This is a genomic window from Mycobacterium sp. E796, assembly GCF_001672815.1.
Classification (GTDB): Bacteria; Actinomycetota; Actinomycetes; order Mycobacteriales; family Mycobacteriaceae; genus Mycobacterium.
The window spans coordinates 1-55,881 of the sequence record NZ_LZKK01000315.1 but is presented as its reverse complement, the minus strand read 5'-3'; the positions used below and the strand labels follow the sequence as shown (position 1 = coordinate 55,881).

Here is a 55,881-nt window from a genome sequence, read left to right as displayed (position 1 = left end):
TGCGGGGCGGAGGTGTTGATGCTCGAACCTCCCGGGGGCAGTCCGGTGCGCTCGCTTCGCGGTTGGCCCGCCTTCGGGCGCGGTAAACGCAGCCAAATCGTTGACCTCAAGTCCGGCTCCGGCGCGTCCCAACTGGACGAAGTGCTGCGCGACGCCGACGCCATGGTGACGACGTTCAGCGCATCCGCCCTCCTCGAACTTGGCATCGATTCGGTGGCCCTGTCGGCGCGTCATCCTCGGCTGGTGATCGCTCACATCACCGGATGGGGCCGTAGTGGGCCGTGGCGGGACTTGAAGGGTTACGAGGGGCTCGTGCTCGCCAAGGCCGGTCTGTTTCATGCCGTGCGCCGGATGGCGAATCCGCCACGGCCGTCGTATGTCTCCGTTCCCTATGCAAGCTTCGCCACGGGACACATTGCGGTGCAGGGAATCCTGGCCGCGTTGCATGAGCGCAACCGCAGTGGGTCCGGTCAGATCGTCGAGGCCGACCTTGTCCGTGGTGTGCATGCCATCGATGCGTGGAACTGGTTCGGCGAGATGGTCGGTATCCGGTGGCCCGAGGCCTACAACACCGTAGACGCCTGGACGGAGCAGGGTACCCCTCAGAGTCCGATGCTGTTGGCACTCTTGGCCGCTCCTACCAAGGATGGGCACTGGTTGCAGTTCGCACAGGTAAAACCGAATTTGTTCGCGGCGATGCTAACCGAGTTCGGGGTGATGGAACTTCTCGCCGATCCGAAGTGGAAAGGCTTTCCGACACTGGAAAGTCCGGAGCTGTACCGGGAGTTCTGGTCGATCCTGTTGGCGAAAGTCGGAGAGCGCACCCTGGCCGAATGGCAGCAGTGTTTCGACGACAACCCGGACCTGTGTGCCGAGTTGTTCCGGTCCGGGCCTGAGGTCTTCGGTCATCCTCAGCTGGTGTACGAGGGCCGGTCGACGCTCGTCGAGGATCCCGGGGTTGGGCTGGTCCGCCAGCCGAGCACCCTCGTTCACACCCAGAATGGCATGCTGCGCCGACCTTCTCCGGCGCCTCGACTCGGGAACGATGGAGGCATCTGGGCTGCCGATGAGTCCGTTGTCGAGGCCTCCGGTGACACACGTTCGGCGCCGCCGCTGACTGGAATCACCATCGTGGAGTTCGGCGAAATGTTCGCTGCTCCCTACGCCTCGAGCGTGCTCGCCGACCTCGGCGCACGCGTCATCAAGTTCGAGAACATCAACGGTGACGACATCCGGAACCTCCTGCCATTTCCGGAGGCGGCCGGCGCGAAGGTGATGCAGGGCAAGGAAAGTATCCAGGTCGATCTACACACCGAGGAGGGTCGGGCGGTGGCTCACCGGATCGTGGCGAGCGCCGACGTTGTGCTGCAGTCCATGCGGGCTGGTGCCGCCGACAAGCTGGGCATCGGTGTGAACACGCTGCATGCGATCAACCCCAACCTCATTTACGTGTCGGCGCCAGGCTACGGCGTCGAGGGACCCTTCGGTTCTCGTCCGGCCTATGCCCCGAGCATCTCTGCGGCCGGCGGGGTGGCGCTGACCAACACACCGGACGCCGCGTGCACGACCTCGAGTCTGGATGATGTCATGCACCACGTGCCGCGGGTTACGTGCGCGGGAACGTCACCGGAGTTGCAAAGCGATGGCGTGGCCGCCCTCGGCGTCGCTTCGGCGATCGTCACCGCCCTCGTCGGGCGCGACCGCGGCCGTCCGATCACCGATGTGCGCACCTCGATGCTCGCTACAGTGACGCATCTGCTCACCGACTGGGTCGTCGACTACACGGATGGTCCCGAGCCTTTAGCGCCCCGGCACGACGGCAGAGGACTCTCAGCGCTCTACCGGATCTACGACGCAAGCGAGGGACGCATTTTCCTGGCCGCGCCGCAGTCCAAGGAATGGCAACCCCTCGTGGTAGCGCTGCGGGGTTTCGGCGATCTCGGCGACCAACACCTGTCGACGCCGGCAGACCGGGCGGCTAATGATGACGAGCTCGCCCGACGTCTCGAGGCTGCATTCAGCAAGGAGTCGGCGGCGTTCTGGGAAAAACATCTCGGGGCGGCGGGCATCGGATGTGTGCAACTCTACGAGGGTGCCCCAGCACGGCTCATCCAGACGGATCCGCAGCTCGCGGCCGAATACACCGTTGCTGCTGTGAGTCCCATCTTCGATGAACACCTGCGGTTCTCGCCGCTGGTCGGGTTGAGTCGATCGGAGGTCAGGGCGCCCGGCGGATGCCTTGCCGGGCAGCACACTGCCGCCGTGCTGCGCGAGTTCGGATACGATGACGCGACAATCGCGAAATGGCAGGATGCCGGTGTAGTTCATTGTGGCTGACATTAAGACGCTCGATCGCTCATCAGAGCGGCAGCGCATCATCGATGCCGCCTACCGGTGTCTCGATCGCAACTCCGAGGAGTCGGCATCCATTACCGCGATACTCGAGGAAGCCGGGCTAGGGACGCGAGCCTTCTACCGGAACTTCAAAACCAAACACGATCTTCTATTAGAAATGTTCCGTAGGGATCGGGAAGCAGTGCAGGCGCAACTGCGCGAGGTCGTGGCGCGTGCCGAGACCCCAATCGAGGCCCTGCGGTCGTGGATGACGCACCTGTTCGAGCTTGTGTCGAATCCGCGCAAGCGCAAGAGGGTGGCCATCTTCTACTCGGAGGAGCTTCGGCGCACTCCTGGCTATAACCGCGAACTCGAAATCGTCATGGCGGCCGATCAGGCGTCAATCGCCGCGATTCTCCATCGAGGTAAAGCCGAGGGTATCTTCACCGTGTGCACTCCGGAGGTGGATGCTCGGTCGATACGGGCGGCTTTCGATGCCGCACTTCTCGACCGTTTTTATCAGAAGTCGACGGCAGATGCCGCCGACGAGGTCGAACATCTGCTGGGCTTCGTGCTGCGCGGTCTAGGCGCCGCTTAGCCTTTCAGTAAAGGAGCGAGCTTTGTGCAGATCGTCTGCACATGCCGGAGGGCCCACTCCTCGCGCATCCCGCCCAGCGACGCCCAGAAGAACACCGTCTCGGCGGGCGCGTCGCCAATCATCGCCCGGACCTTCGCCGCCATGGAATATGGTGTCTCACACCAGAAATAGTCGAGAACCCCCGCATCACGGCCGCGCAGCCGATCTGCATCGACCGGGCGAGGTCGTGGCCTCCCAGTGCCTTCCACCATGTGCTGACGATACGAATCAACCTGATAAGCAAGATGTTTGGATACCACGGGCCAGTCCGCCTCGGGATCGTCACTGACCCACCCCTGTACCGCGCCGGTCATCCTTGCGGCGCTTGGATTGTGCCCACCCGCGACTAATCCCGTCCGGTACGGCTCCCAGAGGCGGCCATCCGCGCACAGCAAGCGCTCACCAAGAAGTCCGGCCCGCCGCGCCCCCTGCGGTCCTTGATAACCCATCCAGATCGGTGGCCGGGACTGAACCGGCCCGGGCGTCACCCCACCGGGGCCCCACAGCCGTCGCACCTCGCGCGCGCAGGCATCGGTCTGCGCGTACCGGCGCTGCAGGCTCTTGCCGAACAGGGCGTACTCCGGTACCCGGTAGCCGGCACCCAGGCCCAGGTCGAGGCGCCCGTTCGAAATCAGATCGACCATCGCCGCTTGTTCAGCGATCTCGACAGGGTGGTGCAGTGGTGCGATCACGATCGCGGTGCCGACCCGGACCCGTTTGGTCCGCGCAGCCACCGCGGCCGCGAACGTCAGCGGCGCGGCGATGTAATCGTCGTCGAACAGGTGGTGCTCGGTGAGCCAGATTGAATGCGCGCCCAGGTGTTCGGCTTCCTCGCACAGCTCCAGTGCGAAAGCGTGCAGTCGCGCAGGATCCTGCCGCCACTGAAGTGGATTGCGGAGGTCGAAATATAGCCCGACGTTGACAGAGGTCGTTGACGACGGCATTTGTCCTCCGGACACTAGGATGCAAAATCATCTAACTATATTCCTCGAAGACACGTGCGACGCGGGGCCGCCGCGTCATGTGCTTCACTCATGGCGATGAAGTCGCGCGAACGCACGCCGCCATGGGCGGCTGGCGCCAAGACGGACCGGACTCGTGAGCAGATCCTCGAAGGGGCTCGCCTGACCTTCCAGGAACTCGGCTATTCGACCACGCGGGTCGAGCAGATCGCGAAGCGAGCAGGGGTTTCCCGTCCTACTTTCTACGTCTACTTCGCGACCAAGCAAGATGCGTTTCTGGCCGTCGCTGAGCGGTCCGTCCAGCAGCTGACCCGCATCCTTGAGGCGCTCGATGCGCTGCCGCAGCGGCCTGACGATAGTGACCTAGCCTCCTGGGTAGCGCAATTCTTCTCGTACTTTGACGATTTCGGCGCGTTCGCCACAGTATGGCGGCAGGCGGCATTTGCCGATCCAGGGTTGCAGAAATCCGGCTGGAAGGCGCAGCGGCGATGGGCGGCCCGTATCGGCCATAACATCGATCGCATCCGCGGAAGTTCGCTTGGCGACCCCGTCTCCCAGGGGCTGGCACTAGAAGCGATGCTCGAGTCGCTGTGGTTCTCCTCGACTGTGGATATGCCCGGAGGAAGGCGACATTCGCCGCACGCCACCGCAACCGCGATGGTCAGGGCGCTCATCACGAATACTTGACGCATCTGTCTAAGTATCGTAGTGTTCGATCATCTGGTCGGCTTGAGAGGTGGCTTGCTGTGCGTAAACCGATCACGGTGACCGACACCGAGTCAGAGGTGCGGATCCCGGCGTGGATGGCTCCGAGCGGTTGGTTCGTCGTCGGCTGGTCGCATGAGCTCACAACCGGTGATATCAAGCCGCTCAAGGTCTTTGGCCAGGAGCTCGTCCTCTACCGGTCGGTCGGCGGGCAGTTACGCTGCCTGGAGGCGACCTGCCAGCACCTCGGCGCGCATCTGGGTTATGGCGGCAGGGTGGTCGACGACTGCATCGTGTGCCCGTTCCACGGCTGGACTTGGGGGCCGGACGGGCAGAACGTGGCCGTGCCGGAAGGAAGGACGAGTAAACGACGTATCGAGCCGTGGCCCGTATGCGAGCGCAACGGCATCGTCTACCTGTGGCACGACGTGGCGGGTCAGCCGCCGGCGTGGGCGGTACCGGATCTGTTGGAAGATCTGCGCGATGAGTATCCGACGGGCGAGTTCTGGGACGTGGCGACCGCGGGCAGTGCCTTCGAGTACGGGGACCTGCCCATCGAACCACGGGTCGTCGCCGAGAACATCGTCGATCCCATCCATTTCCGCTACGTGCACCACACCCGCGACCTACCGACCCTGGTGGACTACGAAGTCACCGACGTCTTCTTCAAAACCAAGCTGCGCGTGCACTCTCGGGGTAAGCGCAAGGTCGACGGTCCTCGTCGGGAGGACACTGTGACGCTCAAACAGTGGGGCGTCGGGATGGCCTTCACACGGTTCTCCGGACGCGACAACACGCATTCGGTGATATCAGTTACGCCGGTGGATGCCCAGACCTCGACGCTGCGCCAGACACTTTTCGTCGAGAAGATCGATGGTGAAAGCGACGATGAACGCTCTGCCAGGATCAAGGCCATCGAGTCGGTGTTCCCCGAGGATCTCGCGATCTGGCAGCACCAGCGGTTCATCGAGCCGCCATCGCTGCAGACCCAGGAGGCCAAGCTGTTCCGCATGATGCGGAGATGGGCGCTGACCTTCCAGCCTAAAGCCGGCGAGTACGGCGGCCTCAGTCCCAGTCGCGCCGCCGACGCGGTTCTTTCGACCCACAAGGGTTAACGCCGCCGTTGCGCTGCGTCCACCGACGAAACCGCAGGGTCGTCGCGGATGCCCGGTCGGCCCGCATCAGGTGGTGCCACCTGGACTGTCCACTCGTGATGTCTCGGGATTTCATCGCCGAGTATGCGTGGGGCCAGTTTCGGAGTTCCTGGTCGGCAGGTGCGGAGCTGAGGGGATTCGGGTGAGGGCGAGGCACGATGGCGTCGCCTTCAGCCGCCAGTCGAGTCAGTTGCTCCTCGAGAATCGACTCGACAACCTCAGCCTTGGGCCAACCGCAGTACACCGCGAGTGCAAGATGAACTCGTCCGGCTCGTCGAGCGTGAACTGGCCTGTCTGAGGCGCCGCGTAAACCTGGTTCAACGAATCGTCACTCCTGCCTCGACTTTCAATTGGGTACCGGTGACGAAGCGGGCTTCGTCCGACAGCAGATACAGCACCGCATTACTGATGTCGACGGATTCGACCATGAAAACTGGCATCGCGTTCTGGAAGATCGGCGCCAGATCCTGACGCTTGTTGCCCAGCAGTTCCAGCAATTCCGGTGCATCGATGCCAGTGGGCACGCCGGTGGGGTGCACGGTGTTTACGCGAATCGAGTGATTGGCGAGCTCGTTTGCCAAGGCCATGCTCAAGCCGACAACGCCGTGCTTGCTCGCGGTGTAGGGGGTGTGCAGCGGAGTCCCTTTGATGCCCGCCGCTGAGCTGATGTTCACCAGGCTGCCCCCTCGTTCCAACAGGTGGGGGATCGCGGCCAGGCAGGTATTCCAGGTGCCAATCAGGTTGACGTCCAACACAACCCGCCAATCTTGGTCGGTCATCGTGTCCCAGGTTCCAATGGTCAGGACCCCGGCGTTGGCGACCGCTCCGTCGAGACCCCCGAGCTCTTCGGCGCCGGCGTTCACAACGTCCTGGATCAACTTGCGGTCTCGAACGTCGGCGTGAGCGGCATGCACCCGCCGTCCCAATGCCTCCACTTCCTTGACCGTGGTCGCCAGGTCTTCGGGCGAGCTCATCGCATAGTTGAGACTGTCGATCGGGGCGCAGATGTCGACGAGGATGAGGTCGGCCCCCTCCTCTCCCAATCGGACAGCGTGGCTACGTCCCATGCCGCGCCCGGCGCCGGTGACCAGGATGACTTTGCCGGTCATACGTCCCATCGAAATACCTTTCATCAGTAGTGGATTCGGGTTCGGTTCCGGGCCGAAGCGAATGAATCTCACCGCGAGGACTGCGCGGCCTTCGGTCAGGTCGTCGGCAGCGGCCCCGCCAGACCTCGTGGCGAGGTCCCATACAGCCAACTGAGCGCCTGGCCGATCTCCGAAAATTTCAGCGATGCACCGTCTTTGGCGTAATAGCGGCCCATGGACTCGGTGAACCCTTCGATACGACTGAGCTGATGGCCATTGACGCGCAGAATCTGGCCCGTCAGCCAACCGGACTCCGGCCCTTGCAGCCACGCCACCACCTCAGAACTGCGCGCCGGGTCAAGTGCCGGATCACTGGACTTTTCTCCGCCGAAGAAGTCCTCGCTGATCCGGGTAACTGCCAGGGGCGAGATCGCGTTGACTGCAACGCCGTAGCGGCGTGCCTCCATGGCCGTGACGACGGTGAGATTCGCGATAGCGGCCTTGGCGGCACCGTAGGCACTTTGTCCGACGTTGCCCCACAGGCCGGCGCCGGACACCGTGTTCACGATCCGGGCATCGATCTGGTTGCCGGCCTTGGACTGGGAACGCCAGTACTCGCACGCGTGTCTGGTAACGGCGAAAGTGCCTTTCAGATGCACCGCGATCACCGCGTCCCAGTCGTCCTCGGTCACGTTGACCACCATCGCGTCTCGCACAATGCCTGCGTTGTTCACCACGCCGGTCAGCGTGCCGAACGTGGAAACGGCCGCGGCGATCATGTCGGCGACGTCGCTCCACGAGGCGACCGACCCGGTGTGAGCGATCGCTTTGCCACCATTGGCCTCGATTTCGGCGACGACCTCGGCGGCCGGACCCGCGTCACCCGCGGAGCCGTCGCGGCTGACGCCCGGGTCGTTGACGACAACCGCGGCGCCATGCGCGGCCAGTGCTAGGCAGTGGCCGCGTCCGATGCCGCGTCCGCCACCGGTGACCAGGACGACGCGCCCCGATAGTGCTCCTTCAGTCATGGTTGCTCCCTTCATTCGCACAGTCCGCCGATGAGTCGCCTGCGCTGGTCCCAGTCGGCGCCGCGCAGGTCCGCGTGGCCTGATTCGGTGACGATGAGGTCAATGTCGTGCGCGGGTGTGGATGCCGGCCTGCTCAACCGCTCGACGAAGGGGGAGCGGCCGTTCACCGTGGAGGGGACCGCGATGATGGACAGGCCGCCCCGGCTCATGCTCGCCGCCGCGCAGTAGTCCGGATGTCCACCGATGCCGCCGACGATTTTCTCGCCGATTCCCTCGACATTGATCTGACCGAACGGATCGATTTCGAGCGCGGTGTTGACCGCGACCAATGGAATGCCTCGGGACAGCCGGGTGAGGTCGTGGGTGTAGTCGATGCCGTGCAGGATCGGCTTGCCGTCGGCCCAGTGGTAGAGCGCTTCGGTCCCGAACAGGTATGTGGCGCTGGGCATTGCGATGAGAAGTCCGCGCGAGTCGAGGTCCACGACGGCGTCGGTCAACAGGCCGGTGTCGATGTGGAGCGGCCGTTGCGTGCGGTTGAGCAGCGCGGTGCCCAGCTTGCCGGGGCCGTACTGCAACCGCGCGCCTTCGGGTACGAATCGCAGCACCGCGTCGGCCAGGGCTTCGTGAACCGCGTCGGGAACGACGCTGGGTATCTCGACGGGACCGTCTGAGGTATGGCCGATGAACTCAATCGCCTCGGTGGCCAGGGGCGGGCCGGCGTCGGCGAGCGGGGCGTTCGTGTCGGCGATTGCGAAAACGCCCGCACCGGCGTCGACGATCTCGCGTTGCCAAGACACCTCGGTGCCAAAATGAAAGCGGCCTGCCCGCTCCACCACGCGAGTGATGAGTATGTCGGGACGGAGCACACCTCTCACCAGCGAGGGGACCGAACTGAGCCGTGTCGGAACGAAACGTGCTGTCGGAGAGGCCAGTATGTTCCGCACGCCCCAGCCCGGCATGATCGCGACGACTTCGGCGAAGGCGTCGGACTCCAGCCCGTGCAGGGGCGAGGGCAACCAGCCGACGACAAGTCGAATCCCACCGATCTCGCGCGCCACCGCGCTGAGCGTGGCACACACCGATGCACCGTCGTCGGTATATCGCGGTGCGCCGACCCCGTCGCCGAGCGCCACGGTCATGCCCGGGCGCAGCTTGTCTCTCAGTGCGGCAGGGAATTCCGTCTGCAGTAAATCGGCGGTCACCGCGGCTCTTTTGGGAGACCCAGTATCCGCTCGCCGAGAATGTTGCGCTGGATTTCGCTGGTGCCGCCGAGGATCGTCTGCGCGCGTCCAACCAGCATGGCGCGGACCAACTCGGCTTCGTCCGAGTCGTCGCAGGGGTCCACGCAGACATCTGTGCCGAGCACTTCGGTGGCGAGGTCGCCCAGGTCGCGATCGGTCTCCGAGGTCATCAGTTTGAGAACCGAGAAGGCCGACGAGGACGTATCCCCTTCCGCGATCGCGCGCTCCCATGTGAACCGCAACAGCCACATTCGCGCCCACAGCTTCGTCATCGATTGGCCCAGCACGGGACTCAACCGATCGCGGTCACGGGCCGCCTGCAGCATTCGATCGAGCAGCTTGAACATTCCGACGGCGTTGGAACCCAGCGTCAGCCGCTCGCGGCCCAGCGTCAGCATGGCGATGGTCCAGCCTTGGCCCTTGTCGCCGATCAAGCAGTCATCGCTCAACTCGACATCGTCGAAGAAGACCTCGTTGAACTTGCTCTCGCCGTCCATCTGCCGAAGCGGCCGCACCGAGACGCCGGCAGCATCCATCGGAACGATGAACATGCTCAACCCGCGATGTGAATCCGGCCCAGTGCGGGCGAGCAGCAAACCGAACTGCGCCGAATTCGCGGCCGAACTCCAGACCTTCTGTCCATCTATGCGCCACCCCGACGCGGTCTTCTCCGCCTTGGTCCGGACGCCGGCCAGGTCGGACCCCGCACCCGGCTCGGAGAACAGCTGCGTCCAGACATGGTCTCCCAGTCGGATGGGCTCGAGGTAGCGTGAGCGCTGCTGCTCGGAACCGAACTTGATCAGGACCGGTCCGACCAGGTCGATGGCGGTGATCGCGAGCTGGCGGGGCACCCCGGCGCGAGCACACTCCTCGGCGAACAGCGCCTGATGGGCAACCGACGCGTCGGCACCGCCGAACTCGACTGGCCAATGCAGGCACACATAGCCGTGCTCGGCGAGGTACTTGTGCCACGTGCGGCCCGGCGCGATGTCCTCGGCGGTCGGCGTGGGGCCGTAGTTGCGAAGTCCCGGCGGTTTCGGCGCACCCTCCAAGAAAGAACGGAACTGCGATCGGAGCGCAGCGATGTCGCCCGTCGCGTCGCCAGCCGACGTCGAGGTGTGTGCCGTATTCGTCAAGGACCGATTCCATCGCGTTGAGGAGGATCATCCCCGGATGTGGCGGAGACTGAAACCAAATTCGTCAAACATTTAGTTATTTCGGAAGTGTAGCGGCAGGCTCGGCCCTTGGGCAAGGTGACTGCGCGGTACCGCTAGGAGGCCGGCGGGGGCGCGAAAAAGCGCAAACGAGCAGAGCTACCGCGATCGGCTAGCGCGACCGGGCCGGGCTTGCGGCGCGATCGCGCCCGGAAGGAACGCACGCAGCAAGCCCTCATCGCCGCCTACGTCGGGACTTCCCGGATCCTCGATGAGGCTGAACGCGATCCGAGCTACCCAGTGAGCCATTTGATGCGGCGAGACGTCGGTGCGCACTTCACCGGGTGTCGCCGTGGCGAAGCGAGCGGCTAGCCCTTCGACGATCTCGGTGCGCCACGCCTCCGACCGCTCTGCCGCGCGATGTGTACGGGCCAAATCATGGGGCGCTGTCATCGACAGCATGGTGGGGTTGCTGCGGGCGGCATGAAGCCCGGCCATCATGGCATTGATCAGTCGGTCGATGAACGGGCGATCTTCGGCGAAGTAGGGTTCGGCGGCCGCGACGACCGAGCCGGCCGCCCTGACGAAGCACGCCGCGAGGATGGCGTCCATGTTGGGAAAGTACGAATAGACGGTGGTGCGGTGGACGCCCGCCTTCGCGGCTACGTGTGTCACCTTGGTTCGACTTGGTCCGCGCTCAACGAAACACGCTTCGGCCGCTTCGATGAGCCGTTCTCGCGCATCGTCTTCCGTGAGCGGGAGGTCGGCGCCCCACGCCGGGGCGCGGTGCCTGTCCGTCCGCTTCGCCGCGTCGAGCGTGTTCATTTCGCCCCACCGCTTTCACCGTTGTGTTGACCGTAGGCTACATCACTCGCTAGTGTGCTGTGTGAACTACATAATCTAGAAAACTGTAGTTGCAGTCGGTATCGGACCGGCTATTCCGCCAAGCTGCGCGAATCGCGGCGGAGACCGACAGGACTCATCGAGGAGGACGCACTCGTGTCGACGCCAACAAAGACTTCGGTTGCCGAGAATTTCGACCACCACTCGCCGGAATTCCGGGAGTCGGCGCACGAAACGCTGGCCGCGATGCGATCGCGTTGCCCGGTGGCACATTCCGAGCAACATGGCGGGTTCTGGACGTTGCTCGACTACGAGTCAGTGTTCGAGGCCGCGCGCGACGATGATCTCTTCAATTCGTATCCGTCGGTGGGAGTGCCCGCGAGCGGTGCGCCGTTCCCCATCCTTCCGATCGAATCGGATCCGCCACTGACGCAAAAGCTCCGTCAGGTTACGGTCAAGGCATTCTCGCCGGGACAGGCCGAGGCGCTGCGGTCGCGCGCTCGCCGGATGGCCAGAGAGATGGTCAACGGGTTCATCGAGCGCGGACACTGCGACATCGTCGGCGAACTGACGACGCCTATGCCGGCCAAGCTGATTCTGCTCATGCTCGGCTTCGACGAATCAATGTATTTGCAATGGGTGCACTGGGTGCATTCGATGGTGCACGACCGCACGCACGACGAGGAGAAGGCCGGTGCTGCGGTCATGGAGATGTTCGGTGAGATCTACAAGAACATGACCGAGCGTCGGGAGAGCGGTGACATTGGCGACGACGTCTTTGGCCGCATTCTGGGCGGGCAGATCGATGGAGTCCCCATGGACGACACCCAGATCCTCATGTACACGGTGCTGATGATGCTGGGCGGCATGGACACCACCAGCGGGCTGACCGGCAACGTGCTGTTCGAACTGACCCAGCGCCCGGAACTGAGACAGCAGTTGATCGACGACCCGAATCGGATCAAGACGGCAACGGATGAGTTTCTGCGGCACTGCACACCGACCTTGGGATTGGCGCGCACCGTGTCGCGTGACGCGGAGTTCCACGGCAGCCGTCTGGAAGCGGGGGACCGGGCGATCCTGATGTGGGCGGCCGCCAACCGTGACCCAGCAGTGTTTGAAGACCCCGATACGATCCGCCTGGACCGCGAGAACAGCCAGAAGCACATGGCTTTCGGTGTCGGGATGCACCGCTGCCTCGGATCGCACCTGGCGCGTGTCATGTTCCAGGAAATGCTCGGCGAAGTCCTCGAGCGGCTCCCGGATTACCGCCTCGACGGGACACCCAAGCGTTTCGAAGACGCCGGTGAGGTCTGGGCCATGCGCGAACTGCCCATCGCCTTTACTCCCGGCCCACAGGTTGACCTCGGGGGCGAGCAGTGACCGTTCGCATCGAATTCGATGCCGCACATTGTGTCGGCCATGCGCTGTGCGCGGCCGCAGGACCAGACGTCTACCACCTCGACGACGCCGGCTACTGCATCCCGCCCGAACGGGAGGTGGGCCCCGAGTTCATCGACCAGGCCCGCCGAGGTGCCGACGCCTGCCCTGAACGAGCTATCACCATCGTCGAGCGTTCAGCCCCGGATTAACCGTGTGGGGGTGTACTCGAGGACTTCCTCGTAGTGTTGGTTGCGGACGCTTACGGTGCTTTCCACCATGCCGCGGTCGGGCTTTTTCGTCGCACGGGATTCGGTGATGGTGACTACAGCGTGCAGCGTGTCGCCGACGTAGACGGGCCGCCGCGCCGTCAAAGTCATCCCCAGGAAAGCGATCCCGGTTCCAGCGAATGCCAGGGTTTGTATCACCAGTCCCTCGGCGACGCTATAGGTCAGGGCAGCTGGCACCAGTCGACGGCCGTTGCTCTCGAGGACCTCTGACGCGTCCATGAAGAGTGGTTCAGTGAATCCCGCCCAGGTGACGAACTGGACGAAATCGGCTTCGGTGACCGTGCGGCTGCCGGTGCGGAAGGACAGGCCCACTGGAAGCTCATCCCAGGTGCGTCCACGGTGCAGGGGAGGTGCCTGCTCGGTCGTCGATGCGGGAACGGGATCGCTCATTGGTTTCTCCTCTCCTCATATGGTCGCGCGAACGGACGCGGTCCTACCTGTCCGCGGCAGCGCTGAGCTGACGGCCGATCACCAAACGCTGAATTTGGTTGGTGCCCTCGAAGATCTGCGTGATCTTCGCTTCGCGCATGTACCGCTCGACTCGGTAGTCACGGGTATAGCCGTAGCCGCCAAGCACTTGAACGGCATCGGTGGTCACCTTCATCGCGGCGTCAGTAGCCACCAGCTTGGCTACCGACGCACTTCGCGAATACGGCATGCGGGCGTCGCGTCGCCGCGCGGCGTCGAGGTAGGCCGCGCGAGCGGAGTCGACGGCGGCGGCCATGTCTGCCAGAACGAATCCAAGACCCTGATGGTCAATGATGCGCCGGCCGAACGTGGTTCGCTGCTGCGCGTAGGACACGGCCTGGTCCAACGCCGCTTGGCCGATGCCGACGGCGACCGCCGCGATGCCGAGCCGCCCACTGTCGAGCGCGCTGAATGCGATGGGGAGGCCTTGGCCTTCCTCCCCGATGCGCCGCTCCAGGGCCAGCTCGACTCCGTCGTAGAAGGCCGACGTGGTGGGCACTCCGTTGAGCCCCATCTTGTCCTCGGGCGGACCGAAGGTAAGCCCCGCCGCGTCCCCGGGTACGAGGAAACAACTGATGCCGCGCGAGCCTTCACCGGTACGAGCGAAGAGAGTGTAGAAGTCGGCCAAGCCGCCGTGCGTGATCCATGCTTTGGTGCCGGTGATCTGGTATCCCTCGACCGTTCGCACCGCTTGACATCGGAGGGCGGCGGCGTCGGATCCTGCGTCGGGCTCGGACAGACTGTAGGCGCCGATGGTGGCGCCACCGAGCATGTCGGGGAGCCACCGCCGCCGCTGGTCTTCCGAACCGAACGTCAGCAACGGATGGCACGCGAGGCTGTGCACGCTGACGGCCACCGCCACCGCCGCCCAGCGTGCCGCCAACTCTTCCAACACCTGGAGGTACACCTCGAACGGTTGGCCGCCACCGCCCCATTCGACGGGTTGCGACAGGCTCAACAGCCCCGCGTCTCCCAGCGTCTTGAAAACCCCTTCGGGATAGGTGTGTTCACGTTCGTGGTGATCGACGACGGGATCAAGAATTTTGTCTGCCACCTGCCGCACCAGGTCGATGAGGTCGTGTGCTTCCGGTGTCGGCAGTAGTCGCTCGACGGTCACGGTCTTCTCAAGCCTCCTCGCGGACTGTGTCAATCACGGCCATTCGTTCTACCTTGTTGATGGCTCGCGTGGCAGTCCCAGAAGACGCTCGGCAACAAGGTTTCTGATGATCTCTGAAGTCCCACCGGCGATTGTCAAGCAGCGGCTGAACAGGTAATCATGCGTGACCTCGGGTGCCTCGCCGGTGAGCAGAGCGGGCCTGGCGATGCTCAGCGCCAGCTCGGCCACACGCTGAGCATGTTCTGCGCCCACGATTTTGACGATGTTGCCTTCAACGCCCGGGCCCGATTCGAACACGGCGCGGGCGGCTTGGCGCATGTTGAGGGCAGCGATGCCATAGGCCTCGACGAGCAGGGCCCCAACCTCACGCGCAAGTCCGCGGTCATTTCCGCCGTGACGTCTCATCAGATCGAGTAAGGATTCGGCCTCCATGGTGACCGAACCGCCTCCGATCGAAACCCGCTCGTTGGCCAGCGTCGCCATGGCGACCGCCCAGCCTGCGTTGACGGCTCCGACGACATCGCGGTCGGTGACAAGAACATCGTCGAAGAACACTTCATTGAACAGTGTTTCGCCGGTGATCTCGGTGAGTGGACGAATGGTCACCCCGGGAGCGGCAAGATCGATGATCATCGCCGTAATGCCTTTGTGTTTGGCGGCGTCGGGGTCAGTCCGGACCGTGGCCAGGCCGCGCTGACAGTTCATTGCGTCGCTGGTCCACACCTTCTGCCCGGTGACCAGCCAGCCGCCGTCGACCCGCTTGGCGCGTGTAGTGACCGCCGCAGCGTCAGATCCTGCACCGGGCTCACTGAACAGCTGGCACCATCGCACGTCGCCTTCAAGGCTCGGCCACATCAACCGCTCGATCTGTTCGGGGGTGCCGTGTTGCAGCAGGGTCGGGACTACCCATTCGCCCAGGCCGAGGCTCGGTTTGTCCAGCCCGGCGAGCACCTCCTCGATCACCAGCTGTTCGGCGGAGTCGGCGGCGCGACCGTAAGGCTTCGGCCAGTGCGGCTGCAGATAGCCGCTTCGCGCCCAGAACTTTTGGCGGTCTTGATCTTTCGTCGTGGCGAGGTCGGCGCGAAACTGCTCCGCTGACTGCCGGTATTGCGCGGCCTCGGGCGGCAGGTCGACGGAATTGCGCCGGCGCAACCCCTCGCGTTGCATGTCGTACACCGCGTCACGAAGCACTGATTGATCGCCGAAGAACGCATTCAGCACCGTCGCGCGCCGGACGTACAGGTGGGCATCGTGCTCCCAGGTGTAGCCGATGCCGCCGAGTATCTGGACGGTCTTCAATGACACCCGTTGGTACGCTGGCAGCGCATGGCCCGCGGCCATGGCGGCCGCCAGATCGGCCTCCCTGCCGGTGGCCCGTGCCGCATCCCAGACGACACCGGTTGCCAGTTCGGTGTCAAAGAGCATGTTGGCGCAGTGGTGCTTTATGGCTTGAAATGACCCGATCGGCCTGCCGAACTGCTCGCGGGTGGCCGCGTAGGCCGTGGCCATTTCGGTGCACGCGGCGAGGCCACCGGCGGCCTCGGCGGCCACGAGCAGACGCAAGATCTTCATAGCCGGTGACGCTGCCCCGACGAGCGTGTCGGCTATCGGCGCCGACGACATGGCAATGGCTGCAATGGGTCTCATCAGCTGATCGATGCTGTCGGTGCGTCGAGCCTCGACAGAGTCACCCGCCGGGACGATCAGCACATCCGGTCCGGCCCACACCAGATACAGGTCGGCTCCGGGTTCGGCGAGCGCCGGGACGGCGTCAACCGACATGCGCGACGCGATCGCGATTGAATCGCCGGCGAAGGTTATGCCGGCAACGACATCGCCGGACACCAGCCCCGGCAACCAACGTTCGCGCTGTTCATCGGTACCGAACTGGGCAATCACCGATGACGCTGCGGCCGTCGGCAGGAAGGGGCCGCCGAGCGCGGCACGGCCAAGCTGTTCGAGCACGATGGCCAGCTCGGGCAGGCGATAGCCCTGGCCACCGTACTTCTCGTCGATGTGCATTCCGAGCCACCCGGTCGACACGATCTCTTTCCAGAGGGGATCGGTCGACCACCAACGGTCGGGGACATGCGGGTCGAGCAGGATCCGACGTGCGGAGGCGATACCTCCGCGCCCGGATACCAGGGCACTCGCCACCTCGGCGAGGTCGCGATGGTCTTCTGTTATCGCCAGCGGCACAGGCAACGCTCCATTCTTGGTTTCGACGTCAACGGCTCGTCGCTGGACCACGACGTGGTGGCGAAACCGGCAGTTGGTCGCAATCGGGTTATGGCTTAGGTGGTTTCAAACCAGATGACCAGGTCACCGCCGGTCGAGGTGTGTGCTGTATTCGTCCCGAATGGATTCCATCGCGTTGAGACGACGTGTCAACAGCGTGATTTCGGCCTTGTCATCGGAGTTGGCGGCGTCGAGCTGGCCCAGCCGCACTCGCGTGCGGCCGATCTCCTCGACGAGGCGCTCTCGTGCCTCGTCCTTGGTGAGCAGGTCCTGGTCCGTCCAGTCAGACAGTGGCAGCTGTTCGACCGGCTCGACGCCGTCGGCGGTCATGCAGATCGTGGAAAGTTGTACAGCTTGCGCGTGTTGAGCTCGACTATCTGGTGCACCTCGTCGTCGGGAACGTCCTTGAACGCCTGCGCTGCGCGGTCCCGGCTCTGCGGCCAGAACGAGTCCGAATGTGGGTAGTCGCACTCCCAGGTGATGTTGTCGATACCTATCCGGTGTCGCGCCTCGATACCGAAGTCGTCTTCGATGAAGCAGCCGTGGAAGTGGCGACGGAAGAGATCGCTGGGCAGCACCTCTTGGTTGATGTTCTGGTAGAAGCGGTGTTTGCGCCACACGCTGTCGCAGCGCTCCAGGATGTAGGGGATCCAGCCGATGCCGCCTTCAGATAGCCCGACCTTGAGCTTCGGATGCTTGTGCAGCGCTTGGGAGAACAGCCAGTCCGTCAACGCGCCCATGCTGATGGTCCCCATCAGCACGATGAAGACCGCAAACGGTGCGTCCGAAGCGATCGGCGGGGGAAAGCCGCCGGAGCCGAAGTGCTGCGCCAGCACCAAGTCGGTCTCCTCGAACGCCGACCACAACGGGTCCCAGTGATCGCTGTGCAGCGACGGCAGCCCGAGCCGATCCGGCAGGTCGGGGAAGCTGACGCACTTGGCACCCTTGGCGGCCATCCGGTGAAGTTCCTTGATGCTCGCGTCGAGGTCCCAGAACGGCAGGATCGCGACGGGCACGAACCGGTCCGGCGCGGTCGCCGCCCACTCGTCGATGTGAAAGTCGTTCCAGGCTTGGGAGCACAGCAGCGCGAGTTCTTTGTCCTCGCCCTCGGCGAAGACCGCGCCGGCGAACCGGGGGAAGGACGGAAAACACGTCATCGCCTGCACGCCATCGATGTCCATGTCGGCCACCCGCGCCTTGGGGTCGTAGCAGCCCGGAATCATGTCGTCGTAGCGGACCGGTTCGATGCCATACTCCTCGGGCTTCTTGCCCGCCACCGCGTTGAGTCCGATGTAAGGGTAGATCCGGCCTTCGTATTCCCATACCTGACACATCTGGCCAGTGTCGGGACGCTCCCACTCGATGATCTTCGGACCCGCTCCCAGGTATTTCTGGGGAAGGCGGTCGCTCCACACCTTGGGGTGCTCGATCAGGTGGTCGTCTACGGAGATCAGTTGCATCCAGGGCTGCAGCGGCATCGGTGCTTCCTTGCGCTTCGAGGGACTGGCAAAACAGAAAAACATTTAGTTATTTCTGGGTAGTGTAGTAGCCTGCCGGGCGGTGCGGCAAGCGGTGGTGGCCCCGCGGCCAAAGATCCGTAATCGGAGGTTAGTCGTGAACTTCGACCTGGAGGGCAAGCGGGCCCTCGTCACCGGCAGTAGTTCGGGAATCGGCGCGGGCATCGCCACGGCGCTCTCCGCCGAAGGGGTGTCCGTGGTCATCCATGGTCGCAACGCAGATCGAGTAAACCTGGTTGCCAATGACATTCGAGAAAGTGGTGGGCGGGTCGCCGCGGTGATCGGCGATTTGGCCACCGAGGATGGCGCCGCGGACGTGGCGAGAACCGCCGTCGCTGCCTTCGGCGGGATAGACATTCTCGTCAACAACGCCGGCGGAGCGTCGGAAACTTCAGTGCAGTCGTGGTTCGACCTGCCCGTGTCGGAGTGGGGGACCACCTATCAGCGCAACGTGCTTTCGGCGGGGCATTTGATTCACGCGTTGGCGCCGGCGATGAAGGAGAACGGCTGGGGCAGGATCATCCAGATCGCCTCCGCCGCAGGCATCATCCCGACGTCGGGCCAGCCGGATTATGGACCCTCCAAGGCGGCGATGATCAACATGTCCATGGGCCTGTCGAAGGCCTTGGCGGGCAGCGGCGTAACGGTCAACACGGTGATGCCGGGCATGATCATGACCAGCGGGCTCCGTGACTTTCTGCGCACCTTCGCCGAGCGCCGCGGCTGGGGTGACGACCTGGACCGCGCCGCGGAATATGTGCGCAAAGGTACTGGGCAGACCGTCCATCGGATCGGCCAAGTCAGCGATGTGGCCTATGCCGTCACGATGCTCGCCAGCCCGAAAGCCGATTTCTTCAACGGGATGAACCTTCACATCGATGGCGGAGCGACGGGATCGATCTATTGACTCTCAAATTCACACTCGAGTATCCGAGTGACGTTCCGACCGCAAGCCCTGAGTTTCGTGATCCGACGGTCATGCGTGCGATCGCCAGTCAGGCCCAAGCGCTCGGCTTCGATGCGATCGCGTTGGCCGACCATCCGGCACCGTCGGCGAAGTGGCGACGGGCCGGCGGGCATAACACCTTCGAGCCCGCGGTCGCATTGGCCTTTTTCGCGGCCGCCACCACCACGATCCGGTTGATGACGCACCTGTATGTGTTGCCGTTTCGGAATCCGTATCTGGTCGCGAAAACCCTTACGTCGTTGGACATCGTGTCCGGTGGGCGGTTGATTGCCGGCGTGGGAGCCGGTTATCTCCGTTCCGAGTTCGCCGCTCTGGGAGTCGACTTCGACGCCCGAGTCGGGCTCTTCGACGAATCGCTGACTGCGCTTCGACGGATCTGGACCCATCCCCAAGAGCCGATCTCCGGATCGAATTTTGCCGCCACCGGGGAAATGAACCTGGACGTGCCGGTCCAAAAGCCCCATCCACCGCTGTGGATCGGTGGCAACAGCGTCGCGACGCTGCGACGCGTCGTTGAGCACGGCAGTGGCTGGAGCGCCGTGGTCGCCCCGGCATCCATGGCGTCGTCGGTCCGGACGGCCGCTATCGAAGGGGCAAAAGACTTTTCACGAGCGGCCGACAGGCTCCGAGAGATGCTCTCGGCATCCGGCCGCGACCCGAACAGCGTTCAAATCCAGGTCGCCGCCCCCGCGGTCGACTTCGACGATGCGGCCGCGGTGTCCAGACTGGACCAATACGTGTCTGCCATGGCGCGCGCCGGCGCGACCCGTATTCTCGCCCACGCCGACGCCTCCTCGGCAGCGGCGGCCGAAACCTACCTCATGCGCTTCGCTGAGCATTTCGGCATGACCGCGTAGGCGGGCGCGCTCCGGCCGTCACAGAATCTTCCCTTCGACGGCCAATCGGTCCCAGTGGTCTGCGGGCCCGCCGAACAGCACCTCATCGGTGCAGGCCCGACGGACGTACAGGTGGGCGGAGTCCTCCCAGGTGAAGCCGATTCCCCCATGAATCTGCACGTTGGCGTTCGCCGCTCTGCGCAGGGCTTCCGAACACACCGCTTTTGCCATGCTCGAACGCCAACCCAGCTCGTCCGGCATGTCACCGTCCGCGGCTTGCAGCGCCGCTTGAGAAGCCGAGCGTGCCCACTCGAGGTCGATGAGCATGTCCGCGCATTTGTGCTTGATGGCCTGGAAACTGCCGATCGGCCGGTTGAATTGCACACGTGTCCGTGCGTATTCGGTCGAGATCTCGAGCACGCGCTCGCACGCACCGACCTGCTCGGCGCTCAGCACCGCTATGGCGAGATCGACCGTGCGTCCGAGGATATCGTCGACGGGATCGCTGCCGGACAGTCGCACCGCCGGTGCGCCGGCGAACGCCAACGTTGCCATCGGTCGGGTGCCGTCGAGCACGCGCTCTCGCTCGGCGTTGACGCCGGCGGCGGCGGCATCGACGACGAACAATGCGGGTCGCCCGTCGGCGATCGCGGCGACCACCAAATCATCTGCGGCGTTTCCGTTCAGCACGTGCCGCGCCACCCCGGTGACGCTCCAGCCATCGGCCGTGGGCTCGGCGTTGAGAGTGACGGCGCCGCGCCGCCACAGCCCGCCATCGCCGGTGAGGACAGCCGCAGCGGTGCGGCTACCCTCAACCAGTTGCGCCAGTCGATCCTCTGAGTTCGGATCCGCGTCTCGCAGTTCGATCAGCAGTCCGGTGGCCAGCACCGCCGACGCGAGGAACGGCACGGGCGCCAGCGCCCGGCCCAGCTCGTGGGCGACCACTCCCAACGCCGTCGCGCCGAAGCCGGCTCCGCCGAGGTGATCCGGCAGCGCGATCGCGGTCACGCCCACCTGATTGCAGAGCACTTTCCACAATTCGGTGTCGATGCCGCGCTCGTCGCCTTCACCGTCGTATGCCACCGCGCGTACGCGGTCTTCGGGTACCAGTCGCTCACAGGCGGAGCGAACGGAATGCGCGAGCTGTTGACGTTCGTCGACGTCCAACGCCGTCATCGACTTCCTCCTGCGATCTGTTGGGCTAGCTCGGATTTCGCGATCTTGCCCAGTCCGGTGAGCGGAAACTCGTCGACGATGACCAGGTGCTCGGGCCACTTCTGTTTCATCAGGCCGCGTTGGTCCAGAAAGGCGCACAGCTCGTCGAGGGTGAGGTCGCGTTGCCCGGGAGAACGTCGGACGACCGCGCAGACCGCTTCCCCGCGCAGTTCATCGGGCTGGCCCACCACCGCGACCGCGTCGATGAGCGGGTGCGCGAGCAGTTCGTTCTCAATCTCGTCGGGGGAGATGTTCTCGCCTTTACGGATGATCAGGTCCTTGATTCGGCCGGTGATCACGATGCGTCCGTCGGGGCGCAGGTGGCCCCGGTCGCCGGTGCGGAACCAGCCGTCCGGTGTCACCGCGTGTGACCACTGCTCGGCATCGACATAGCCCGGTGTCACGTTGGCGCCGCGCAATTCGATCTCACCGGTCTCGTCGATCCGGATGTCGGCCCCGGGGATCGGTCGACCGGAGGTGTTGGACTGCTGCTCCTCGGTATCGGTGGCCTCGCTGACGCAGATCATCGGCGCTTCGGTCATGCCGTAGGCATGCAGGATCGGCACACCCATGTGCCGGCGCACCTTTCTATGCAGCTCGGACGGGCAGGGTGCCCCGCCGCCGATCAACATCCGCAGCGACGGGATCAGCGGCGCGTCGCTGTCGGATGCCAGCTGCGCCGACAGCAGCATTTGATAGAAGGCTGTGCTGGAGCCGGACACCGTGACGCGGTGGGCCGCGAGTAGACCGGGGAGCTGGGCGGCATCAACCTTGGGCACCATGAGCGCCGAGAATGCGCCGATCAAACCGCTTGCCACATAGAGGATTCCGCCGACATGGGCGATCGGAAACGCGATCGTCCCGATTTCATTGTGGTGCTCGCCGAGGCCGAGGTGTGCTGCGAAACCGTGTGCGGCCGCCAACAGTGTGGCGTCCGTGTGCTTGACGCCCTTGGGACGACCAGTCGATCCGGAGGTGAAGTAGATCCACCTGGCGTCGTCGGCCGAGCGCGTTCCGACGAGCATGGGGTCGAGACCTTCGGCCATGTCGCGCAGCACATCGAAGAAGTCGTCGGGCAACGTGACGACGGGGACATCGGGCGGGGCGTTGGCTGCGGTCGTTCCGTCGACGACGAAGATGTCGGCACCGGCGACGTCGAGGGCGGCGCGTACCTCGCGCTGCCGATACAGGTGGAGCACGGGCGCCTGCGTCACCTGCGTTCGGGCGAGGGCCAGCATCAGGACCGCCGCGCGACTGTGCGAGGGCAACTGCCACGCCACTGTCATCTCGGGTTGGACACCTGCGTCTGAGAGCCAGCGGGTGCCTGCCGCCGAGAGTGAAGCCACATCAGCAACGGTGAGTGTCGCGCCCGATTCTTCAAGCAGCAACGGGTGGTTCGGCCGGGCATTTGCTGATTCGTCGAGCAGTCCGGCGATGGTGTCGCGTGTCATTGCCGAACCTCTTGCCGATTGGCTCCTCGCGTGCGCGGGCCATTGTCCGCAGGCTCGCTCATCTCGACAGGATGGCGACCGCCGCGGTGCCCGGCGATCCGTAGAGCTGAGCCAACGCGACGCGCGGATCGTTGGGCACCTGGCGATCGCCGGCGGTTCCGCGCAACTGATGGACGAGTTCGTATACCTGCCGCAGACCGGAGGCGCCCACCGGCTCTCCGTTGGCCAGCAGACCGCCGTCGGTGTTGATCGGCAAACGGCCGCCGATCTCCGTAGCACCGTCGTGCAGGAGAGCCTCCTGCTCGCCGTCCTTGCACAGCCCGGTTTCGGCCATGTGGATGAGCTCGGAGCCCGAGTCGGTGTCCTGGAGCTGCGCGACGTCGATGTCCTCCGGGCCGATGCCGGCCTGTTCGTACGCCGCCTTGGCCGCTTCCGCGGTGGTGCCCGGCACCAGGGGAAGTTCGATCGAGGTGCGCAACAGTTCATAAGCGCCTTCGCGACGACTCCGAAGCGCCGTGGAGCGTAGATAAATGGGAGTGTCTGTGTAGCGCTTGGCAACGTCGGCACGGCAGACCACGACGGCCGCGGCGCCCTCGTTGGGATTGCAATACATGTATTGGCGCAGCGGAGCGTTGACGACCGGTGACGCCAGGATTGCTTCGACGCTCATGGCTTTCCGGCGCCACGCATGAGGCGCAAGCGCGCCGTTCGCCAAGTTCTTGGCAGACACGCGTGCCAGGGTCGGCTCGCTGATGCCGTGGTCATGCATATAGCGCATGATCTTCGTGCCGAAGTAGTGGGTGGTCAGGAACATGCCTTGGTCGCCGTACCACTGCGGCAGCCCTGCGACGGCGGGATCGGCGCCGAAGGCGCCGCGCGGATGCTTGTCCAGACCGACACCGACAGCGATCTCGGCTTCGCCCAGTTGGACGTCACGCGCGGCCAGGGTGAGCAGGGAGTTGCCTGTGGCGCAGCCGCTCAGGGTCGCGCGCGCTGGCAACCCAGTCATTCCGGCCAGTCCGGTGACCGCCTCGGGGTTGGCGACTTCGAGGCTGCCGGCGTACAGGCTGCCGACATCCGACCACTGGACACCCGCATCGCGAAGCGCGTGTCCGATCGCGACAGCACCCATCTCCAGCGCGGACCGGTCCTCGTAGCGCCCGAATGGATGGAGCCCGACGCCGATGATCGCGATGTCTGGCGTGCTGCTCATGGTGCTCCTTCGGCGGGTGGCTGGTTGGACTCCGGCGGCCACTAAGTCTATAACTATATATCGGATTCAAGAAGGGCCAGGGTGTTGAGCGTTGCACTGCTGCTGGAGATGGCCGTCTCCAGCGACCCCGATCGTCTTGCCGTGGTCGACGGTGGCACACGGCTGACCACGTCGGAGTTGAACCGACTCGCCAGTGGGGGAGCCGGCGTGATCGGCGCCTCCGGTGTCCAGCACGTGGCCTATGTCGGCGCCGGCGGGGTTTTGCTGCCGTTGCTGATCTTCTCGTCCGCGCGGGCCGCAATTCCGTTCACACCGTTGAACTACCGTCTGAGCGCGGACGGTTTGCAGCAGTTGATCGGGCGCCTGCCGGTGCCGCTGGTCGTTGCGGACCCCGAATACGTGGAACTGGTAGCAGGCACCGGCAAGCGCGTGATGACGTCCGAGGAGTTCACCGAAGCCGCTCGTGCCGGCGAACCGGTCGAGGAGTTCGCCGATCCCGATGATGTGGCGATCGTCTTGTTCACCTCGGGTACTACATCTGCGCCGAAGGCCGTGGAGCTGACGCACAGCAATTTGACCGGTTACGTCACGGGCACCGTCGAATTCGGTTCCGCCGACTCCGACGATGGGGCGCTGGTGTGCGTACCGCCCTATCACATTGCCGGCGTTGGTGCGGCGCTGTCGAATCTCTACGCAGGCCGACGGATCGTCTACCAATGCAAGTTCGATCCGCGGGAGTGGGCGCGGTTGGTGCGCGACGAGCGGGTGACCACTGCGACGGTGGTGCCAACGATGCTCGACCGCATCATCGCCGAACTAGAGGCCAGTCCCATGGATCTCCCGACGCTGCGCACGCTGGCGTACGGCGGCTCGAAAGTCGGTCTGCCGTTGGTCCGCAGGACCATCGCGCTGCTGCCTCACGTCGGCCTCGTCAACGCGTACGGGCTCACCGAAACGAGCTCTACCATCGCGGTTCTCACGCCGGAGGACCACCGCACGGCGCACGGCGCAACCGAGGAGGCCGTAGCGCGCCGGCTCGGCTCGGTCGGCAGGCCGGTGCCAGGGATTGAGGTCCAGATCCGTGACGAGAACGGCGTGGTGCTCCCGCCCGGGCAGACGGGGGAGTTGTTCGTTCGGGGGCCCCAGGTATCAGGCCGATACACCGGAATCGGTTCGGTGCTCGACGCCGAAGGTTGGTTTCCCACTAGGGACACCGCGATGCTCGACGAGGACGGCTACCTGTTCATCGGTGGCCGATCCGACGACACGATAATTCGCGGCGGCGAGAACATCGCCCCTGCGGAGGTGGAGGACGTGCTCGTCGAGCACCCCGACGTCCACGAGGTGGTAGTGGTCGGCGTCGACGACCCGCAGTGGGGGCAGATCATTGTCGCGGTCGTAGTACCCGCGCCGGGCGCCGAACCGGATGTCGGAGAACTGCGCGAGTTCGTCCGCAAAACATTACGGGGCTCGCGCACCCCTGACCGCATGGTGTTCCGCGATCACCTGCCGACAACCGCGACGGGCAAGGTACTCCGCCGCGCAATCGTTGAATCTCTGCAAACTACAGCCGGACTGCATTAGCTAGCAACGAAAGTCAAGGAGCTGAACATGATCAAGAACGGGGCGCGGCTGCAGAGCCAGGTATGCGATACGCAGGTCATCGTCGTCCGGCCCGCCGACAGTCTGGATGACTTGCGGTGCGGGGGAGAGCCGATGGTGCCCCTCGACGCCGAGAAGTCACCCCACGCCGATCTCGACCCGGCTTTCGCCGGTGGCAGCACGATGGGCAAACGCTACGTCGACAGCGCCGGCGCCGAAGTGCTGGTGACCAAGTCAGGAGTTGGGGCGTTGAGTGTCGGCAACACGCCGCTGGCACTCAAAGAGGCAAAGCCGCTGCCCGCCAGCGACTGACCAATCGCGCCGCGTGCGGACGAGCAAGTTTTTCAACAGGCAAACGGGGCGACAGGCTTGCGGTCAAGCGCCCGCGGTCTCCAACACCGGCGGCTTGACCGCGTCGGGATCTGGGTTGGCAATCGGAAGCCCCATGAACCGACGGGCGTTGTCGCCCATGAAGTCGTACGTGCGTCGCCGGTCCATGCCCTCGGCGTACTTGAAGTAGCCACGCGGTGTTTCCAGGCCCTCCGGGTGTGGCCAGTCCGAGCCGAACAACACCTTGTCCCAACCGACGGTCTGGACTACGTCCGCAACCGAGCCCTCCCAGAACGGGCTGACCCAGACATTGCGGCGGAACACGTCGTGCGGGTGTTCGGGGAAGTTCTGCGGCATCTTGCCATACGTGGACTGCAGGTCATCGAAAAGCGGTTTGATCCAGGAGCTTCCGTTCTCGACGCTGGCGATGCGCAGCTTCGGGAAGCGGGTCAGCGTGCCGTGGCAGATCAAGCTGGTCAACATGTCGGCGATCTCGCGGTGGCCGAGCGCGGTCCACTTGAACGCCGACATCTCGAAGGCGTTGCTGGTGTCGGCCGGCTCCCACTTCTCGATGTACTCCTGCAGGGGCGGCTGGCTCGCATGCAGAACGATGGGCAGGCCCGCGGACTCGACATCGCGCCAGAACGGGTCGAACTCGGGCAGCGCGGGGGAGCGCCAACCCTTGTAACCCTTGACCGGTGCCGGCTTGATCAGAGCGACCTTCGCGCCGTTGTTCAGGATGTATTCGAGTTCGCGGCGCCCTTCGTCAACGATGCCGAGGTTGATGACCGGCGTGGAGTAGATGCGGTCGGCGTGGGTGAAGCCCCAGTGTTCGAGCATCCACTGGTTCAAGGCGTGGATGATGGCCGCGGTCAACTCGGGATCCTCGGCTGAGGAATGCTCGACCAGGTTGGCCAGCGTGGGGTAATTCAGGCACGCGTCGACGCCTTGGCGGTCGAGTTCTTCGATCCGGTCCTCCGGGTTGCGCGCCGCGGGCGGACAGTCGATGCCTCGCCCCGACATTTCCCGCATTGTCAAGCCCTCTGGGTTCTGACCGGAGTAGAACTTCTCGTGCGCGCCGGGAGCGGCGACCCGCTCAAACGTCGGGTTGGGCATGTAGTCCGTGATCTTGTTCAGGATCGCAATCCGGGCGTGCCTGCCGATTTGGACGAACTGCACCTTTGACTTGTACTGCTCCGGCAGGTACTTGAGCAGTGCGTCAGGCGTCTCATACATGTGCTGGTCGGCATCGAAGATCGGTGCATCCGTGAACTGCGTCATCGGGCCGCGCCTCCATTCTCGTAGGGCTCGCATCGAGCTTGCCGTGACTTGACGCAAGTGTCAAGTTTATATTCTTGCTACGACCGTGGAGCACGTCTTAAGTGCAGAAATTAGCCTCCGACGAAACTGTCATGTATGTTGCGAACATGACCGTCTCCGAAGGTGCCCGGGCCGAGGACCTGCTCGACATGAGTCGTGGCGAACGCACGCGTTCGGCAATCCTCGATGCCAGCAGGCGGCTGTTCCTGGATCGTGGCTTCCGTGGCACCCCGATCAACGCGATCACCGAAGCGTGCGGGATCTCACGCGCGGGTTTCTACACCTACTTCAAGGACAAGCGCGAAATATTCAATGTGCTCGGCAAGACCGCCTATCACGACGTGCTCGCGGTGATCGCCGACTGTGCCGCGGCGATGCAGTCACCGGCTCCTGATGCCGTGCGCGGTTGGGTCGGCGAGTATTTCGACTACATGGACCGCCACGGCGCGTTCGTCACTGCCGCGGCACACACCGCTCCCGACGATGAGGAGTTCCGCCGGTCGCGTAACCACATGATGACGCGGGCAGCATGGAAACTGGGGCAGGCGATCTGCGCCGATGGCCCGCACTCGCCGGAAGTGATCGGGATCGCCGCCATGGGCATGCTGGACCGCGCGTGGTACGCGGTTCAGACCCAGTCGGTTGCTGTGGACCGAGCTGAAATGATTGCGGTGCTTGCCGATTCGGTTGCCGCGATGGCCGGTGCCAAGACGGCCTAGCGTCTAATGGCGGGATGACTCCCTCATCCTTGGAGCCCGAGCAGGCTGGCTATCGGAGAACCGGCGACGTGGCCCTCCACCTTCGCTTTGCGGTTGGCGAAGCGCCAACCGTCCGTCGTATGGATCACCTTGTCCCGGTAGGTGCCCCAGTGGTCGAGCCCATGTATGCCGATGAGTTGGAAGCAGGCGTACGTGGTGGCCGTGGCGTCATCGCCCGGTGTTACGAAGACCGAGCTGAGGTGATGCCGCGCGGGAAGCAGGTCTGCCGACACGAAGGCTTTTCCGGTGCGCGCGAAGAAGTCGAGGATCTGGTCGCGACCGACGAGTTCCTCGGTGTTGGTCCTGAAAGTCGCATCGGCTAAGAACAACTGCGCAAGCTCGCCGGTCTTTCCGCTGTCAGCGAGGAACTGGTACTTTGCCAGCAGGTCGCGCACTCCGACGCGTATGAGCAATTCGGTCTCGTCCATGGTCTCCTTCATCACCATTTGCTAGGCCGGCCGAAACGCGTACGTGAGCAACGAGTCGCCGGCTTCCGTCGCCATGGTGGTCGTGGAGCTCACCATCTGCTGACCGATGCGCAGTTCCGACGCATCCGCGCCGATGATCAGCGACTCGACAAGCACGCGCTCGCCGAGCTGGATGAATCCGACGATGTAGGGCCGGAATTCGTCCGGCGAGCGGTGACCCTTGTACGGCAGGGGTGGGGGGAACTCCTGCGTCGTGAATGTGAAAAGCGTTCCTTCCGTCGGCAACTCGATCGGTTCGATGTCGGCCCGAACGTCGGGATTCGCGTCGAACAGCTCCGCGCGCTCCGCCGGAAATTTCAGCACGCCGGTCGACCTACGGCGCGACCCAAGGAGCACGGCACGTTCGCCGTCGATCCGGAAAAGGTTGTCTGCGATGAATTGAGTCATGTCATGCCACCTCGATAACCATTGCTGCTCCCATTCCGCCGCCCGCGCACATCGACAGCACGCCGATGCCGCCGCCGCGGCGGCGGAGCTCGTAGATCGCTGATGTCACCATCCGCGCGCCCGTCGCGGCGATCGGATGGCCCAGGCTGATGCCGGATCCGTAGACGTTGACGATTTCCTCGTTGAGGCCCAGTTCGCGTGCGCATGCCACCGCCTGAGCGGCGAACGCCTCGTTGATCTCGAACAGCGCCACGTCCTCGACTTTGCGGCCCGCCAACTCCAACGCTTTCGGGATGGCCGAGATCGGTCCGCTCCCGGTCCGATTCGGCGGCACGCCGACCGAACTCCACGACAGCACGTTGGCCAACGCGTCCCGGTCGGTGTCCGGCCTGGCCAGTGCGACCACCGCCGCCGCGTCGTTGATCCCCGACGAATTCCCTGCAGTGACCGTAAATCCCTCGATCTCGGGGTGCAGCACGTTCAGTCCGGACAGCGTCTCGAGGGTGGTGTCGCGGCGTGGGTGTTCGTCTTGGGCGAAGGTGACCGTCGATCCGTCGGCCTGCGGAACCTGAAGCGGCACGATCTCGTCGACGAAGGAGCCGGCGTCGATCGCCTTCACCGCGCGCTGGTGGCTGCGCAGCGCCCACTCGTCTTGGTCCTTGCGCGACAGGCCGTACTGGACCGCGCAGTTGTGCGCCACCGTGATCGACATGTCGAGTGCGGGGGCATCCGCGGTCGGCGGGTGTGACAGCGGGAACCAGGGGTCCTCGTAGTCGTCCGGCGACTTACCCGTGGTGAACGGCTTGCGCTTCCGCAGCAGCGGCGTTGTCGAACACGACTCCATCCCGCCGGCCAGGATCGCTCGGCTCATCCCCGCCGCAATCTGTCCGGCGGCCACCGCGACCGCCGAGAGGCTCGATGCGCATTGCCGGTTGACCGCCATCCCGGGAATGCCGGTCAGGCCAAGATCGACGGCGACGTAGCGGGCGCTGTCCCCGCCACCCTGCAGGCTCTCGGCGAGCACCAGGTCGTCGAACTTGGCTGCATCAAATCCTGATCGTTCGATAACCGCGGCGACGACCGGTTTGGCCAACTCGGTAGCGGGCATGTGGGCCAGCGTCCCTTTGCGGGCGGTGCCGATGGGGGTGCGGGCGGCCGCCACGATGGCGGCGCGCGACGTCGTCGACGTCATGTGTCTCCCGAAAGGTCGTCGGACGGGCAGCCGATTGGGTGCCTTGGTTCGCGCCCAGAGTATACCGTTAAATAGATATCTGTATTGGCGAGCTGACGGGAGTGGGAATGAAGACGATCGGATCGGTCGACGAGGCGGTCGCGGCGGTTGGCGCCGAACTCGGGGTCAGCCGGTGGTTCGACGTGGATCAATCGCGAATCGACGAATTCGCCGACGTGACCCTGGACCATCAGTGGATCCACGTCGATGTGGAGCGCGCGAAAACCGAAAGCCCCTACGGCGCGACCATTGCCCATGGCTTTCTGACCCTGTCGCTCATTCCGGGCCTGAGCAAGGACAATTACCGCGTGGAGAACGCCAGGATGGGCATCAACTACGGGCTGAACAAGGTCCGGTTCCTGGCGCCGGTGACGCCCGGCAGTCGGGTGCGGGTGCGCTCGGAACTCATCGATGCGATTAATGCCGGTGACGACACCGTCAACCTCACCGTCCGGCATACCGTCGAGATCGACGGGTCGCAGAAGCCCGCCGCCGTCGCCGAGTTGATCGCCAGGTATGTGTTTTGATGAGCGGTGGTCCCTTCGACGGCAAGGCGGTCCTGACCGGTGCAGGCAAGTCGCAGGTCGGCCGCCGGTTGGGCCGGACCGGCCTGGACCTGACGCTGGAGGCGGTGCTGCGTGCGATCGCCGACGCCGGGCTCGACGTCGACGACATCGACGGTATCGCCAGCTACCCCGGGCCCGGAGTGCCCGATCCCGGATTTTCGGGCGCCGGTGTTCAAGACGTACGCAACGCGCTAGGGCTGCGGTGCCGTTGGTATATGTCCAGTTTCGAGACCGCCGGACAGATCGGCCCGGCTATTGAGGCATGCATGGCGGTCGCACTGGGACTGGCGAACCACGTCGTGGTGTTCAGGTCGGTGTGGGAATCCACCGCGGCCCAGCAGGGCGGCGGTGGCAGGGCGTCGGTGTTGTTCGGGGGCGGCAAGCTGCCTCGCCACCTGGAGTGGGTCGCGCCGTTCGGCGCGTTGTCCGCGGCCAACTGGCTCGCCATTCCCGCGCAGCGGTACATGCATGACTACGGCATGACCCGAGAACAACTCGGTGCGATCGCGATCAACGCCCGCCGCAACGCCGGACTGAACCCCGAGGCCATCTACCGTGAGCCGATAACGATGGACGACTACCTCGGCGCGCGAATGATCTCCGAACCACTATGCCTTTACGACTGCGACGTTCCCTGCGACGGAGCCACGGCCGTCATCATCTCGCGCCGCGACGCCGCGAAGGGACTGCCTCGCCACCCGTTGACGGTGGAGTCCGTCGGGCCCGGCATGTTCGAGCGTGCGACCTGGGATCAGCGTTCTGACCTCACCACGATGGCCGCCCACGATTCATCCGAAACCATCTGGCAGAACACGACATTGACGCCTAGCGATGTTGACATGGCGCAGATCTACGACGGCTTCTCTTTCCTGACCGTGATGTGGCTGGAAGCACTGGGCTTCTGCGAGCACGGCAAGGCCGGGGAGTTCATCGAGGGCGGCGAGCGCATCGCGCTTGACGGAGAACTACCCATCAACACCAGCGGCGGGCAGCTGTCGGGTGGGCGACTGCACGGCATGGGGTTCCTGCACGAGGCCTGTGTGCAGATGTGGGGCGAGGCTGGCGACCGGCAGGCGCCAAGGACTCCCGAAGTGGTCGCCGTGGGGGTGGGCGGCGGGCCGGTCGCCGGATCGATGTTGTTGAGCAGCCGGTAACGTGCTGTCCGAACCGGGCGAGGCGTCGATGACGTTGGGCGACATCGTCACCGACAATGCCCGACGTTTCCCCGATGTGATCGCATACCGTCAAGGTGACCGCGAAATCACCCATGGGGCGCTGCGTGAGCACGCTGTGCGACTGATCTCCGCGATGGTGTCTGCCGGTGTGCGACGTCAGGACCGCATCGCGATACTGGGCCGCAACAGCGTCGAGTTCGGCGAGGTGATGGCTGCCTGTCAGCTGAGCGGGATCATCATGGCGACCGTCAACTTTCGGTGGTTGCGTGATGAGGTGCGCGACGCGCTGGCACGCGTGCGGCCATCGATAGTGTTCGTCGCGGACGAGTTCGCGCCCATGGTCTCTGACCTCGCGCATGAACTGCAGTTTCAGCCGGTTCTGGTATGCATCGGCGGCCAAGACCATTGCGGGATGGTGAGTTTCGAAGACTTTGTCGCCAGTGGCGCCGGCGGCGAACCGGTGCTGCGTGCACAACCCGACGACATCGCCTATCTGATCTTCACCAGCGGCACCACCGGTGCAGCGAAATGCTGCATCCTTGGCCAGCGAGAGCAGCGACGAGTCGCGTTCACTATGAACGCCGAGATGTGCACGGGCTCAGGCGATCGCGGATTGGTCAACATGCCGATGTTCCACGTCGGCGCCATGGCGATCATCGCAGGATTGCATGCCCGTGGTGGAACGGTGTTGTTGCAGCATCAGTTTGATCCGACCGACGCGATTCGTCTTGTCTGCGAGGAGCGCATCACACTCCTGCACCTGGCGCCGGTGATGCTGGGAGCGCTGCTGGACGCGGTGACCGACGCCCGGAATGTCGAATCGCTGAAGACGATCGTCTACTCCGCCGCGCCGATGCCCTTAGGCGTCCTTGAGCGGGCGATGGCGATGATCCCATCCGCCGGGTTTCTGAACCTATACGGGCAGACCGAGGTGATCGTCTCCGGACTGCCCCGCGAACTGCACACGGTCGACGGATCGGACGTCCTGCGATCCGTTGGGTTCCCGTTTCCGGGCTTTCGGGTCCGGATCGTCGGGGACGACGGCGCTGACCTGCCGGTCGGTGAGCCGGGCGAGATTGCTGTGCAATCAAACTCGTGTTTTCGCGGCTACTGGGACGATCATGCAGCCACGCTGGCCACGTTGCGTGACGGTTGGTGCCACACCGGTGACATCGGCTCATTCGACGAGCGTGGGCTGCTCTATCTGGTCGATCGCAAGAAGGACGTGATCATCACCGGTGGTGAGAACGTCTACACGCCGGAAGTCGAGGATGCCGTGAGCCGGGTCGAGGGCATCGCATCCTGCGCGGTGATCGGGACGCCCGATGACAAGTGGGGCGAAACCGTCTGTGCCGTCGTCACCGTCAAGCCTGGCGCATCGGTCACGCTGAAAACGGTGCAAGACAGCGTCCGCGCGCGGTTGGCCGGTTACAAGATCCCGCGACGGCTGGTGACCGTGGACGAACTGCCGACCCTGGCCAGCGGAAAAATTGACAAGAAGCGGCTCAGGACCTACGTCGAAACACGGCACAGAAGCGAGGAAGCATCATGAAAGTCCGTCTCGAGCAGTCCAGGTGTGTGGGGCATGCGCAGTGCTATGCCGTCGATCCGGAGTTGTTTCCGATCGACGACTCCGGTTACAGCACAGTGGAGGAACACGAAGTCAAGCCGCAAGACGAGCGCAAGACGCGCGACGGCGTCGCGGCCTGCCCAGAAATGGCGCTTGTGCTCGAAGAGGACTAACGCCCCTTCGTTGAAGGTGGTGGCCAACCCACTGCAATCCGACGGCGCGATCACCCGACTATTTTCTCGTACTGGCGGCACCGGTCGAGAAGGATCTGCGCTGTACGAATCGGGTGACTGATCATCAGGTCATGGCACGTGTCGACCTCGACCGTGGTCTGTACCCCGCCGAGCGCGTCGATACTGCGCCGCTGAGACGCTACTGACAGCGCGCGGTCGCGTGTGGTGAGAATCCAGGTGCGCGGTATGTCCGCCGGCAGGTCACGGCGGTCCACCGGTTCAATCACGATCGTCACCGCCTCGGGGTACAGCCGCGACATCGCGAATTCGCGCTGCTCTCTTGTCATGCCATTGCAGAACGCATAGCGCGCAGCGAAAGCCGGGACTTTCCGCGGCTTTCCTCTCCCAGCGCCGCGCCGGGCGAACCATGCCAGTGGACCGTCGAGCGTGTCCACGATCGCTTCCCCCTGACGAGGCACGAAAGCCGCCGCCAAAACCATCTCACGGACGCGCGACGACCCGATCCGGGCCACCACTCCGGGCACCGTCACTCCCGCCATCGAGTGGCCGACGATCACCGTCTCGCCGAAACCCGCATCATCGATATCGGCGACCACGGAGTCCACCCAGGCGCCGACGGTGGCCGCCGCCAGGTCACCCGGCTTCGAGCCGTGACCGGGAAGGTCGACTGCGAGGATGCGGAGTTCTGGTTCCTGGCGGCGCAACTCCGCGACGGTCAGATCCCAGCAGTCGCCCGCATGCTCGCCGCCATGGACGAGAACGAGATCGGGGAGCGGCATCTGAAGTCCTCAGCGGAACCGCGGAGCGCGCTTATTGGCGCGGGAGTCGGATGGGTTCGTCTCCAGATCGGTCATTGACGCGCCTCTTGTCTTCTGCGTCATTTCGCTCCAACGGGTTTGAGTGGCAGGGGCCCGGTGGCGACGACATCGCCGAGCAGACCCAGATCGGCACCCGCCTGCGCGGCGGCCTCCAGGCACGCGGCCACGTCCTTGCGAAGGAAAGATCCCGCGATCTCGGTGAACGGCTCTATGCCGCCGATCTGCTGAATGTGTGTGGCGACGCGACTTCCCGCGCTGCATACCTGGAGTGCGGCGAGCAGGGCATCGGGGGCGACACCCATCGACGCGCCCAATTCTGTTGCGGCGGCGACCAGCTGGGCGTTCGCGGTGAAGAGCACGTTGTTGATGAGTTTCAGCGCCAAGGCGCTACCCAGTTCGCCGGTGGGGACGATCGGGTCCGCGTACGCCGCTAGTACTGGCGACACCAATTGCACCGCCTCGGTCGGCCCGCCGATCAGTACGGTGAGGGTGCCGGCGGCGATGTCGTCGGCGGTGCCGCTGACCGGCGCATCGAGGACCGTGGGCGCGGATGGATGATCACCCAGGCGCTCGAGCGTGGTCAGCGTTCCGGTGGTGTGGGAGATGAAAATGGCGCCGCGCTTTGCGTTGGCGATAAAGCCGTCGGGCCCCGATCCGATTTCCATGAGTTGTGCGTCGGAGAACAAGCACGAGATCAGAATGTCGCTGCTGGTGGCGAGTTCAGCAACCGAAGCGGCAAGCCGGGCGCCGCGTGCTGCCAGGCGATCGCGTACCTCGGGCCGCCTCGCGTACGTCGTGACGGGCACCCCGGCCTCAAGCAGGCGCAGCACCATGGGCTCACCTAACTGACCGGCTCCGATGAAGCCGACTGTGTGGGTCACTGTGCACTCCTCGAGCCCTCGGCGATAACCAATTCGACTAGGTCGCCCAGGGTGACGCTAAGCGCGCTGACATTCCGCGTCAACGAATTACCGGCGTTGTGGGCAGCCGCTTTTCAGCTTAGTGGATCAATGATTGACTAACTGCGTGAATGGCCGATAACGTCACCTCATCGCAACCTCGGCGTGAGGAGCCGCCATGCACGTGACAATCGAAAAGGCCTCGGCATGGCTCGGAGTGGCCATGCTGGGCGGTTTCCTCGTGATGTTCTGGTTCATCGCAGGACTCATCCCTCCGATGAGCCCAGCCCTCACCGCCGAGCAGACGGCCCGGATCTACAGCGACAACGAACTGCGCATCCGCATCGGTCTCGCACTGATGATCCTGTTCGCTTGGCTCTTCGCGCCGTTCTTCGCGCTACTGTCGCGCCAGGTGCGCCGGATCGAAGGTTATTGGGGCGTCATGTCATTGACCCAGCTGTTGCTGAGCGTGACCTTCCCGTTCGGCTTTTCACTGTGCGCGCTGTTCGCCGTGGTGGCCGCGTACCGCCCCGAGCGCAATCCCGATGTGACACAGGCGCTCAATGACATGTTCTGGTTCATCTTCGTCGGGCTGGTCGGCCCGTTGATCACACAGGTGGTAATCCTGGCGTTCTGCGTGTTCATCGACAGGCGGCGGGTGCCGAGCTTCCCGCGGTGGTTCGGATACTTCAACATCTGGTATGCAGTGCTCGGCGTTCCGGGATGCGCCATCTACCTGTTCAAGACGGGGCCGCTGGCGTGGAACGGCATGTTCGCCTTCTGGATTCCCCTGACCGTGTTCTGCATCTGGATGATCGTGACCGCGATCATGCTCACCAAAGCGGTCGACGTCGAAGCCGCCGAACGGGAAGAGCGCGCCGCGAACCAAGAATGGGAACCCGCGGCGTGAGTCTGACGTCCCTGCGGTCGTCCGTCGGTGAGCATTCCAGCGCCCGGCCGACCACGCATGTTCCCGGCGAACCCGGTGTATGGATCTTCCTGTTCGGCGACATGGTGGTCTTCGGGGCCTTCTTTGCGACGTTCATGTACCAGCGCGCGCGGGCGCCCGAGCTGTTTGACACGTCGCGGCAGACGCTCAGCATCGCCATCGGCCTGACGAACACCCTGGTCCTGCTGACCAGCTCGCTGCTCGTGGTGACCGCTGTTCGCGCAATCCGGCAGTCCCGACGCGGAGCCGCGCAATTGCTGCTCGCAGGGGCGCTGGTCTGCGGTCTCATTTTCATCGGACTCAAGGCCGTCGAATACACGGCCAAGGTCACCGCCGGCCACGTCCCGACCGAGAACAACTTCTACCTCTACTTCTTCATCCTGACCGGCCTGCACCTCTTCCACGTGCTGATCGGCGTCGGCGTGCTCATCCTGCTGCTGACACAAGCACGCCGCAGCAGCCTCAGCGCGACGCGGATGGCCGTCGTCGAAGGCGGCGCCTGCTTCTGGCACCTCGTCGACCTATTGTGGATAGTCCTGTTCGCGTTGCTCTATCTGGTGAGCTGACCGATGACCCTCGCACTGCTACGCGCGCGCTCCACCCTCGTGTGGTTCGTGCTTGTCATGGTGACGATATTGTCGTCGGCGCTGGGCGCGGACCACGGAGTCGGTTCGACAGTCGCAGTGGTCGTGCTGGGGCTGGCGGTGGTCAAGGTCCGGTTTGTCGGGCTCGACTTCATGGAACTGCGCGACGCGCCGCTCATGCTGCGGGCACCTTTCGAGGCGTATTGCATCATCTTGTGGATGGTTCTCGCCGGAATGTACCTCTGGCTCTGAGCGGACGATGGCTGGTCAAGGTCAACGTGCCCGTCGTGGGAGCGCTCCCGGATTGATCCAGGCGGCCGCCCGTGAGGTGTTCGCAGAACGAGGATACGGCGCCACGACGCGCGAAATCGCTTCGCGCGCCGGGGTTTCGCACGATCTGATCTTCCGATACTTCGACAACAAGGAAAAGCTGTTCTTCGACGCCGTGGTGACCCCTCTGCTGGACGCTGTCGGCGGGCTGCATCAGCGGTGGCTCACCGACGACGCCCTGACAGGGATGGACCACGATCGACTGGTTCGTCGGTTCACCACGGGATTCTTTGAGTTCATGTCGAGCAATCAGTCGATCGCGCGTGCGATGGTGCACGTGTTCGCCGATGAGTCACCGGGCAACGAACTCGATCGTGTGCGGGCCCGTGTCAGCGCGACGCTCGACCCGATGGTGGCACCGATGGAACGTTATCTTTCGGCGCAGGGTCTGCGGACCTCGTCGCCAGCCTTGGAGCTGCGGCTATTGATGTTGTTTGTCGGCGTTGCCGCGACCTTTCTTCGGAACACCTATCCCTCCGATAAAGAGGTGCCAAGCGCAGAAGAGATCATCGATGAATTGTCCTTCATCATCTCGGCGGGGCTGCACGTGTCAGGTCGACCGCGCCGGCCGGAATAGCGGCAGCCAAACACGGCTGTCCGGATCGCCCGAGGATTCGGTCCAATCCTCGAAGAAGACCTCGACCGGCAGGCCGATGTGGATGTCGTCCGGCGATACGTCGACCACGTTGGTGATGAGTCGGACGTCGTGCTCCTCCTCGAGTTCCACCATGGCGACGATGTAAGGCGGATCCAAACCAGGGATCCAGGGTTGGCGGTTCACGGTGTATGCGGCCACGGTGGCTCGTCCGGACACCGGTTTTGGGCCGACATCGGTGCTACGGCAGCGCCAGCACGCCGGTCCCGGCGGGTGAAAGAAGTGCCCGCACGCGGAGCAATGGCAAATCATTAGCTGACCATGTGCACCGCCGGTCCAGAACGCATGCGACTCAGCCGAAGGACTGGGAGCCAGCCGAAAATCGGGCCTGCGGTACGCGGAATCGATCGACATGGTACAAACAGTAAACTATATATCGTTTTGATCATACTAAGTGGCGGAAGTAGCGGCAATTCCTGCGGTTCGCGGCCATGGTGGTGTGGCTCAATCCGCCTGCGGCGCAGGGTGATTTCCAGCCGCTGGCCAGCTCGATGGCCGCGGCCCTGACGGGTCTGCGCGAGCTGCTCGCCGACCTGGACTCGTAGGAGCGGTCCACTGGGCGGACCGCTCCGGTGAAACCGTCCTCGGCAACGGTGATGCTGAGACACATGACCAGCTATCAGAGCGTCACCACATCGAAAGTGTTGGGCGTTAATGGCATTGAATACCGGTACCGGAGCTTCGGCAATCCCGCGGAGCGCCCGCTGGTGTTGCTGCAACATTTCCGCGGCAACCTCGACAATTGGGACCCCGCGCTGCTGGACGCCCTGGCCTCCGGCCGCGAGGTGATCGCATTCGATAACGTCGGGGTCGGCGCCAGCACGGGTGTGGTGCCATCGTCGGTGACGCAGATGGCCCACGACGCCCTTACGTTCCTGTCCGCGTTGGACCTGGATCGGGTTGACCTGCTGGGCTTTTCCCTCGGCGGCTTCGTGGCCCAGGAGATGGCGTTGATTCGGCCCGATCTGGTCGGCCGAATCGTGTTGGCGGCCACCGCACCGCAGGGTGCGGCGGGAATGCACGGCTGGGCTCCCGACATCATCGACGCGGTCGGTGGCGTCGAGACGACCGCGAACGGACTTTTGCACGTCTTTTTCACCGCCACCGACCAAAGCCGAGCCGCGGGCGCCGAGTTCCTCGGCCGCATCTTCGCCCGCACCGAGGACCGCGACGAACCCACCGACTGGGCCACCCGCATGGCGCACTACGACGCGGTGGTGCAGTGGGGCATCCCGAATCACGCGATGCTGCAACGGCTCGCGGCCATCACCCAGCCGGTCCTGGTCGCCAACGGAGACAGCGACCGGATGATCCTGCCGCGCTACAGCCACCTGCTCGGCGGCCTGCTGGCCGACGCGACCGTGAAGATCTACCCCGACGCCGCGCACGGCTTCCTTTTCCAACACCACGGCGAATTCGCCGAGGACATAGCCCAATTCCTTGACCGCTGAACCGATCGCGGCACCCGACATCGAAGGACACAACATGGCAGCACCCCGAAAGCACCACCCGGTCGTCTTCGTGCACGGACTGTGGATTCACTCGGCCGCCTGGGGGCCGTGGCTGGAGCTCTTCGAGAGCTACGGCTATTCCGCCCTGGCGCCCGGGTGGCCCGGTGACGGCCCGACGGTGGCCGAGACCCGCCGCAATCCCGCTGCACTCAACGACGTCGGGATCGCCGAAATCGTCGAGCACTACGCCGGTCTCATCCGCTCCTCCGAGCCGAAGCCGATCGTTATCGGGCACTCCTTCGGGGGCCTGATCGCGCAGCTGCTGCTCGACACCGGCCTGGCCGCCGCCGCGGCCGCGATCGACCCGGCACCCATCAAGGGCGTCAAGGTGGTGCCGCTGGCACAGGTGCGCTCGGGGTTCCCGATCCTGGGCCACCCGGGTACCCGCCACAAGACCGTGGCGCTGACCCCCAAGCAGTTCCACTACGCGTTCGGAAACAAGTTGACACGGGAGGAATCCGACGCCCTGCACGCAGCGGTCAGCATCCCCGGCCCCGGGCGGCCGCTCTTCCAGGGCGCTGCCGCCAACTTCTCGAGCCACTCGCCGGCCAAGGTCGACATCGGCAACACCGACCGTGGCCCGCTGCTGTTGACCTCCGGCACCGACGACCACGTGGTCCCGCTGAAGGTCACCAAGGCGACCTATCGGCTCTACGCGAAGGGGCACTCGGACACCGAGTTGCACATTTTCAAGGGCCGCGGGCACTCGCTGACCATCGACAACGGCTGGAAAGAGGTGGCCGACGTCGTCCTGCAGTGGCTTGCGGCAAAAGGGTTGTGAGACTTAGAGGTATTCTGCGCGAATGCGGCTGAGTGCCGAAGAAGCCGAGGAGCAGCGCACCGTCAGCGACAGGCTGCTGCTGATCATGGACGCGGTCGCAGCCTCACCGGGTGAGGTCGGCCTGACCGAGTTGGCCAGGCTGACCGGTATCAAGAAGGCAACCGTTCATCGGCTGGCTTCCGATCTGCTGGCACACCGGATGCTGGAGCGCGGCGCCTACGGATACCGGTTGGGACTACACGTATTCGAACTCGGCCAGCAAGTTCCGGCCTCGCGCCGCCTGCGAACGAGCGCGAGACCCTTCATGTCCGACCTGGTCACCGCGACAGGCGAAACTGTGCATCTCGGCGTCCTCGAGGGAACCGGAGTCCTCTGCATCGAAAGGCTGACCGGCCGCGGCGCAACGCAGGCATCCCAGTCCATCGGATCCTGGTTGCCCGCTTACTGCACCGCACTGGGCAAAGTGATCCTGGCCTTCAGCCACGAGTCCACCGCGGCGCGTACACTCGCCGAACCGATGCCGCAGCGCACCGGTGCCACGATCACCGATCCGCGGCGCTTGGCGCGCGAGCTGGAAAAGATAAGGGATGCCGGGCTGGCTTACGACCGTCAAGAATGGACCGCCGGCATCGTATGCGTTGCCGCGCCGATCGTGGTCGAGAGCTACGTCGGCCGCGACGGCCACCGTGGGGTGGCCGGCCTGTCGGTGACCGGGCCGGCCGGCCGCATGCAGCCCGCCCGTGTGGCGTCGGCGGTGCGTACGGCAGCGCTGACCATCAGCCGTAGCCTCGGCTTTCCGCAACTGAGGTGAGCGGCCTAATCGATCGCGGCGATGAGCTGCTCGGCCGTCAGCGGCAGCGAGCGCACCCGCACGCCGAGCGCGTCGTACACCGCGTTGGCGATCGCGGCGGCCGTCGGGCCCTGGGCGCACTCGCCGATCCCTAACGGCGGATTCCCTTGTCCGGCAACCAATTCGACATCGACCGCCGGCACCTCGGAGAACCGCAGGACGGGATAGGTCTCCCAGGTGTCGCTGGTGACGTTGAACTCGTCGAACCGCACCCGCTCCTTGAGCGTCCAGCTGGTGGCCTGGATCGCGCCGCCCTCGATCTGGTTGGCCGCGCCGTCGGGGTTGATGATCAGCCCGGCATCGACCGCGATCACCAGCCGCCGCACCCGGACCTGCTCGACCGCCTCGACCTCGGCCACCACCGCGCAGTAGGCGGCCGAATTCTTGTACCGCGCATACCCGATGCCGCGACCGACGGCCTCCCGTGGCGCCCACGATTCCCAGGCGGCCCGCAAAGCCGCGGCCCGCAGCACCGCCCGCCCGCGCGGATCCGACAGGTGCGCCAACCGGAACTCGACGGGATCCCGGCCCGCGGCCACGGCCAACTCGTCCATGAACGACTCCGCGGCAAAGACATTGACGAAGGCGCCCAGCGAGCGCAGCGCCGAGGTGCGCAGCGGCATCTCGGTCAACAGGTGGTTGATCACCCGGTAGGACGCAAAGTCGTAGCCCGGCACCGAATTGCGGCCGGTGCCGCCGCCCCACTCGACCGGCGGCTCGCCGCCCGCGCGGATCGGCTCGCCACCGGCGCGCTCGCTCGCCGCCAGCAACGCCGACGTCGGCGTCGTCCCCGGGCGGCCCATGTAGCTGCCGCTCCAGATTTCGTGGCGCCAGTCCACCACGCCGCCGTCGTCGCCGCAGTCGGCGACGATCTCCACGACGGCGGCGGGACCGAAAGGCGCCCAGGCCAATTCGTCGGCGCGCGACCAGACCACGTGCACCGGACGCCCGGGCACCGCTTGGGCCAGCAGCGCGGCGTCCATGGCGGCGTCGTCGGCGCCGTTGTGCCCGTAGCACCCGGCCCCCTCGACGTGGCGCACCACCACCCGATCGGCCGAAAGGCCGAGCGCGGAAGCCAATTCGCGCCGCAGCACATGCACGCCCTGGCTGTGCGACCAGACCTCCAGTCGGCCGTCCGGGTGAGACAGCGCCGCCGCCGCCGACGGGCCGATCGACCCGTGCGCCAGGTACGGGCGGTGGTAGCGCGCCGAATGCGAATACGTCGAACTAACCTGCACCCCAGCCTCTTTCGACGCCAGGACCGATGTCTCGGCCGCCGCCGACACCAGGAACGACGGCAGGTCGTCCTCGTCGGGCAGCGTCGGCCGCCGATCCCAGGAGGCGTCGCCGCGCAGCCGCTCGGCCGCGCGCACCGCGACCTCCTCCCGTTCCGCGATCACCCCCAGGAACTCGCCGTCTCGCACCACGGTGAGCACGCCCGGCATCGCCTGGGTCGGGCCGGTGTCGACGTCACGCAGCGTCGCCCCGCGCGACGGCGGGCGAACAACCCGGCCGTACAGCTGGCCGTCCAGAACCAGGTCGTGCAGGTAGCGCGGCCGCCCGGTCAGCTTGTCGGGCAGGTCCAGCCGCGCGACGTCGGTGCCGACCACCGCGTACGTCGACTCCGGCTTGGGCGCCGCCGCGCCGGTGGCCGCCCGATCCAGCAGCGCGTCGTCGGCGAGCTCCCAGTAACTCGTCGCCACACCGTGCGGGCCGGTGATCTCGCCGTCGTCGACGTCCAGCTCGTCGGGTGGCACGGCCAGCTTGGCCGCCGCGGCCTCCACGTAAACCGCCCGCGCCTCGGCGCACGCCTGGCGCAGCGCCGCGCCCGACTGCTGGATCGAGCGGCTCCCGGCGGTAAAGCCCTCGTCGGGGCTGCGATCGGTCGCGGCGGCGGTCATCCGCACCCGGGCGATGTCGACGTCGAGTTCCTCGGCGGCGATCTGCGCCAGCGCCGTCAGCACGCCCTGGCCCAGCTCGACCTTGCCGGAGCGTACCTCCACGACGCCGTCCGGGCCGATCCGAACCCATTCGCCCAGAACGGGATTGGCCAACAGCGACTCCGGCAGGTCATTCATCCGTGGACCCCCGCAGCTCGGCCCCGGCGCTCAGCACCGCCGCCACCACCCGGTTATGCGAGCCGCAGCGACACAGGTTGGGGTCCAACGCCGCGCGCACCTCGGCCTCCGTCGGGTCGGGGTTGTCGGCCAGCAGCGCCGCGGCCGCGACCACGATGCCCGACATGCAATACCCGCACTGCGCCGCCTGCAGCGCGATCAGAGCGCGCGAAACCGGGTGCGGCTCGCCGTCGTCGCCGAGCCCCTCGACCGTGCGGATCGACCGGTCACCCACCGACCACAGCGGGGTGTCGCACGAGTAGATGGGACGGCCGTCGGCCAGGGCAAAACACGCGCCGCACAACCCCACCCCGCAACCGAACCGCGTCCCCTTCAAACCCAGGTGGTTGCGCAACACGTACAGCAGCGGTGTGTCGTCCTCGGCGTCGATCTCGTGGCGCCGCCCATTGACCGTCAGTCTTCGCATGGACTCCAGCATCCTCCGCCGGGGCGCTAGGGCAGGATCGTCAGGTATGGATCAGCTCTGGGCCAACCGGGCGGCCAGCTCCGAAGCGGCTGTCGCGCAACGCCACCTGAAGCGGTTGTGGGCGCTGCCGGCGACGCAGCTCGGGGTGGTGGCCTGGCCGGCGGCCCGCAAAGACCGGCTGTTCGGCACCTGGCATTACTGGTGGCAGGCGCACCTGCTTGACTGCCTCCTCGACGCGCAGTTGCGCGACCCGCAACCGCACCGGCGCACCATGATCGATCGACAGGTCCGCTCGCACCGGTTGCGCAACAACCTCCGCTGGACCAACAGCTATTACGACGACATGGCCTGGCTGGCGCTGGCGCTGGAACGCGCCGCCCGGATCGCCGGCGTCACGCGCCGCCGCGCGCTGCCGAAGCTGGCCGACCAGTTCGTCAGGGCCTGGGCGCCCGACGACGGCGGCGGCATCCCGTGGCGCAAGCAGGACAAGTTCTTCAACGCCCCCGCCAACGGCCCGGCCGGCATCTTCCTCGCCCGCTATGGCGACCACCTGCAGCGCGCCGACCAGATGAGCGACTGGATCGACCGCACGCTGATCGACCCCGAGACGCACCTGGTGTTCGACGGCATCAAGGCCGGTTCGCTGGTCCGCGCCCAGTACACCTACTGCCAGGGCGTGGTGTTGGGACTGGAGACGGAGCTCGCCGCGCGCACCGGCGCGGAGGCCCGCGCCCGCCATCAGGCGCGGGTGCATCGGCTGGTCGCGGCGGTCGGCGAGCACATGGCGCCCTCGGGCGTGCTGCGGGGCGCCGGCGGCGGCGACGGCGGCCTGTTCGCCGGCATCACCGCCCGCTACCTCGCGCTGGTCGCCACCACGCTGCCCGGCGACTCGGCCGACGACGCAATGGCCCGCGACGCCGCGCGCACCATCGTGCTGTCGTCGGCGAAATCGGCCTGGGACTACCGGCAAACCGTGGACGGGCTGCCGCTGTTCGGCCCGTTCTGGGACCGCGAGGCCGAGCTGCCGCCCGAACGGACCGAGGCCGGCCAGGACGCGGAGTTCGTCGCGGGCGCGGTCTACTCTTCGGAGATCGCCGAGCGCGATCTGTCGGTTCAGCTATCGGGCTGGATGCTGATGGAGGCCGCAGGTAACGTCACCGCCGTGAGCGCGACATGAGCAACCTCAATGGCGACTGGATCCCGGACGAGGCAACGCTTGCCGAGGCCAACCTGACGCGCTTCATGGCCTGGCTCGCCGAAACCGGGCGCGGCGAGTACGGCGACTACCCCGAGCTCCTGCGCAAGTCCGTCGACGACATCGACTGGTTCTGGGACGCCGTCTGGAATTTCTTCGACATCCAGGCGGACAGCCCCCCGAGCGCCGTGCTGGGCAACCGGTCCATGCCGGGCGCCGAGTGGTTTCCCGGCGCCACGATCAACTACGCCACCGAGGTGTTCCGGCACGCCACCGACGCACGTCCCGCCATGATCGTCGTCGGCGAGGACGGCTCGACCGAGTGGCCGTGGGCGCGCCTGCAGCGGGAGACGGCGGCGTTCGCCGCCTACCTGCGCAACCTTGGTGTCCAGCCCGGCGACGCCGTCGTCGGCTACCTGCCCAACGTCCCCGAGGCCGTCGTCGCCGCCCTGGCCGCCGCAAGCGTCGGCGCGATCTGGGCGGTGTGCAACCAGGATGTGGCCGTCGACGGCGTGATCGCCCGGCTGGGCCAGGTCGAGCCCGCCGTGCTGGTGGCCACCGACGGGTCGGTGTACGGCGGCAAGCGCATCGACCGGCGCGCCGAGCTGGCCACCATCCGCGCCGCGATGCCGACGCTGCGGGCCACCGTGGTGGTGCCGCGCCTCGGGCTGCCGATCGACGACGACGCCGTGGCGTGGGCCAAAGCCGTCGAAGCGGACGCCCCGCTGGACATCACGCCGGTCCCGTTCGCCCACCCGCTGTGGGTGATGTTCTCGTCGGGAACGACGGGCAAGCCGAAGGGCATCGTGCACGGCCACGGCGGCGTGGTGCTCGAACACCTGAAATACCTGACCCTGCAACTGGATCTGCACCCGGACGACCGCTTCCTGTGGTACTCGTCGACCAGCTGGATGATGTGGAACTTCCTGGTGTCCGGGCTGCTGGTCGACACGACGATCGTGCTCTACGACGGCAGCCCGACGCATCCCGGCACCGACGGGCTCTGGAAGGTCGCCGCCGACGCCGGCGTCACATTCCTCGGCGCGGGCGCGGGCTACCTATTGGCTTGCGCCAAGCAGGAATTGCGGCCGGGTGAGGCGCATCCGCTGGACGCCGTGCGCGCGGTGGGATCCACTGGTTCCCCGTTGCCCGCGTCCGGATTTCGCTGGGTGCAGGAGGGGCTCGGCCGGCCCGTCCCGGTGGTCTCGATGAGCGGCGGCACCGACGTCTGTACGGCCTTCATCGGCGGTTGCCCGATCGTGCCGGTCAAGGCCGGCGAGCTGTCGTCGCTGTGCCTGGGCGCGGCCATCGAAGCGTGGAATGGCCAGGGAAACCCCGTCATCGGGGAAGAGGGCGAGCTGGTGGTGACCAAGCCGATGCCCTCGATGCCGGTGTTCTTCTGGAACGACCAGGACGGCAGCCGGTACCGCGCCGCCTACTTCGACAAGTACCCGGGCATGTGGTGCCACGGCGACTGGATCACCATCAGCGAACGGGGATCCGTTGTGGTGCATGGCCGTTCGGACGCCACCCTGAACCGGATGGGCGTGCGGATGGGCAGCGCCGAGATCTACACGGCGGTCGAGCGCATGCCCGAGGTGCACGACTGCCTGGTGGTCGGCGTCGAGCAGGACGACGGCGGCTATTGGATGCCGTTGTTCGTTGCCCTGGCCGACGGCGTCGAGCTCGACGAGGGGCTGCGCTCGCGGATCGTCGCGGAGATCCGTCAGCACGCCTCGCCGCGCCACGTGCCCGACGTCATCCTGGACGTGCCGGGCATTCCGCGAACGCTGACCGGCAAGCGGCTGGAGATCCCGATCAAGCGGATCCTGCTCGGGACCGCGCCGGACCAGGCCGTGCAGCAGAGCTCGATCGACAGGCCCGAACTGCTAGAGGCTTTCGTTGCGTACCGCAGAAGTCGGGTGTCCTGAGTCGTCGTCCGTCGCGGCAGTCCCGCGCCGCCGGCCCCGGTAGCCGCGCCAGGCGGCGATAAACGCGGGGATCAGCGACACGAACAGGATGCCCAGGATGATCTTTTCCAGGTTCTGGTGCACGAACGGCACGGTGCCCAGGAAGTAGCCCGCCAACGTCACGCCGCCGCCCCACGCGATGCCGCCGACGATGTCGAACCCGAGGTACACCGGGTAGCGCATGTACGACACCCCGGCGACCACCGGGACGAACGTGCGCACGAACGGCGCGAAGCGGGCGAGGATGACCGCCCAGGGCCCGTACTTCTCGAAGAACGCGTGCGACTCCGTCACGTAGTGCTTCTTGAAGAACCGGGAATCTTCCTTCCTGAACAGCGCCGGCCCGATCCGGCGCCCGATGAAGTACCCGCACTGGTCGCCCAGTATCGCGACCAGCGCGACGGACGGCGCCAGCACCCAGATGCTCGTCGGCGGGTTCGGGTGCGCCGTCAGCAGCCCGCCGGTGAACAACAGCGATTCGCCCGGCAGCAGCGGAAACAGCAAGCCGGTCTCGATGAAGACGATGACCAGGATCCCGGGCAGCACCGCTTTCCCGAAGACGCCGCCCGAGCCCAGCCAGTACATCGGGTCGAGGATGTTCGGCAGGGCCGTCACCACGGTGCTCACGATGCTTCAACATACCGGGCTTGCGATACTGGACGGACCCAGCCGCCAGGAGGAGCCCATGCCCATCGCCACGCCCGAGGTGTACGCCGAGATGCTCGGACGCGCCAAGGAGAACGAGTACGCCTTCCCGGCCATCAACTGCACCTCGTCGGAGACCGTCAACGCCGCGCTCAAGGGCTTCGCGGACGCCGGCAGCGACGGCATCATCCAGTTCTCAACGGGCGGTGCGGAGTTCGCCTCCGGCCTGGGCGTCAAGGACATGGTGGCCGGCGCCGTCGCGCTGGCCGAATTCACCCGCAGCATCGCGGCCAGATACCCGATCAACGTCGCGCTGCACACCGACCACTGCCCCAAGGACAAGCTGGACAGCTACGTGCGGCCGCTGCTGGCGATCTCGGCCCAACGTGTGAGTGCCGGCGGCGATCCTTTGTTCCAGTCGCACATGTGGGACGGGTCGGCGGTGCCGGTCGAGGAAAACCTCGCCATCGCGCAGGAACTGCTCAAGGAGGCCGCGGCCGCCAAGATCATCCTCGAGGTGGAGATCGGGGTGGTGGGCGGCGAGGAGGACGGCGTCGCCCACGAGATCAACGACAAGCTCTACTCCACCCCGGAGGATTTCGAGCGGACCGTCGACGCGCTGGGCCACGGCGAGCACGGCAAGTACCTACTGGCCGCGACGTTCGGCAACGTGCACGGCGTCTACAAGCCCGGCAACGTCAAGCTGCGCCCCGACGTGCTGGCGCTGGGCCAGCAGGTCGCGGCGGCGAAGCTGGGCCTGCCCGCCGACGCCAAGCCGTTCGACTTCGTGTTCCACGGCGGTTCGGGTTCGCTGAAGTCGGAGATCGAGGAGGCGCTGCGCTACGGCGTGGTGAAGATGAACGTCGACACCGACACCCAGTACGCGTTCACCCGCCCGATCGCGGGCCACATGTTCGTCAACTACGACGGCGTGCTCAAGGTGGACGGCGAGGTGGGCGTCAAGAAGGCCTACGACCCGCGCAGCTACCTCAAGAAGGCCGAGGCCGGCATGAGCGAGCGGGTCGTGGAGGCCTGCAACGACCTGCACTGTGCCGGGAAGTCGCTGAGCTCAAGCTAGCCGAACAGACGCAAAAGCCCCCATTCTGAGGGCTTTTGCGTCTGCTCGCGCAACCGAAATTAGCCGCTGGGGGACTGGCAGATCTTCCACTGATCGTCGCGGTACTGCAGGTCGAGGCTGCGCGTCGAACGCAGCGACGGGTCGTACGCCATGAACGTGGTGATGTTCGCCTCGGCGTGCTGGCCGTTGACGACGACCTGGTCGATGCTGGCGATCACCGGGTACTGCTTGGCCGCCGAGACCCGCTGATAGGTCTCCTGCCACGCGTGCTCGTCGTAATCCACGTATCCGTCGCGGACGGTCCCGCACGTGACGGTGCGCAACGCGGTCAGGTCGCCCCGCTGCACCGCGACGTCGTACTGCTGGATCGTGTGCCGAACCTGGTCTTCCTCAGACACTTTCGAGTGTTTGCCGCGGGTCAGCAGCACGGTGCCGAGGATCGCGATCGCCGCCAGCGCCAGCACGACCACCACCAGCGCCAGCACCCAGCCCCAGTTGAACTGCCGGGTGGTCCGCAGCTTTGCCCCCAGCCGCGGCGGAATCGCTTGTGGCACAGCGGCTTTCGAGGGAACGCCGAGCTGCGTCGTCGCGGCCTCCCCGGGCGGCGGCGCCGCGATGACCTCGGTGGCAGGCTCCGCGGACGACGTCGCGATGACCTGGGTCTCCTTCGCGTCGAAGCCGGGGGCCGTGAAACGACGCTCCCGCTGCTGGCCTTCGGCGGCCTCGGCGGCGGTGTCCTGATCGCCCTTGTTGATCACCACGGTCTCGGTCTCGGGGTCGACGGGCACCAGCGGCTGGTCCTCGGCTGCCCCTTCGGGTTCGGGTGGATTGGGCATAGAGGGAGCTTAGCGACCCGCCGCGGGGGAACGGCAAAATAGACGCCATGACGTCGATGGGAGATCTCCTCGGACCCGATCCGATTCTGCTGCCTGGCGATAGCGACGCCGAGGCGGAGCTGCTGGCCAACGAGAACCCGACCGCGGTCGCCGCCGCGCACCCGTCGGCGTCGGTCGCCTGGGCCGCGCTCGCGGAGGAGGCCCTCGCGGAGGACAAGGCCGTCACCGCCTACGCGTACGCGCGCACCGGCTACCACCGCGGCCTGGACCAGCTGCGGCGAAACGGCTGGAAGGGCTTCGGCCCGGTGCCGTACGCGCACGAGCCCAACCGCGGCTTCCTGCGGTGCGTGGCGGCGCTGGCCAAGGCCGCCGACGCCATCGGCGAGACCGACGAGAACCTGCGCTGCCTGGATCTGCTCGACGACTGCGACCCCGCGGCGCGCCAGGCTTTGGGTCTGTAGCGGGCCTCTAAAAGCCTTCCTCGCAGTCGGCGCGCCGGTCCGGCGGCTCGATCTGCACGGTGGCGTGATCCAGCCCCCGCGCGGACAGCACCGCGCGCGCGTCCGCCAGCACCCGGGCCGAGTCGCCGTGGCTGGTGAGGTGCGCGGTGCACATGTCCTTGCCGGGCGACAGCGTCCACACGTGTAGGTCGTGCACCTCGGTGACGCCGTCAACCGCACCGAGCGCGCCGCGCAGCTCCTCGACGTCGATGTGGGCCGGCGAGGCCTCGGACAGGATCCGCAGCGCGTCGCGGGCCAGCGAGATGGCCCGGGGCGCCACCCACAGCGCGACCAGCACCGCGACCACGACGTCGGCGTACGGCCAGCGCGTCGTCACGGTGACGATGCCGGCGATCAGCACGCCCAGGCTGCCGACGCTGTCGGCGACCACCTCCATGTAGGCGCCCTTGACGGCGAGGCTGCTCTCCGAGTGCGACCGCAGCAGCAGGGCGACCACGAGGTTGGCCAGGAGGCCGAGCAGGGCGACCACGATCATCGGCACGCCCGGAATCGACGGGGTTTCCTTCAGCCGCTGGACCGCCTCCCACAGGATGAACAGGGCCACCCCGATCAGCAGCCCGGCGTTGGCGACGGCGGTGAACACCTCGGCGCGATGCCAGCCGTAGGTGCGCGCGGGTGACGAGCTGCCGCGCTTGGCCAGCATGACGGCGGCCAGTCCCATGAACACCGCGACGACGTCGGTGAGCATATGCCCGGCGTCGGCCAGCAGCGCGATCGAGTTGATCAGCAGCGAGGTCGTGAGCTCCACGACGAAGAACACCGCGAGGATCGCCGCGGCGGCGATCATGCGGGGGATCATCCGCGACGAGTCGCTCTCGGCGGGGGTGTGGTTGTGGCCGGCGCCCATAGCCAGCAATATATGCGTAATCGCGCATATATTGCAAGGGTTATATCCAGGCGCTCCAGAATCGGGTCAGCGAGTTGCCCGCGGCGACCAGCCAGTGCGGGATGCCGGAGAAATCGAACAGCCAGAGCACCACCCCGAAGAACCACTGGCTGCCCGCCAACAGCAGAAACAGCAGGATGAAAAAGCCCCACTGCTTGGCCGGGGCCAGCGCTCGCTGCGTCTCGGGGCTGAGGTGCGGCTCGAGGGCGTCGTACCCGTCCAGGCCCGGGACCGGCAGCAGGTTCAGCAACACCGCGGTGAGCTGGAGGAAGCCCAGGAAGGCCACGCCCGCCCACAGCACCGCGTGGTGCGGGTCGAAAAAGAACCGCGTCGCCACCAGCAGCAGCACCGCCAGCACCAGGTTGACCGCCGGCCCCGCCAGGCTCACCATGGTCCGGCGGGCCGGGGTCATGAACCACGTCCGCACGTACACCGCCGCGCCGGGCAGGCCGATCCCGCCCAGCGCGACGACCACTATCGGCAGCAGCAGCGAGAGCGCGGGGTGGCTGTAGCGCCGCGGGTCCAGGGTCAGATACCCGCGCACCGCGACGTCGTGGTCGCCGAATCGCCAGGCCGTCACCGCGTGCCCGAATTCGTGCAGGCACAGCGAGACCAGCCAGCCGGCGATCACGAAGACGAACACCCCGGCGTAGGACAGCGGCCGCACGCTGGACCCGGCCAGCCAGGCCAGCACGCCGCCGGCCGCCGTCAACGCGACCAGGGCAAGGAAGAGCGGGCTGGGCCGCACCGATTCGTGTTGCCGGGCGGGAAAGCTCACCGCTTGAAATTACCGGACCAGCAGCCACCCTTCGACGTTGCGGTAGAACGTCGATCGACGCGCCGCCCGCGGCGCCGCGACCCCGTCGCGCACGACGATGACGCCGGTGCTGCCCAGCTGCGCGGCGCGGCCGGACACCCAGCGGCCCCTGCGTACCGCGGCCCGCAGGCCGGGCATGGCCAGCGTCGGCTCGATCCGCGCACCGGCGACGTCGCCGTCGAACACCGTGGTGTCGTCGACGACGGCCTCGCCGTGCACCAGCCGCGCGCCGTCGGCCGGCAGCCAGTGCCCGCGGCCGACGATCACCGAGCCGGTCTCGTCGCGGATCAGGGTCACCCGCCGGGCGGAGCCGCGCCGGGCGCGCCGCACCGCACGCCGTCCGGCCGGGATTCGGTAGGCCCGGGTGGCCGGGGTGCGCCTGGGCGGCACGTAGGCCACCTCGACGTCGAGCCGCTCGGCACGCAGCAACCGGGTCAGCACCGCGGCCAGGTCGGCGTCGGCGCCGACGACCACCAGCCGCCGGTATTGCTCGATCGCGGCGTCGAGATCCGCCGAGTGGACCGGCAGCCGGGTCAGCGCCCGCGGCACCCGCCGCCCGCCGAACACCAACACCCCCACGCTATTCATGCGACCCTCGCAACCTCCTGGGATAGGGTGGGTCACCGGCTGGACCACAATAAGCAGGCTCGAACACGTGGGATTAGGCGGGAGCAAGGCATGCCGGCAATCGTCCTCATCGGCGCCCAATGGGGCGACGAGGGCAAAGGTAAGGCCACCGACCTGCTCGGCGGGCGCGTCCAGTGGGTGGTTCGCTATCAGGGTGGCAACAACGCCGGGCACACCGTCGTCCTGCCCACCGGTGAACACTTTGCTCTGCACCTGATCCCGTCGGGGGTGCTCACCCCGGGGGTCACCAATGTCATCGGCAACGGCGTGGTGGTGGATCCCGGTGTGCTGCTCGACGAGCTGCAGGGCCTCGAGGACCGCGGCGTCGACACCTCCAGGCTGCTGATCTCGGCCGACGCCCACCTGCTGCTGCCCTACCACGTCGCGATCGACAAGGTCACCGAGCGCTACATGGGCAACAAGAAGATCGGCACCACCGGCCGCGGCATCGGCCCGTGCTACCAGGACAAGATCGCCCGCCAGGGCATCCGGGTCGCCGACGTGCTCGACCCCGATCAGCTGACCCACAAGGTCGAGGCCGCCCTCGAGCTCAAGAACCAGATCCTGGTCAAGATCTACAACCGCAAGGCGCTCGACCCGCACCAGGTGGTGGACGCCCTGCTGCAGCAGGCCGAGGGGTTCCGGCACCGGATCGCCGACACCCGGCGGCTGCTCAACACCGCGCTCGAGGGCGGCGAAACGGTGCTGCTGGAGGGCTCCCAGGGCACCCTGCTCGACGTCGACCACGGCACCTACCCCTACGTCACGTCGTCGAATCCGACTGCGGGGGGCGCGGCCGTCGGCTCCGGGATCGGGCCGACCCGGATCACCGCCGTGCTCGGCATCCTCAAGGCCTACACCACCCGCGTCGGCTCCGGCCCGTTCCCCACCGAGCTGTTCGACGAGAACGGCGAATACCTGTCTAAGACGGGCGGCGAATTCGGCGTCACCACGGGGCGGCGCCGGCGCTGCGGCTGGTTCGACGCCGTGATCGCCCGCTACGCCACCCGCGTCAACGGCATCACGGACTTCTTCCTGACCAAGCTCGACGTGCTGTCCAGCCTGGAGACGGTGCCGGTCTGCGTCGGCTACCGGATCGACGGGGCGAGCATCAACGACATGCCGATGACCCAGAGCGACCTCGCCCGCGCCGAACCGATCTACGAGGAGCTGCCCGGCTGGTGGGAGGACATCTCGGACGCGCGGGAGTTCGACGACCTGCCGGCCAAGGCGCGTGATTACGTGTTGCGGCTGGAAGAGCTTGCGGGAGCACATGTTTCGTGCATCGGCGTCGGCCCCGGGCGCGAGCAGACCATCGTGCGCCGCGACGTCCTGGCGGCCCGCCCGTGACGGAGCCCGACCCCAAAGCGCTCGATCCGGAGTACGAACACCACGGCGGTTTCCCCGAATACGGCCCGGCCAGCCCCGGCCCCGGATTCGGCCGGTTCGTCGCGGCCATGCGCCAACTCCAGGACCTCGCGGTGTCCGCCGACCCCGGTGACGACGTCTGGGATGACGCCGCCGACCGCGCCGCCGCGCTGGTGGAGGTGCTGGGCACCTTCGCGGCTGAGGAGGGCAAGGCGCCGGCCGGGCGGACGCCCGACCTGCCCGGCATGGGCAGCCTGCTGCTGCCGCCCTGGACGTTGACCCGGTACGCCCCCGACGGCGTCGAGATGACCGGGTACTTCAGCCGATTTCACGTCGGCGGCAACCACGCCGTGCACGGCGGCGTGCTGCCGCTGCTGTTCGACCACATGTTCGGGATGATCTCGCACGCCGCCGGGCGTCCGATCAGCCGCACCGCCTTCCTGCACGTCGACTACCGCAAGGTCACGCCGATCGACACCCCGTTGCTGGTGCGCGGACGCGTCACCAGCACCGAGGGCCGCAAGGCGTTCGTCGCGGCGGAACTGGTCGACGGCGACGACGCCGTGCTAGCCGAGGCCAACGGCCTGATGGTGCGGCTGCTTCCGGGCCAGCCCTAGCCCGGTGACGATGCGGCGCGGCACGCGCCGCTGAGGAGGCGGGCAGTCAGCCCTAGGGTTCCGCGAACCGACCTATCCTTGAGCGGTGACTGACGGCTTGACCCAAGGACAGGACGACAAGACGACCGCGCTCGCCGTGTCGCCGCCCGCAGCCCCCCAACCGCCCGAAGACCGTAGGCCGACGGTGCTGCTGCTCGGTTCCGGCGAGCTGAGCCGGGAGCTGGCGGTCGCGCTGCGCCACCTGGGCGCGCGGGTGGTCGCGGCGGACGGGCAACCAAATGCGCCCGCACACGGCGTGGCCGACCAGTCGCTGACGCTCCCGCTCACCGACGGCAGCGAGCTCTCCAGGGCGATCCAACAACTCCACCCGGACTTCGTGGTGACCGCGACCGACGCCGTCGCCGCCCAAGCTCTCGAGGCCCTGCCCGCGGAGCGCACCCAACTGGTCCCCAACGCCCGCACCGTCCGGCTCACCTCCGACCGCGAGGCACTGCGCCGGATGGCCGCCGACGAGCTGGGGCTGCCCACCGCGCCGTTCTGGTTTGCCGGCTCGGTCGGCGAACTGCAGGCCGTGGCCGCCCACGCCGGCTACCCGCTGCTGGTGAAGCCGGTGTCGGGGCGGGGACACTCGGTGGTCTCCGGGCCCGACGACATCGAACCGGCCTGGCAGCGCGCTGGGAGTCCGGCGGGGCGGGTGCTGGCCGAGACCGTGGTCGAGGTCGACTTCGACGTCACCCTGCTCGTGGTGCGCAGCGAGGGCCCGAACGGTCCGCTGATCGAGTTCTGCTCGCCCATCGGCCACCGCGATGTCGACGGCGCCGTACTGGAATCCTGGCAGCCACAGCAGATGAACGAGGCCGCCGTGGACGCGGCCAAGTCGATCGCCGCGCGCATCGTCAAGGCGCTCGGCGGGCGCGGCCTCTTCGGCGTCGAGTTGATGATCAAGGGCGACGAGGTGTACTTCGCCGACGTCAGCGCGCGCCCGCACCCAAGCGTCTGGGTGACCCTGCGCAGCCAGCGGCTTTCGGCGTTCGAACTGCAGGCCCGGACCATTCTGGGACTGCCGGTGGACACCATGATGATGTCGCCGGCCGCCGCCCACGCGATCAATCCCGGCCCCGACGGCGGGCCGTCGGCCACCGACGCGCTGACCCGCGCGCTGCGGGTGCCGGAAAGCGATCTGCGCATCTTCCCGCGAGGCGCCGGGTCTGCCGGACGGGGCGTGGCGCTGGCCACGGCACCGGAGGTGGCGGCGGCCCGCGACCGTGCCCGGCAGGCCGCGAACGCCCTGAATATCTAAGAGATGAGTTAGGCGGGAGTGCGCCTGCGGCAGGGTGTTTCGTCAGAATTGCGCCTCGCTTGGTTCGCGCTGGAGGGTCGGGCCGGGATCGCTTACGCTTTGGCCACAGTCTTAGGTCTATCCGGTTTACCGATGTGCCGACCCGGGCGGAGGGATGGCTATGTCGTATGTGGTGGCAGTCCCGGAATTCCTGGCGTCGGCGGCGTCGGATCTGTCTCGCATTGGTACGGCGGTGACCGCGGCGAATGCGGCGGCGGCGGCCCCCACGACCGGGGTGCTGGCCGCCGGCGCAGATGAGGTGTCGGCGGCGGTGGCGTCGCTGTTTTCCGGGCACGCCAACGACTTTCAAGGGAGCAGCGCTCAAGCGGCGGCGTTTCATGCCCAGTTCGTGCAGGCCTTGAGCGGGGCGAAGGGGGCGTATGCGGCCGCCGAGGCGGCTAGCGCGTCGCAGTTGCAAATGCTCTGGCAAGACGTGCGGGGGGCAATCAATGCGCCCACCGACGCGCTGTTCGGGCGCCCGCTGATCGGCAACGGCGCCAACGGCACCACCGACGCGGACGGGGTGGGGACGCCCGGCGGGGCGGGCGGGATTTTGATCGGACGCGGCGGCAATGGTGGGGATAGCATCGCCGCCGGAGTGC

58 protein-coding genes (1 of these 58 only partly in view) are annotated in these 55,881 nt (G+C 66.1%); 30 read left to right on the top strand and 28 right to left on the bottom strand.

Features of this window, described 5'->3' with window-relative positions:
* Together A5706_RS25095 and A5706_RS25090 are read left to right on the top strand one after the other, a co-directional pair.
* A protein-coding gene (locus A5706_RS25095; protein WP_068137052.1) for a CoA transferase crosses the window boundary here: on the top strand, positions 1-2,337 show its 3' portion. The gene continues 120 nt to the left of window position 1, outside the view; 2,337 of the gene's 2,457 nt are visible here — the last part of the coding sequence; the start codon falls outside the window, past its left edge; it ends in the stop codon at positions 2,335-2,337.
* Positions 2,330-2,932 (top strand): TetR/AcrR family transcriptional regulator, encoded by a 603-nt coding sequence (locus A5706_RS25090; protein ID WP_068136905.1) that lies wholly within the window; start codon positions 2,330-2,332, stop codon positions 2,930-2,932. Before A5706_RS25095 ends, A5706_RS25090 begins: the two co-directional genes overlap by 8 nt.
* On the opposite strand, the gene A5706_RS25085 is transcribed toward A5706_RS25090, so the two are convergent.
* Positions 2,929-3,915, bottom strand: a complete 987-nt coding sequence (locus A5706_RS25085) for an LLM class flavin-dependent oxidoreductase (protein WP_068136902.1) — start codon at positions 3,913-3,915, stop codon at positions 2,929-2,931. The two genes, A5706_RS25090 and A5706_RS25085, sit on opposite strands and share 4 nt — an antisense overlap.
* A gap of 96 nt (positions 3,916-4,011) precedes the next feature.
* Here A5706_RS25085 and A5706_RS25080 point away from each other — a divergent pair, with 96 nt between their 5' ends.
* Entirely contained in the window at positions 4,012-4,620 is a 609-nt protein-coding gene (locus A5706_RS25080; RefSeq protein ID WP_231985405.1) for a TetR/AcrR family transcriptional regulator, read from the top strand.
* Between the two features lie 77 nt (positions 4,621-4,697).
* Positions 4,698-5,753 (top strand): Rieske 2Fe-2S domain-containing protein, encoded by a 1,056-nt coding sequence (locus tag A5706_RS25075; RefSeq protein WP_231985404.1) that lies wholly within the window; start codon positions 4,698-4,700, stop codon positions 5,751-5,753.
* Positions 5,754-6,109: 356 nt separating this feature from the next.
* Here A5706_RS25075 and A5706_RS25070 read toward each other — a convergent pair whose 3' ends face one another.
* From A5706_RS25070 to A5706_RS25050, 5 genes are all read right to left on the bottom strand, one after another.
* Positions 6,110-6,910, bottom strand: coding sequence for a mycofactocin-coupled SDR family oxidoreductase (locus A5706_RS25070; protein ID WP_082964609.1), 801 nt, complete (start codon positions 6,908-6,910; stop codon positions 6,110-6,112).
* Positions 6,911-6,996: 86 nt separating this feature from the next.
* Complete coding sequence (locus tag A5706_RS25065) at positions 6,997-7,908, bottom strand: SDR family NAD(P)-dependent oxidoreductase (RefSeq protein WP_068136892.1); 912 nt, start codon at positions 7,906-7,908, stop codon at positions 6,997-6,999.
* Between the two features lie 11 nt (positions 7,909-7,919).
* Positions 7,920-9,110, bottom strand: coding sequence for an acetyl-CoA hydrolase/transferase C-terminal domain-containing protein (locus tag A5706_RS25060; RefSeq protein WP_068136882.1), 1,191 nt, complete (start codon positions 9,108-9,110; stop codon positions 7,920-7,922).
* A complete protein-coding gene (locus tag A5706_RS25055; protein WP_068136879.1) occupies positions 9,107-10,285 on the bottom strand; it encodes an acyl-CoA dehydrogenase family protein in 1,179 nt (392 codons plus the stop codon). Before A5706_RS25055 ends, A5706_RS25060 begins: the two co-directional genes overlap by 4 nt.
* A gap of 177 nt (positions 10,286-10,462) precedes the next feature.
* A complete protein-coding gene (locus A5706_RS25050; protein WP_068136872.1) occupies positions 10,463-11,128 on the bottom strand; it encodes a TetR/AcrR family transcriptional regulator in 666 nt (221 codons plus the stop codon).
* A 264-nt stretch (positions 11,129-11,392) separates the two neighbouring features.
* Here A5706_RS25050 and A5706_RS25045 point away from each other — a divergent pair, with 264 nt between their 5' ends.
* Together A5706_RS25045 and A5706_RS25040 are read left to right on the top strand one after the other, a co-directional pair.
* Positions 11,393-12,529 (top strand): cytochrome P450, encoded by a 1,137-nt coding sequence (locus A5706_RS25045; RefSeq protein ID WP_082964608.1) that lies wholly within the window; start codon positions 11,393-11,395, stop codon positions 12,527-12,529.
* Positions 12,526-12,738, top strand: coding sequence for a ferredoxin (locus A5706_RS25040; protein ID WP_068136865.1), 213 nt, complete (start codon positions 12,526-12,528; stop codon positions 12,736-12,738). Before A5706_RS25045 ends, A5706_RS25040 begins: the two co-directional genes overlap by 4 nt.
* Here the strand turns inward: A5706_RS25040 and A5706_RS25035 are convergent.
* The 5 genes from A5706_RS25035 to A5706_RS25015 all read right to left on the bottom strand — a co-directional run bounded on the left by A5706_RS25035 (position 12,724) and on the right by A5706_RS25015 (position 18,117).
* The gene (locus A5706_RS25035) at positions 12,724-13,206 is read right to left on the bottom strand and encodes a MaoC family dehydratase N-terminal domain-containing protein (protein WP_068136862.1); all 483 of its coding nucleotides are present in this window, start codon (positions 13,204-13,206) and stop codon (positions 12,724-12,726) included. The two genes, A5706_RS25040 and A5706_RS25035, sit on opposite strands and share 15 nt — an antisense overlap.
* Before the next feature lie 43 nt (positions 13,207-13,249).
* Positions 13,250-14,401: an acyl-CoA dehydrogenase family protein gene (locus tag A5706_RS25030; protein ID WP_068136859.1), complete on the bottom strand. Its 1,152-nt coding sequence runs from the start codon at positions 14,399-14,401 to the stop codon at positions 13,250-13,252.
* 48 nt (positions 14,402-14,449) lie between these two features.
* The gene (locus tag A5706_RS25025; RefSeq protein WP_156767320.1) at positions 14,450-16,600 is read right to left on the bottom strand and encodes an acyl-CoA dehydrogenase; all 2,151 of its coding nucleotides are present in this window, start codon (positions 16,598-16,600) and stop codon (positions 14,450-14,452) included.
* Between the two features lie 123 nt (positions 16,601-16,723).
* Entirely contained in the window at positions 16,724-16,969 is a 246-nt protein-coding gene (locus tag A5706_RS25020; RefSeq protein ID WP_068136855.1) for a hypothetical protein, read from the bottom strand.
* A complete protein-coding gene (locus A5706_RS25015; protein ID WP_156767318.1) occupies positions 16,966-18,117 on the bottom strand; it encodes an amidohydrolase family protein in 1,152 nt (383 codons plus the stop codon). Before A5706_RS25015 ends, A5706_RS25020 begins: the two co-directional genes overlap by 4 nt.
* A gap of 136 nt (positions 18,118-18,253) precedes the next feature.
* Here A5706_RS25015 and A5706_RS25010 point away from each other — a divergent pair, with 136 nt between their 5' ends.
* A complete protein-coding gene (locus tag A5706_RS25010) occupies positions 18,254-19,063 on the top strand; it encodes an SDR family NAD(P)-dependent oxidoreductase (RefSeq protein WP_068136854.1) in 810 nt (269 codons plus the stop codon).
* Positions 19,060-19,980 (top strand): TIGR03619 family F420-dependent LLM class oxidoreductase, encoded by a 921-nt coding sequence (locus A5706_RS25005; protein ID WP_068136853.1) that lies wholly within the window; start codon positions 19,060-19,062, stop codon positions 19,978-19,980. The genes A5706_RS25010 and A5706_RS25005 overlap by 4 nt, the downstream gene beginning before the upstream one ends.
* Positions 19,981-19,998: 18 nt before the next feature.
* On the opposite strand, the gene A5706_RS25000 is transcribed toward A5706_RS25005, so the two are convergent.
* Genes A5706_RS25000 through A5706_RS24990 form a run of 3 tightly spaced genes read right to left on the bottom strand, consistent with a single transcriptional unit; the run spans position 19,999 to position 23,838 of the window.
* Complete coding sequence (locus tag A5706_RS25000) at positions 19,999-21,135, bottom strand: acyl-CoA dehydrogenase family protein (RefSeq protein ID WP_068136852.1); 1,137 nt, start codon at positions 21,133-21,135, stop codon at positions 19,999-20,001.
* Positions 21,132-22,625, bottom strand: a complete 1,494-nt coding sequence (locus tag A5706_RS24995; protein WP_068136849.1) for a class I adenylate-forming enzyme family protein — start codon at positions 22,623-22,625, stop codon at positions 21,132-21,134. The genes A5706_RS25000 and A5706_RS24995 overlap by 4 nt, the downstream gene beginning before the upstream one ends.
* 58 nt (positions 22,626-22,683) lie before the next feature.
* On the bottom strand, positions 22,684-23,838 hold the full coding sequence (locus tag A5706_RS24990; RefSeq protein WP_068136845.1) for a thiolase family protein: 1,155 nt from the start codon (positions 23,836-23,838) through the stop codon (positions 22,684-22,686).
* Between the two features lie 84 nt (positions 23,839-23,922).
* Here A5706_RS24990 and A5706_RS24985 point away from each other — a divergent pair, with 84 nt between their 5' ends.
* On the top strand, positions 23,923-25,422 hold the full coding sequence (locus A5706_RS24985) for a class I adenylate-forming enzyme family protein (RefSeq protein WP_231985407.1): 1,500 nt from the start codon (positions 23,923-23,925) through the stop codon (positions 25,420-25,422).
* 27 nt (positions 25,423-25,449) lie between these two features.
* The gene (locus A5706_RS24980) at positions 25,450-25,752 is read left to right on the top strand and encodes a hypothetical protein (protein ID WP_068136843.1); all 303 of its coding nucleotides are present in this window, start codon (positions 25,450-25,452) and stop codon (positions 25,750-25,752) included.
* A 63-nt stretch (positions 25,753-25,815) separates the two neighbouring features.
* Here A5706_RS24980 and A5706_RS24975 read toward each other — a convergent pair whose 3' ends face one another.
* Positions 25,816-27,051, bottom strand: coding sequence for an amidohydrolase family protein (locus tag A5706_RS24975; protein WP_068136840.1), 1,236 nt, complete (start codon positions 27,049-27,051; stop codon positions 25,816-25,818).
* Between the two features lie 146 nt (positions 27,052-27,197).
* Here A5706_RS24975 and A5706_RS24970 point away from each other — a divergent pair, with 146 nt between their 5' ends.
* Positions 27,198-27,809 (top strand): TetR/AcrR family transcriptional regulator, encoded by a 612-nt coding sequence (locus A5706_RS24970; protein ID WP_068136836.1) that lies wholly within the window; start codon positions 27,198-27,200, stop codon positions 27,807-27,809.
* Positions 27,810-27,832: 23 nt separating this feature from the next.
* Here A5706_RS24970 and A5706_RS24965 read toward each other — a convergent pair whose 3' ends face one another.
* From A5706_RS24965 to A5706_RS24955, 3 genes are read right to left on the bottom strand one after another with little or no spacing between them, the layout of a single operon-like run.
* Positions 27,833-28,276, bottom strand: a complete 444-nt coding sequence (locus tag A5706_RS24965; RefSeq protein ID WP_068137034.1) for a nuclear transport factor 2 family protein — start codon at positions 28,274-28,276, stop codon at positions 27,833-27,835.
* A gap of 21 nt (positions 28,277-28,297) precedes the next feature.
* Positions 28,298-28,723: a Zn-ribbon domain-containing OB-fold protein gene (locus A5706_RS24960; protein WP_068136834.1), complete on the bottom strand. Its 426-nt coding sequence runs from the start codon at positions 28,721-28,723 to the stop codon at positions 28,298-28,300.
* A gap of 1 nt (position 28,724) precedes the next feature.
* Positions 28,725-29,915 carry a thiolase family protein gene (locus A5706_RS24955; RefSeq protein WP_068136831.1) on the bottom strand — a complete coding sequence of 397 codons (1,191 nt, stop codon included), beginning with the start codon at positions 29,913-29,915 and terminating at the stop codon, positions 28,725-28,727.
* A 107-nt stretch (positions 29,916-30,022) separates the two neighbouring features.
* On the opposite strand from A5706_RS24955, the gene A5706_RS24950 reads away from it, so the two are divergent.
* The 4 genes from A5706_RS24950 to A5706_RS24935 are packed head-to-tail and all read left to right on the top strand — an operon-like array spanning position 30,023 to position 33,438.
* Positions 30,023-30,481, top strand: a complete 459-nt coding sequence (locus A5706_RS24950; protein ID WP_068136829.1) for a MaoC family dehydratase — start codon at positions 30,023-30,025, stop codon at positions 30,479-30,481.
* A complete protein-coding gene (locus A5706_RS24945) occupies positions 30,481-31,674 on the top strand; it encodes a thiolase family protein (RefSeq protein WP_068136827.1) in 1,194 nt (397 codons plus the stop codon). Before A5706_RS24950 ends, A5706_RS24945 begins: the two co-directional genes overlap by 1 nt.
* A 28-nt stretch (positions 31,675-31,702) precedes the next feature.
* Entirely contained in the window at positions 31,703-33,247 is a 1,545-nt protein-coding gene (locus A5706_RS24940; protein WP_068137031.1) for a class I adenylate-forming enzyme family protein, read from the top strand.
* The gene (locus tag A5706_RS24935) at positions 33,244-33,438 is read left to right on the top strand and encodes a ferredoxin (protein WP_068136824.1); all 195 of its coding nucleotides are present in this window, start codon (positions 33,244-33,246) and stop codon (positions 33,436-33,438) included. The genes A5706_RS24940 and A5706_RS24935 overlap by 4 nt, the downstream gene beginning before the upstream one ends.
* Positions 33,439-33,488: 50 nt before the next feature.
* Here A5706_RS24935 and A5706_RS24930 read toward each other — a convergent pair whose 3' ends face one another.
* Both A5706_RS24930 and A5706_RS24925 read right to left on the bottom strand, forming a co-directional pair.
* On the bottom strand, positions 33,489-34,238 hold the full coding sequence (locus A5706_RS24930; protein ID WP_068136821.1) for an alpha/beta fold hydrolase: 750 nt from the start codon (positions 34,236-34,238) through the stop codon (positions 33,489-33,491).
* A gap of 98 nt (positions 34,239-34,336) precedes the next feature.
* Entirely contained in the window at positions 34,337-35,158 is an 822-nt protein-coding gene (locus A5706_RS24925) for an NAD(P)-dependent oxidoreductase (RefSeq protein ID WP_068136818.1), read from the bottom strand.
* A gap of 196 nt (positions 35,159-35,354) precedes the next feature.
* Here A5706_RS24925 and A5706_RS24920 point away from each other — a divergent pair, with 196 nt between their 5' ends.
* From A5706_RS24920 to A5706_RS24905, 4 genes are read left to right on the top strand one after another with little or no spacing between them, the layout of a single operon-like run.
* Positions 35,355-36,086, top strand: a complete 732-nt coding sequence (locus tag A5706_RS24920) for a hypothetical protein (RefSeq protein ID WP_082964605.1) — start codon at positions 35,355-35,357, stop codon at positions 36,084-36,086.
* A 2-nt stretch (positions 36,087-36,088) separates the two neighbouring features.
* Complete coding sequence (locus A5706_RS24915) at positions 36,089-36,691, top strand: cytochrome c oxidase subunit 3 (RefSeq protein WP_068137026.1); 603 nt, start codon at positions 36,089-36,091, stop codon at positions 36,689-36,691.
* Between the two features lie 3 nt (positions 36,692-36,694).
* Entirely contained in the window at positions 36,695-36,961 is a 267-nt protein-coding gene (locus A5706_RS24910; RefSeq protein WP_068136815.1) for a cytochrome C oxidase subunit IV family protein, read from the top strand.
* Positions 36,962-37,013: 52 nt separating this feature from the next.
* Positions 37,014-37,616: a TetR/AcrR family transcriptional regulator gene (locus tag A5706_RS24905; RefSeq protein WP_197517968.1), complete on the top strand. Its 603-nt coding sequence runs from the start codon at positions 37,014-37,016 to the stop codon at positions 37,614-37,616.
* Here A5706_RS24905 and A5706_RS24900 read toward each other — a convergent pair.
* Entirely contained in the window at positions 37,590-38,048 is a 459-nt protein-coding gene (locus tag A5706_RS24900) for a Zn-ribbon domain-containing OB-fold protein (RefSeq protein WP_068136809.1), read from the bottom strand. The two genes, A5706_RS24905 and A5706_RS24900, sit on opposite strands and share 27 nt — an antisense overlap.
* A gap of 254 nt (positions 38,049-38,302) precedes the next feature.
* Here A5706_RS24900 and A5706_RS24895 point away from each other — a divergent pair, with 254 nt between their 5' ends.
* Genes A5706_RS24895 through A5706_RS24885 form a run of 3 tightly spaced genes read left to right on the top strand, consistent with a single transcriptional unit; the run spans position 38,303 to position 40,797 of the window.
* The gene (locus A5706_RS24895) at positions 38,303-39,145 is read left to right on the top strand and encodes an alpha/beta fold hydrolase (protein ID WP_068136805.1); all 843 of its coding nucleotides are present in this window, start codon (positions 38,303-38,305) and stop codon (positions 39,143-39,145) included.
* A 34-nt stretch (positions 39,146-39,179) separates the two neighbouring features.
* Entirely contained in the window at positions 39,180-39,986 is an 807-nt protein-coding gene (locus A5706_RS24890) for an alpha/beta hydrolase (protein ID WP_068137023.1), read from the top strand.
* A 22-nt stretch (positions 39,987-40,008) separates the two neighbouring features.
* The gene (locus A5706_RS24885; protein WP_082964602.1) at positions 40,009-40,797 is read left to right on the top strand and encodes an IclR family transcriptional regulator; all 789 of its coding nucleotides are present in this window, start codon (positions 40,009-40,011) and stop codon (positions 40,795-40,797) included.
* Positions 40,798-40,802: 5 nt separating this feature from the next.
* Here the strand turns inward: A5706_RS24885 and A5706_RS24880 are convergent, their stop codons facing one another.
* Together A5706_RS24880 and A5706_RS24875 are read right to left on the bottom strand one after the other, a co-directional pair.
* Positions 40,803-42,914, bottom strand: a complete 2,112-nt coding sequence (locus tag A5706_RS24880) for a molybdopterin cofactor-binding domain-containing protein (protein ID WP_068136803.1) — start codon at positions 42,912-42,914, stop codon at positions 40,803-40,805.
* Positions 42,907-43,380: a (2Fe-2S)-binding protein gene (locus tag A5706_RS24875; protein ID WP_068137018.1), complete on the bottom strand. Its 474-nt coding sequence runs from the start codon at positions 43,378-43,380 to the stop codon at positions 42,907-42,909. The genes A5706_RS24880 and A5706_RS24875 overlap by 8 nt, the downstream gene beginning before the upstream one ends.
* 46 nt (positions 43,381-43,426) lie before the next feature.
* Here A5706_RS24875 and A5706_RS24870 point away from each other — a divergent pair, with 46 nt between their 5' ends.
* Positions 43,427-44,557: a glycoside hydrolase family 76 protein gene (locus A5706_RS24870; protein WP_068136800.1), complete on the top strand. Its 1,131-nt coding sequence runs from the start codon at positions 43,427-43,429 to the stop codon at positions 44,555-44,557.
* A complete protein-coding gene (locus A5706_RS24865; RefSeq protein WP_068136798.1) occupies positions 44,554-46,506 on the top strand; it encodes an acetoacetate--CoA ligase in 1,953 nt (650 codons plus the stop codon). The genes A5706_RS24870 and A5706_RS24865 overlap by 4 nt, the downstream gene beginning before the upstream one ends.
* Here A5706_RS24865 and A5706_RS24860 read toward each other — a convergent pair.
* Positions 46,465-47,172, bottom strand: a complete 708-nt coding sequence (locus A5706_RS24860; protein WP_068136795.1) for a DedA family protein — start codon at positions 47,170-47,172, stop codon at positions 46,465-46,467. The genes A5706_RS24865 and A5706_RS24860 overlap by 42 nt on opposite strands.
* Positions 47,173-47,230: 58 nt before the next feature.
* On the opposite strand from A5706_RS24860, the gene fbaA reads away from it, so the two are divergent.
* On the top strand, positions 47,231-48,268 hold the full coding sequence (gene fbaA / locus A5706_RS24855; RefSeq protein WP_068137014.1) for a class II fructose-bisphosphate aldolase: 1,038 nt from the start codon (positions 47,231-47,233) through the stop codon (positions 48,266-48,268).
* A gap of 59 nt (positions 48,269-48,327) precedes the next feature.
* Here fbaA and A5706_RS24850 read toward each other — a convergent pair whose 3' ends face one another.
* Positions 48,328-49,104, bottom strand: coding sequence for a hypothetical protein (locus A5706_RS24850; protein ID WP_068136790.1), 777 nt, complete (start codon positions 49,102-49,104; stop codon positions 48,328-48,330).
* Positions 49,105-49,151: 47 nt separating this feature from the next.
* Between A5706_RS24850 and A5706_RS24845 the strand changes: the two genes are divergently transcribed.
* Positions 49,152-49,565 (top strand): DUF3151 domain-containing protein, encoded by a 414-nt coding sequence (locus tag A5706_RS24845; RefSeq protein ID WP_068136787.1) that lies wholly within the window; start codon positions 49,152-49,154, stop codon positions 49,563-49,565.
* A gap of 7 nt (positions 49,566-49,572) precedes the next feature.
* Here A5706_RS24845 and A5706_RS24840 read toward each other — a convergent pair whose 3' ends face one another.
* Genes A5706_RS24840 through A5706_RS24830 form a run of 3 tightly spaced genes read right to left on the bottom strand, consistent with a single transcriptional unit; the run spans position 49,573 to position 51,916 of the window.
* The gene (locus A5706_RS24840) at positions 49,573-50,472 is read right to left on the bottom strand and encodes a cation diffusion facilitator family transporter (protein WP_068136784.1); all 900 of its coding nucleotides are present in this window, start codon (positions 50,470-50,472) and stop codon (positions 49,573-49,575) included.
* 40 nt (positions 50,473-50,512) lie between these two features.
* Positions 50,513-51,289, bottom strand: a complete 777-nt coding sequence (locus A5706_RS24835; RefSeq protein WP_068136783.1) for a site-2 protease family protein — start codon at positions 51,287-51,289, stop codon at positions 50,513-50,515.
* 9 nt (positions 51,290-51,298) lie between these two features.
* Positions 51,299-51,916: a peptidase M50 gene (locus tag A5706_RS24830; protein ID WP_068136780.1), complete on the bottom strand. Its 618-nt coding sequence runs from the start codon at positions 51,914-51,916 to the stop codon at positions 51,299-51,301.
* A 90-nt stretch (positions 51,917-52,006) separates the two neighbouring features.
* Here A5706_RS24830 and A5706_RS24825 point away from each other — a divergent pair, with 90 nt between their 5' ends.
* From A5706_RS24825 to A5706_RS24810, 4 genes are all read left to right on the top strand, one after another.
* The gene (locus A5706_RS24825) at positions 52,007-53,305 is read left to right on the top strand and encodes an adenylosuccinate synthase (protein WP_068136777.1); all 1,299 of its coding nucleotides are present in this window, start codon (positions 52,007-52,009) and stop codon (positions 53,303-53,305) included.
* Positions 53,302-53,940, top strand: coding sequence for a PaaI family thioesterase (locus tag A5706_RS24820; RefSeq protein ID WP_068136774.1), 639 nt, complete (start codon positions 53,302-53,304; stop codon positions 53,938-53,940). The genes A5706_RS24825 and A5706_RS24820 overlap by 4 nt, the downstream gene beginning before the upstream one ends.
* Positions 53,941-54,025: 85 nt before the next feature.
* The gene (purT, locus tag A5706_RS24815; RefSeq protein ID WP_068136771.1) at positions 54,026-55,240 is read left to right on the top strand and encodes a formate-dependent phosphoribosylglycinamide formyltransferase; all 1,215 of its coding nucleotides are present in this window, start codon (positions 54,026-54,028) and stop codon (positions 55,238-55,240) included.
* A 160-nt stretch (positions 55,241-55,400) separates the two neighbouring features.
* The coding region (locus tag A5706_RS24810; RefSeq protein WP_156767317.1) for a PE family protein at positions 55,401-55,881 on the top strand (481 nt) is incomplete at its 3' end.

Bases quoted from the DNA above. Each gene is read 5' to 3' on its own strand.
- A5706_RS25085 (WP_068136902.1), bottom strand. From the start codon at position 3,915: ATGCCGTCGTCAACGACCTCTGTCAACGTCGGGCTATATTTCGACCTC.
- A5706_RS25080 (WP_231985405.1), top strand. From the start codon at position 4,012: ATGAAGTCGCGCGAACGCACGCCGCCATGGGCGGCTGGCGCCAAGACG.
- A5706_RS25070 (WP_082964609.1), bottom strand. From the start codon at position 6,910: ATGGGACGTATGACCGGCAAAGTCATCCTGGTCACCGGCGCCGGGCGC.
- A5706_RS25065 (WP_068136892.1), bottom strand. From the start codon at position 7,908: ATGACTGAAGGAGCACTATCGGGGCGCGTCGTCCTGGTCACCGGTGGC.
- A5706_RS25050 (WP_068136872.1), bottom strand. From the start codon at position 11,128: ATGAACACGCTCGACGCGGCGAAGCGGACGGACAGGCACCGCGCCCCG.
- A5706_RS25045 (WP_082964608.1), top strand. From the start codon at position 11,393: ATGCGATCGCGTTGCCCGGTGGCACATTCCGAGCAACATGGCGGGTTC.
- A5706_RS25035 (WP_068136862.1), bottom strand. From the start codon at position 13,206: ATGAGCGATCCCGTTCCCGCATCGACGACCGAGCAGGCACCTCCCCTG.
- A5706_RS25020 (WP_068136855.1), bottom strand. From the start codon at position 16,969: ATGACCGCCGACGGCGTCGAGCCGGTCGAACAGCTGCCACTGTCTGAC.
- A5706_RS25015 (WP_156767318.1), bottom strand. From the start codon at position 18,117: ATGCCGCTGCAGCCCTGGATGCAACTGATCTCCGTAGACGACCACCTG.
- A5706_RS25000 (WP_068136852.1), bottom strand. From the start codon at position 21,135: ATGACGGCGTTGGACGTCGACGAACGTCAACAGCTCGCGCATTCCGTT.
- A5706_RS24995 (WP_068136849.1), bottom strand. From the start codon at position 22,625: ATGACACGCGACACCATCGCCGGACTGCTCGACGAATCAGCAAATGCC.
- A5706_RS24990 (WP_068136845.1), bottom strand. From the start codon at position 23,838: ATGAGCAGCACGCCAGACATCGCGATCATCGGCGTCGGGCTCCATCCA.
- A5706_RS24980 (WP_068136843.1), top strand. From the start codon at position 25,450: ATGATCAAGAACGGGGCGCGGCTGCAGAGCCAGGTATGCGATACGCAG.
- A5706_RS24975 (WP_068136840.1), bottom strand. From the start codon at position 27,051: ATGACGCAGTTCACGGATGCACCGATCTTCGATGCCGACCAGCACATG.
- A5706_RS24970 (WP_068136836.1), top strand. From the start codon at position 27,198: ATGACCGTCTCCGAAGGTGCCCGGGCCGAGGACCTGCTCGACATGAGT.
- A5706_RS24965 (WP_068137034.1), bottom strand. From the start codon at position 28,276: ATGGACGAGACCGAATTGCTCATACGCGTCGGAGTGCGCGACCTGCTG.
- A5706_RS24960 (WP_068136834.1), bottom strand. From the start codon at position 28,723: ATGACTCAATTCATCGCAGACAACCTTTTCCGGATCGACGGCGAACGT.
- A5706_RS24955 (WP_068136831.1), bottom strand. From the start codon at position 29,915: ATGACGTCGACGACGTCGCGCGCCGCCATCGTGGCGGCCGCCCGCACC.
- A5706_RS24950 (WP_068136829.1), top strand. From the start codon at position 30,023: ATGAAGACGATCGGATCGGTCGACGAGGCGGTCGCGGCGGTTGGCGCC.
- A5706_RS24945 (WP_068136827.1), top strand. From the start codon at position 30,481: ATGAGCGGTGGTCCCTTCGACGGCAAGGCGGTCCTGACCGGTGCAGGC.
- A5706_RS24940 (WP_068137031.1), top strand. From the start codon at position 31,703: ATGACGTTGGGCGACATCGTCACCGACAATGCCCGACGTTTCCCCGAT.
- A5706_RS24935 (WP_068136824.1), top strand. From the start codon at position 33,244: ATGAAAGTCCGTCTCGAGCAGTCCAGGTGTGTGGGGCATGCGCAGTGC.
- A5706_RS24930 (WP_068136821.1), bottom strand. From the start codon at position 34,238: ATGCCGCTCCCCGATCTCGTTCTCGTCCATGGCGGCGAGCATGCGGGC.
- A5706_RS24920 (WP_082964605.1), top strand. From the start codon at position 35,355: ATGCACGTGACAATCGAAAAGGCCTCGGCATGGCTCGGAGTGGCCATG.
- A5706_RS24910 (WP_068136815.1), top strand. From the start codon at position 36,695: ATGACCCTCGCACTGCTACGCGCGCGCTCCACCCTCGTGTGGTTCGTG.
- A5706_RS24900 (WP_068136809.1), bottom strand. From the start codon at position 38,048: ATGTCGATCGATTCCGCGTACCGCAGGCCCGATTTTCGGCTGGCTCCC.
- A5706_RS24895 (WP_068136805.1), top strand. From the start codon at position 38,303: ATGACCAGCTATCAGAGCGTCACCACATCGAAAGTGTTGGGCGTTAAT.
- A5706_RS24890 (WP_068137023.1), top strand. From the start codon at position 39,180: ATGGCAGCACCCCGAAAGCACCACCCGGTCGTCTTCGTGCACGGACTG.
- A5706_RS24885 (WP_082964602.1), top strand. From the start codon at position 40,009: ATGCGGCTGAGTGCCGAAGAAGCCGAGGAGCAGCGCACCGTCAGCGAC.
- A5706_RS24880 (WP_068136803.1), bottom strand. From the start codon at position 42,914: ATGAATGACCTGCCGGAGTCGCTGTTGGCCAATCCCGTTCTGGGCGAA.
- A5706_RS24875 (WP_068137018.1), bottom strand. From the start codon at position 43,380: ATGCGAAGACTGACGGTCAATGGGCGGCGCCACGAGATCGACGCCGAG.
- A5706_RS24870 (WP_068136800.1), top strand. From the start codon at position 43,427: ATGGATCAGCTCTGGGCCAACCGGGCGGCCAGCTCCGAAGCGGCTGTC.
- A5706_RS24865 (WP_068136798.1), top strand. From the start codon at position 44,554: ATGAGCAACCTCAATGGCGACTGGATCCCGGACGAGGCAACGCTTGCC.
- fbaA (WP_068137014.1), top strand. From the start codon at position 47,231: ATGCCCATCGCCACGCCCGAGGTGTACGCCGAGATGCTCGGACGCGCC.
- A5706_RS24850 (WP_068136790.1), bottom strand. From the start codon at position 49,104: ATGCCCAATCCACCCGAACCCGAAGGGGCAGCCGAGGACCAGCCGCTG.
- A5706_RS24845 (WP_068136787.1), top strand. From the start codon at position 49,152: ATGACGTCGATGGGAGATCTCCTCGGACCCGATCCGATTCTGCTGCCT.
- A5706_RS24840 (WP_068136784.1), bottom strand. From the start codon at position 50,472: ATGGGCGCCGGCCACAACCACACCCCCGCCGAGAGCGACTCGTCGCGG.
- A5706_RS24830 (WP_068136780.1), bottom strand. From the start codon at position 51,916: ATGAATAGCGTGGGGGTGTTGGTGTTCGGCGGGCGGCGGGTGCCGCGG.
- A5706_RS24825 (WP_068136777.1), top strand. From the start codon at position 52,007: ATGCCGGCAATCGTCCTCATCGGCGCCCAATGGGGCGACGAGGGCAAA.